Source organism: Nocardioides sp. YJ-D4 (assembly GCF_054031495.1).
The window spans coordinates 2,372,733-2,429,126 of the sequence record NZ_CM132932.1 but is presented as its reverse complement, the minus strand read 5'-3'; the positions used below and the strand labels follow the sequence as shown (position 1 = coordinate 2,429,126).

Sequence of the window (56,394 nt, the reverse complement as noted above, 5' to 3'; positions counted from 1 at the left end):
AGCAGTTCCTCCAGCAGGGACGGCCGGGCGCTTCGCCGTGGCTGGGCGGGATCGACATCGACGACTTCGAGGGATCGCTGCAGGCTCGGTACGTCGCGGCCGCGGACTCGTTCGGGGCGGATGCGGTCTCGCCGGTCCACGGCGACCCGCAGGGCGGCTCGGTGTCGGACCCGGGCTACGTGCCGTTCACGACCCAGGAGCTGGTCGACGCGGCGCACGCGCGCGGCATCGCCGTCGTGCCGTGGACGGTGGACGACGTCGCCACGATGGAACATCTGATCGGGCTCGGGGTCGACGGACTGATCACCGACAGGCCGGAAGTGCTGCGCGAGGTGCTGGCCGAGAACGGCTACAAGCTGCCCCGCATATACCGAGGTCACAGCTGAGAAAGTCGTTTACCCTCTGGGGTATGGCAGCTGATCTGGACAGACACGTCCGCGGGATCGTCGACGGCGTCGCCTACCTGGTGTTGGCGACCTCGGATCCCGATGGCCGGCCGCGTACGTCGCCGGTCTACTTCTCCCACGACGGCTACCGAGACCTCTACTGGGTCTCGGCGCCTGATGCGCAGCACTCCCGCAATCTCATCCGCGACCCGCGCGTGGCCGGGGTCATCTTCGACTCCTCGGTGCTCCCTGGCTACGGGGCGAGCGCTGCGTACGTCACCGGGATGGCGCGCCAGGTGCCCGACTTCGAGCTCGAGAAGCGCTGTGCGGTGGCCTTCCACAGGCTGGTCGGCACGGCTCGGGCGTTCAAGCCCGAGCAGCTGCGCGGCGAGGCGCCGCTCCGGCTGTACGTGATGGACGTCGAGCTCTGGGAGGCGCACCTTCCCGGCGTCGACCCCGACGACGAGGCCGTGCCCGAGACCAGGATCGAGGCCGCCCCGGAGATCTGAGGTCCGGTCAGGCCGAAATCAGGCCGACGGACGGAAGAGGAGGTGGATCTCCTCGCGCAGCTCGAGCCGCTCGATGCCGATGTCGTAGACCGGCTCCAGGATCTCGGGCCGGAGCACCTCGTCGACGGTGCCGCGGGCGGCGACGCGGCGCTGGTCGAGCAGCACGAGGTCGTCGCAGTAGCGCGCTGCCAGGTTGAGGTCGTGGAGCACGACGACGGCCGTCGTCCCGAGCTTCCGCACCAGGGACAGGATCTCGTGCTGGTAGCGGATGTCGAGGTGGTTGGTCGGCTCGTCGAGCAGCAGGTGGGTCGCCTCCTGCGCCAGCGCCCGGGCGATGAGCACCCGCTGCCGCTCGCCCCCGGAGAGGGCGGCGAAGGAGCGCGGACCGAGGTGGGTCCCGCCGACCCGCTCCAGGCACTCCGCGGCGATCGCCAGGTCGTGCTCGCCGGCCCTGGCGAAGGCGGACAGGTGCGGCGTACGTCCCAGCAGGACCATCTCGCCGGCGGTGAGGGTGGTGTCGGTGCCGGACTCCTGGACGACGACGGCGAGGCGCCGGGCGACCTGCTTCGCGGGGAGCGTGGCGAGGTCGTCGCCGTCGATCTCGACCGTGCCGGATCCCTGGAGGGCGCCGTAGAGCAGCCGGAGCAGGGTCGTCTTGCCGCTCCCGTTCGGGCCGATCAGACCGAGCACCCTGCCCTCGTGGGAGGCGACGTCGACGTCCTCGAGGATCGTGGTGGTGCCGTACGTCCAGGACAGACCCGCTGCCTCGATCACCGGCCGAACCTGTCGATGATCCGCTCGAGGCCGTCGACGGAGAGGGCGGAGGGCGGCTCGGTGAAGTTGAACAGCTGCGCCATCACATCGCCGTTCCTGACCGCGGTGAGGTCCTCGGCGCCGGCGAGCTGGGTGATCGACTCCTCGACCTGCTTCGGGTCGCCGGCGTTGTGGAGCAGGATGATCACGTCGGGGTCGCGCTCGAGGAGGTCCTCGGTCGAGACCTCGAAGACGCGCTCGTCGACGTCGGCGAAGACGTCCTCGAACCCGGCCGCTTCCAGCTGCGGGTGGGCCATCGACCTGGTGCCGTAGGCATAGGTCACGCCACCGCCGACGGTGGGGTAGAGCACCGCCGCCGTACGTCCCTCGCCGACCTTCTGCTTCTCCAGTTCCGTCACGCGTTTGCGCAGGTCAGCGACAGCCTTGGCGGCCTCGTCCTCGCGGTCGAAGACCTTGCCGTAGGCCTCCAGCTGGCTGTAGACGTCGTCGAAGCCGGGGTCGTCGACGCCCTCGGGGCACATCGCCGGCTCCTCGAGGAGGTCGATGTCGACGGCGTCGAGGGTGTCGCGGGAGAGGTTGTCGACCTCGCCGAGGACCAGGTCGGGCTCCTCGGCGATCACGACCTCCTTGGAGATCTGCAGGTGACCGCTGGTGTCCATCTCGTCGGTGAGCAGCGGGATGTCGTCGAGCTCGGCCTGGGTCTCGGCGTCGTAGTAGTCGGCGGGATAGTCGCCGGCCCTGGCCACGACCTGGTCCATCACACCGAGGGCGTGCAGATAGGGCACCGCGGAGCTCTTCAGCATCACGACGCGCTCCGGCGGAGCGTCGAAGGTGACCTCGGCACCACAGTTCTCGATGGTGACCGGGAAGCCATCGGCGGTGGCCTCGTCGCCGGCGGCATCGGCTCCGCACGCGGTGGTCGTGGCCAGCACGAGGGCGGCGGTGGCGAGCATGGGGCGGATCATTTTCGGCTCCTTGATGGTCAGACGTCGCGCGCTGAGAAGCGCCGGATGAGGACGATGAGGAACGGGGCGCCCAGGAGCGCGGTGACGATCCCGATCGGGATCTCCTGGGGCTGGAGGAGCACACGGGCGAGCACGTCGGCCCAGACCAGCAGGATCGCGCCCATGAGGGCGGCGGCCGGGATCGCCACGGAGTGTGCGGAGCCGACGGCACGCCGGGCGAGGTGGGGCACGACCAGGCCGACGAAGCCGATGCTGCCGGCGGCCGAGACGACCACGCCCACGGTCAACGCCACGAGGACCAGCAGCAGGGTGCGGAAGCGGTCGGGGGAGATGCCCAGGGTGTGGGCGGTCTCGTCTCCGATCGCGAGCGCGTCGAGGCCGCGTCCGGACAGGGTCAGCAGGACGGTGGTGGCGAGCACCGCGGCGGCCACGACGGCCAGCAGGCCATCCCACTGGGCCAGGCCGAGCGAGCCGAGCAGCCAGAACATCACCGACCGGGCGCCCTCGGCCGAGCCCGAGGCGAAGATCAGGAAGCTGGTCAGGCCGTAGAGCAGATAGCCGACCGCGACACCCGAGAGCAGCAGCCGCAACGAGGTGACCCTGCCGCCGCTGCGGGCGAGCGCGAACACCAGGAACGAGGCCGCCAGGGCGCCGAGGAAGGCGGAGCCAGGCAGGGCGTACGCCCCCAGGCCGGTGCCCGCGCCGAAGAGGATCGCCGCCGCGGCGCCGCTGGAGGCGCCGGAGTTGATCCCGAGCAGGTAGGGGTCGGCGAGCATGTTGCGGACCATCGCCTGCAGCGCCATGCCGGTGACGGCCAGGCCCGCTCCGACGAGCGCGCCGAGGAGCACGCGGGGGAGGCGTACCTTCCACACGATCGCCTCTTCGGTCGCCTTCCAGCCGGCCTCCGGGAGGCCGAGTAGGTGGTGGCCGAGGATCTGGGCGACGGTCCCTGGGGTGACGTACGCAGCCCCCAGCCCGACCGCCACGACGACCGTCAGGGCGGCGGCTGCGACGAGGCCCAGGAGCCAGATGACCGCGCGCCGGCGGCGGCGACGGACGCCGAGAGGGTCGTGCACGTGGGGGCCTTCCGAGACTGCATCCGGGCTATTGCGAAGAACTTGCAATAACCTAGCAGAGGCCGGGGCTGGCCGGAGGTGAGGGTTCTTTCGCGGGCCGTTGGCCGGTTCTGGGAAGATATGCGCATGACGTCGTCCCTTCCGCAGTCAGCTGATGTGCTCGTCGTGGGGGCGGGGCCTGCGGGCTCGGCCGCGGCGGCCTGGCTGGCGCGCGCCGGGGTCGATGTCCTGCTGACCGACGCGGCCGTCTTCCCGCGTGACAAGACCTGCGGTGACGGGCTGACCCCGCGCGCGACCCACGAACTGGTCCGGCTCGGGCTGGAGGACTGGCTGCGCGCGCACCCGGTCTCCAAGGGCCTGCGGGCGCACGGCTTCGGGCAGACGCTGCACCTGCCCTGGCCCGGCGGGACCTTGCCGTCGTGGGGCTCCGCTGTGCCGCGGACCGAGCTGGACGATCATCTGCGCACCGTGGCGATCAAGTCCGGCGCGACCGCTGTCGACGGCGTGCGTGCGGTCGACGTGCGCTGGGATGGCGAGCGGATCGCCGCCGTGGTCTTCGAGGGTGGCGCCGAGGTCGCCTGCCGATCGGTCGTTGTCGCCGACGGCGTGCGCTCGCCGCTCGGCAAGGTGCTGGGTCGGGAGTGGCACCGCGACACCGTCTACGGCGTCGCCGGACGGGCCTACATCGCCTCCGGCCAGGCCGATGACGAATGGATCTCCTCCCACCTGGAGCTGCGTGACGAGTCCGGTGAGGCGTTGCCGGGATACGGCTGGATCTTCCCGCTCGGGTCGGGGGAGGTGAACATCGGCGCGGGTGCGCTGGCCACCTCGAAGCGGCCGGCGGACGTCGCGATCAAGCCGCTGATGAGGCACTACACCGAGCAGTGCCGCGAGGAGTTCGGGCTCACCGGTGAGCTGCGGGCGGAGAAGTCCGCGCTGTTGCCGATGGGTGGTGCCGTCTCCGGTGTCGCCGGCGCCAACTGGGCGCTGATCGGTGACGCCGCCGGGTGCGTGAACCCGCTCAACGGCGAAGGGATCGACTACGGCCTGGAGACCGGACGGATGGTCGCCGACACGCTGATCGCGGGCGAGGACCTGGCCACCGCGTGGCCGGCGACCCTGCGTGAGCACTACGGCGAGGCGTTCTCCGTCGCCCGCCGTCTGGCCGGGATCGCGACCCGTCCGCGCCTGGTATCCACCCTCGGGCCTGCGGGAATGCGCTCCGACTGGCTGATGACGCTGGCCCTGCGGTGGATGGGCAACCTGGTCACCGACGAGGATCGCGACCGAGCCGCCAAGGTGTGGCGCTGGGCCGGTCGCCGCTCGCTGGCTCTCGACTCCCGACCCCCGTTCAGCTGATGGCGACGCGGAATCGGGGCCGCAGCGGGCGGCGACGGAAGCTTCCGAAGGTGCAGCGGGTGGGGGCGTACGCCGTCATCATCCGGGCGGGTGCGGCCGCTGAGCCGGAGATCCTGCTCAGCCGGCTCTCGGAGAAGGTCACGCCGGAGGAGCGCTGGACGCTGCCCGGCGGCGGGATCGACCACGGCGAGGACCCGCGCGACGCGGTCGTGCGCGAGGTCTACGAGGAGGCCGGGGTGCCGGTCGAGGTCGGCGTCGAGGCGCGGGTCTACTCGGTCCATCAGGCCAAGGCCTGGCGGCTGGGCCGGCGGGTCAACTCCCACGCGATCCGGATCGTCTACGACGGCTGGGTCCCTCACGACGCTCCCGAGCCGCAGACGATGGAGGTCGACGGGTCCACCGCGGAGGCGGCCTGGCTGCCCCTGGCCGCGGTGACGAGCGGCGAGATCCCGACGTCTCCGCTGGTCACCGACGCCCTCGAGGTGCACAAGCCGTCCCGGATGCAGCGGTTGGCCGCGTACGCCTTCATCACCCGTCCCTCCGACGACGCGATCCTGCTCACCCGGATCTCGCCGCTCGGCTACCACTCGGGCACGTGGACGCTGCCCGGTGGCGGGGTCGACTTCGGCGAGCAGCCGCGCGAGGCGCTGATGCGCGAGGTGGTCGAGGAGTGCGGGCTCACCTGCGAGGTCGGCGCCCTGCTCGACGTACACGACGTGAACATCACCGGCACCGCCCCCAGCGGTCGTCACGAGGAGTTCCACGGCGTCCACCTGATCTTCGCCGCGACCGTCCCAGACGGAGCTGAGCCGAGGGTGGTCGAGCAGAACGGCACCACCGACGACGTACGTTGGGTGAGCCGTGACGAGCTGACGATGCTGCCGCTGCTCGACGTGGTGGAGGCCGCGTTGGCCGCCGAAGCAACGGCCTAGCTGCCGACTCGGCTCGTCCTGACCGAAATCAGCGTCGAGTCGGCGCGTCATGACGCGCCGACTCGACACGGATCTTGGTCAGTTTGCGCCGACTCGGCAGGGATGCAGCGCGGGGCCACTAGTCGAGGTCGGCGAGGGTGCCGATGTCCCGCTGCTCGGCTGCGGTGAGGATCACTGCTGCCGCGGCAGCGTCCTGGATGCCGACGCCGACGGAGAGGTAGGTGACGGGGCCGCCTGATCGACGGTCGAGGGAGGCACTGCCGGTCAGGAGCGAGCCCAGGTCGGTGATCCGGTCCGGATCGACCGAGCCCGCGGAAACTGCCTCGACGACCGGGCCGGAGTCGGTCAGCGCCGAGGCGCGGTAGTCGACCACGACGGCGGACCGCGCTAGGAGGGATGGCGGCAGCTCGACGCGGTCGGGGGCGAAGGAGCCGACGCTGGCCACGGTGGTGCCGTCGGTGACCCAGGCGTCCTCGATCACCGGGGTGAGGGACGAGGTGCAGAGGACGACGATGTCGGCGGCGCGTACGGCCTCTTCCAGGTCTGCCGTCGCGGTGGCGCCGCGCTCGGCGGCTATCTCGGTGGCCGCGGCCGGGTTCCGGCCGAAGATCCAGAGGTCGGCGTCGGGGTGGGTCACGGCGAAGGCCGTGAGGTGGGCCCGGGCCTGGGCGCCGGTGCCGACGACGAGCACGCTGCGGGCGTCGGGGGCGACCTGCTGCATGGCGAGGGTGGTCGCGGCCGAGGTGCGCAGGCCGGTGACGCTGTCGCCGTTGATGATCGCGCGCGGTGCGCCGGTCTCGGCGTCGAGGACCGTGATGACCGAGTGCACCGCGCCGAGGCCACGGGCCGCGTTCGCAGGGTTGACGCTGCCGAACTTGCTCACCGCGGGGGCGTCGGCGGCGATCCGGGAGGAGTAGCAGAACGAGACCGATTCGTCCGGCCCGGGCACGAGGAGCCGGGGAGGCTGGACGGCCTCCCCGGCTCCCAGTCGGGTGAACGCCTCGCGCTGGGACTCCAGCGCGAGCTCGGGCGTGAAGATGCTGCGTACGTCGGTGGCGGAGAGGATCCTGACGGTCACCCCGCCCACCGTAGACCCGTCAGACGGAGGTCTTCTCCGGGGTCTCCTCGAGCGCCACGTCCTTGGTCTCCTTGCCGATCACCAGCGAGATCAGGGTGATCACGGCCATCACGGAGAGGTAGACGCCGACCAGGACCGGCGAGCCGTCGGCCTGCTTCCACAGCGCGACCGCGATGAACGGCGCGACCGCGGCGCCCAGGATCGAGGCGACGTTGTAGGAGATGCCGGAGCCGGTGTAGCGCACGCTGGTCGGGAACAGCTCCGGCAGCAGCGCACCCATGGGGCCGAAGGTGAGGCCCATCAGGGAGAAGCCGAGGACGAGCCAGAGGAGCACGCCGACGGTGCCGGCGTTGACCAGCGGCACCCAGGCCAGACCGAAGACGATGATCCCGAGGGTGACCGCGATCAGCAGCCGGCGGCGGCCGAAGCGCTCGGCCAGCGGCCCGGAGACCATGGTGAAGATGCCGAAGAAGATCACGCCGAAGATCAGCATCAGCACGAAGGTCGTGTAGCCGTAGCCCAGGCCGGGCACCGGGAGGTCCGTGCCGGCGGTGCCGAACGACAGCGAGAACGCGGTCATCAGGTAGAAGAGGACGTACGTCGCCAGCATGAAGAAGGTGCCGAGGACCAGCTGCTTGCCCTGGTTGCGCACGACCGAGGCGAGCGGCACCTTGCGGACCAGCCCGGCGTCCTGGCTCTTGGTGAACACGTCGCTCTCGACCAGGCGCAGCCGGACCCACAGACCGACGATGACCATGACCGCGGAGAAGAGGAACGGCACCCGCCAGCCCCACGCCAGGAAGGCGTCCGAGGGCTTGGTCGGGTCGGCGCCCTCGGCGGAGAGCAGCGCCGCGATCGCCAGGAACAGGCCGTTGGAGAGGATGAAGCCCAGCGGCGCGCCGAGCTGCGGGAACGTACCGAAGATCGCGCGCTTGCCCTCGGGGGCGTTCTCGGTCGCGACCAGCGCGGCACCGCTCCACTCGCCGCCGAGCGCGAAGCCCTGGGCCAGACGCATCAGCACCAGCAGCGCGGTCGCGACCCAGCCGACGGTCTCGTACGTCGGGAGCGCACCGATCAGGAAGGTGGCGATGCCCATGGTGAGCAGCGAGATGACCAGGGTCGTCTTGCGGCCGAGCCGGTCGCCGAGGTGGCCGAAGAAGATCGCGCCCACTGGGCGGGCGACCATCGCGGCGCCGAAGACGGCGAAGCTCGCCAGGAGCGCGGTGGTCGGGTCGCCGGCCGGGAAGAAGAGGGCGGGGAAGACGAGGACGGCTGCGGTCGCGTACGCGTAGAAGTCGTAGAACTCGATCGTCGTGCCGACGAGGCTGGCGACGAGCACGCGCGAGCGCGGGTTGGCCGGTGCGGGGGTGGCGGACATGGTCTCTCTCCGAGGTCTGGAAGTGCCCGCGCTCTCGCGGGCCGTCCCATTATATGAGAGTCGAATATCGCTCAATGAGACGGGTTCGTGTTGTGGTCATCGACGGTGGGCGCTGACCGGTGACCGTGCTGAGGTCTGTGACAATGAGCGGGTGAATGCGACTGCCTCGGATCTGGCGAATGAGCTGCGCAACCAGGGGATCAGCCGGGTCGACGACTCGCCGCTGGCCCGGGCGCTCTACTCCAGCGACGCGAGCCTCTACCGGGTCGTGCCCTCCGTCGTCGTACGGCCGCAGTCCCGCGACGAGCTGCTCGCGGTGCACGCGGTGTCCCGTGCGACCGGGGCGCCGGTGACGATGCGAGGTGCAGGCACCTCGATCGCCGGCAACGCCGTCGGGTCCGGGATCGTCGTGGACACCCGGGACCTGCGGACCATCTACGAGATCGACCCGGAGGCGCGGACCGCGCGGATCGACCCCGGCGTCGTGCACGCCGACCTGCAGCGGGCCGCCGCTCCCCACGGACTGCGCTTCGGGCCCGACCCGTCCACCCACACCCGCTGCACCATCGGCGGCATGATCGGCAACAACGCCTGCGGCAACCGGGCGCTGGGCTACGGCCGCACCGTCGACAACATCGAGGCGCTGACCGTGCTCTTCGGCAACGGTGAGCAGGCGACCTATGCCGACGGCGTCTCGACGGGGGAGACGGCGGAGCGGCTCCAGGCGCTCGTCGGCGCCAACCTCGGTCACGTACGGACCGAGTTCGGCCGGTTCGGACGCCAGGTCTCCGGCTACTCGCTCGAGCACCTGCTGCCCGAGAAGGGCGGCCGGGTCGACCGGTTCCTGGCCGGCACCGAGGGCACCCTGGCGACCATCCTGGAGACGACCGTACGGCTCGTCGAGGACTCGCCCGGGCGGCTGCTGCTGGTGCTCGGCTACCCGACGATGGCGGAGGCCGCCGACGCGGTGCCTGCGCTCCTCCGGGTGGCGCCGGGGCGGTTGATCGCCTGCGAGGGGATGGACGCCCGGATCGCCGACCTGGTGCGCGCCAAGGGCCGCGCGGTGCCGGAGCTGCCCAAGGGGGCCGGCTGGCTGATGGTCGAGGTCGCTGGGCAGGACGCCCCTGACCTGGTGAAACGCATCGCCGCGGAGTCGGGCGCGCTCGAGTCCCGAGTGGTCGTCGATCCGCTCGAGGCAGCCGCGCTGTGGCGGATCCGCGAGGACGGTGCCGGGCTGGCCGGGGTCTCGCTGCCCACGCCGGCCCACTCCGGCTGGGAGGACGCCGCGGTCCCGCCGGAGCACCTCGGTGCCTGGCTGCGCGACTTCGAGGGGATCCTGGAGTCCTTCGGCCTGCACGGCTATCCCTACGGCCACTTCGGCGACGGCTGCATCCACTGCCGCATCGACTTCCCGTTCGCGCCGGACGCGCCGGAGTCGGCCCAGGTGTTCCGTGAGTTCATGACCGCGTGCGCCACGCAGCTGGTGACCTACGGTGGCTCGCTGTCGGGCGAGCACGGTGACGGGCGGGTGCGCTCGGAGCTGTTGCCGATCATGTACGACTCCACCTCCATCGATCTCTTCGAGCAGGTCAAGGGCATCTGTGACCCCTCGGAGCTGCTCAACCCGGGCAACATCGTGCGGCCCGCGTCGATCACCGAGGACCTGCGTCCGGTGCGACCCCGTGCCCTTCCCCGGACCGGCCTGCGGCTGATCCACGACTCCGGTGACCTGGGTGCTGCCGTGCACCGTTGCACCGGCGTCGGCAAGTGCGTGGCCCCGAAGACCGCCGGCGTGATGTGCCCCTCCTACCTTGCGACCCGCGAGGAGAAGGACGCGACCCGTGGACGCGCACGGGTGCTTCAGGAGGCGCTGGACGGGTCGCTCGTCGGTGGGCTCGGCGACCCCGCGGTGAGCGAGGCGCTCGACCTGTGCCTGGCCTGCAAGGGGTGTGCGTCCGACTGCCCCACGGGCATCGACATGGCGACGTACAAGTCCGAGGCGCTCTACCAGAAGCACGACGTCCTCGGGGAGCGGCGGCCGCGATCGCACGCTCTTCTCGGGCAGCTGCCGAAGTGGGCGCGGCTCGCGGCGCCGTTCACCGGCATGGCCAACGCGTCGCTGAAGATCTCGCCGCTCGCCAAGATCGCCAAGAAGACCGCCGGCATCGACCAGCGGCGCTCGATCCCCGCGTTCGCGCCGAAGACGCTGAAGCGGTCGGCACCGACCGCGAAGCTCCCCGAGACCCCGGACGTGTGGATCTGGGCCGACTCCTTCACCGACCACTTCTTCGCCCAGTCGGGCCACGGCGCGATCGCCTGGCTCGAGTCGCAGGGCCTGACCGTCCGTGTGATCGGCGAGAAGGCCTGCTGCGGGCTCACCTGGATCACCACCGGCCAGCTCGATGACGCGCGAAAGATCATGGAGAAGACCGTGCGTACGCTGGCGCCCTATGTCGCCTCCGGCGTCCCCGTCGTCGGCCTGGAGCCCTCGTGCACCGCGACGCTGCGGTCGGACTCGGTGGAGCTCTCGGCGCTGCCCGAGGCGGAGGTCGTACGTGACGGGATGCTCACCTTCGCCGAGCTGGTGAAGCGGCTCGTCGGCGAGGGGCGGGCGACGCTGCCCGACCTGACCGGCGTCGAGGTCGTCGCCCAGCCGCACTGCCACCAGCACGCCGTCCTGGGCTGGGCCGACGACGAGGCGCTGCTGACCCAGGCCGGCGCGAAGGTCACCCGGGTCTCCGGCTGCTGCGGCCTGGCCGGCAACTTCGGGGTCGAGGAGGGGCACTACGAGGTGTCGGTCGCGGTCGCGGAGACCCACCTGCTCCCGGCTGTCCGGTCACACCCCGACGCCGTCATCCTGGCCGACGGGATGTCGTGCCGCGTCCAGCTCGACGACCTCGCCTCGGTCCCCACCATGCACCTCGCCGAGCTCTTCGCCTCACGCGTCTGACGCCCGGCTGGATCAGCCCAGCCAGAGCAGCGCCACCGCGACGAGCATCAGCGCCGCGGTGAGTCCGTGGACCCCGAACGCGCGCGCCTTGCTCCCTCGGTTGCCGAGGATCACGAGCATGTCGCCGACCGGGATCATGGCCTCGACGAGGACCACCCAGGGCACGGCGTCAGGTTCCACGAAGATCAGCGGGATCAGGACGAGGCCGCTGGCGATGTCGCGTACGCCCTTGAGCTGCCACCAGGCGCGGGCCTCGGCGGCGGGAAGGACCGGCAGGCCGAAGCCGGCTGCGTTGGCCTCGTTCCTCAGGAGGTACATCACACCGATGTAGATGATCCCCAGGGCGACGATCCAGATCAGGACCATTCCGATGGTGTACAGCATTTCGGCTCCTCAGATTGTCTGTGCAAGATTTTCTAGCAATGCTAGATCACGGAGTCGGTTACGTCTAGCGTTGCTAGATCTTTGCTGTGGAGGCTCGGGCCGTCGCCCTGCTCGCCGCCTGAGACGGCTGCGGCGATGGGTGTTGGCACCCGGGCCGCGCCTAGACTGAAGCGGTGAACCCGCGTTACCGCCGAATGATCATTCCCGGCGCGCTGGTCGCCCTTCTGCTGGTAGTCGTCATTGCTGGGGTGCTGAGTTGAGCAGGGAGTCCGAACCGCTGCTGCGGGCGCTGAATCGGATGCGGTCGGTGATCCTCGATCCCGACCAGCTGGTCAAGGCGGTCGCGTCCGGCAAACAGCGTGGCAGCGCACCGAAGTGGCGTCGCGCCGAGATCCGCTACGTCGACCTGAAGGCCGGACGACACCTGCAGATCACGACGTACGACGCGACCCAGGCGTTCACCGCGAACCACCCGGTGGGCGACCCGACCGCGCTGGACGATCTGCTCGACGTACCGTTCGCCAACTGGGTCGTGACGACCGCGACCGAGCAGACCCAGATCCAGGCGAAGTCGCCGACGACGGCACTCGTCTCGACCACGGAGCTGACCGCTCCGGTCGAGGCTGAACGCGGCCATGACCAGGCAAAAGAGCGGCTGCTGCCGGAGTCAGACCCGGTCTTCCGGGTGCTCGGGCTCTCGGACAAGGACGGCAAGCTGAAGCCGTCGCGCCAGGCGAAGTACCGCCAGGTCGAGGAGTTCCTGCGCCAGCTCGACGCCGCCCTGACCGACGCGATGAAGTCCGGCAAGGTCCGCACGCCCACCGCCGAGGAGCCGCTGCGGATCATCGACCTGGGCGCCGGCAACGGCTACCTGACCTTCGCGGCCCAGCGCTACCTCACCGAGGTCCGCGAGCTGCCCGTCGTCGTCACCGGCGTAGACGTCAAGGAGCAGTCCCGGGAGCACAACTCGAAGATCGCGGCCGAGCTCGGGGTGCATGCCGAGTTCGTGGCCGGGACGATCGAGGGCGTACAGCTCGACGAGAAGCCCGACGTGGTGCTCGCTCTGCACGCCTGCGACACCGCCACCGACGACGCCCTCGCCCGGGCGATCGAGTGGGAGACGCCGCTGGTGCTGGCGGCGCCGTGCTGCCACCACGACATCGCCGCCCAGCTGCGCAAGGCCCCGACTCCGGCGCCCTACTCCATGCTCACCCGCCACGGCATCCTCCGCGAGCGCTTCGCCGACACGCTGACCGACGCCCTGCGCGCGAGCCTGCTGCGCCTGTCCGGCTACCGCGCCGAGGTCGTGCAGTTCGTGGAGAGCCAGCACACCCCGCGCAACACCATGCTCCGCGCGATCCGCACCGGCTCGCCGGTCAAGGGCGGTTCGGTGAAGAAGGAGTACGACGAGCTCGTGGCCGAGTGGGGCGTACGTCCGAAGCTCGGCGAGCTGCTCGCGGAGCGATGAGATCCGGGCGATGAAGGCGGTCGTCGCCGCGGGCGCGCTCGGGCTGGTGCTGATCTCGGCCGTGCCCGCGAGCGCCGCGGGCGACGACGTGCTCTTCGCCTTCTCCGACCCGACGATCAGCGAGGCCAGCGCGCTGACGCCGCTCGGCAAGGGTCTGTACGCCACCACCAACGACTCCGGGGACAGCGGGCGCGTCTTCACCGTCGACTCGAGCGGTGACACGGTCGGGGTGACCCACTGGGCGGCCGACCCGGTCGACGTCGAAGGTCTCGCTCCTGCCGGCGGCAACCACGTCTGGGTCGGCGACATCGGCGACAACAACAGCGTCTGGGACTCGATCCGGATCGCGAAGGTACGCGTCGGGCGGGGCGAGCGCATGGTCACGCCCACCGTCTACGAGCTCGTCTATCCCGACGGGCCGCACAACGCCGAGTCCCTGCTCGCCCACCCCGACGGCCGGGTCTTCGTCGCCACGAAGGACTGGGGAGGCGGACGGCTCTACGCCGTGCCGAGGCGCCTCGACCCCGACGGTCCCAACCGGTTGAAGGAGGTCGCCCCGGTCATCCCGATGGCCACCGACGGCGCCTTCTTCCCCGACGGCAGGCACCTGGTCGTCCGCGGCTACTACTCCGCCACGATCTACGCCTGGCCCTCGATGGACCGGGTGGGCTCCTTCCGGACCCCTGACCAGGAGCAGGGCGAGGCCATCGGCGTGACCTCGAAGGGCGAGGTGGTCGTGACCAGCGAGGGCATCCGCGCCGAGGTGCTCAGGGTCGATCCCGAGCTGGTCGGTGAGGTGCTCGGCGACGAGCCGTCCCCGAGCGCCGATCCGACCGCCGACCCGACCCCGGACGAGGCTGAGCCGGAGAACAAGGGCGACGGTGGCGACGAGGATGACGGCGGTTCCGCCGGGCCGATCGCCCTGGTGGCGCTCGCTGTCGCTGCGTACTTCATCTTCCGCAAGCGCACCTGACGCCGAGTCGGCTCGTCATGACGAGCCGACTCGACGGATCAGAGGCGCTCGACGACCCAGTCGATGCAGGCGGTGAGGGCCTCGATGTCGGCGGCGTCGACGGAGGGGTACATCGCGATCCGGAGCTGGTTGCTGCCGACGCCGCGGTAGGCGTCGAGGTCGACGACGCCGTTCTCGGCGAGGACGCGGCGCAGCTCGTCCTTGTCGATGCCGGCGTCGAGCTCGACGGTGCCGACGACGAGGGAGCGGTGGGTGGGGTCCTCGACGAACGGGCGGACGTACGGGGCCTTCTCGGCCCACGCGTAGAGCGCGTCGGAGGAGGCGGTGGTGCGGGCGACCATCGCGTCCAGCCCGCCGGACGAGTTCATCCAGTCGAGCTGCTCGGCCATCAGGAAGAGCGTCGCGACCGCGGGGGTGTTGACGGTCTGTGCGCTGCGGGACTGCTTGATCGCCTCGGTCAGCGAGAAGAACGACGGGATGTGGCGGCCGCTCGCCGCGATCTCCTCGGCCCGCGCGATCGCGGCGGGGGAGAGCAGGGCCAGCCACAGGCCGCCGTCGGAGGCGAACGACTTCTGCGGCGCGAAGTAGTAGACGTCGCTCTGGGTCACCTCGAGCGGCAGCCCGCCGGCGGCCGAGGTCGCGTCGACGACGGTGAGCTGGTCCGCGCCCGCGCCGGCCGGACGTACGACCGGAGCCATCACGCCCGTCGAGGTCTCGTTGTGTGTCCAGGCGTAGACATCGACGTCGTACTCGTATGCCGGCGCGGCCAGCGACCCCGGCTCGGCCGAGATCACCGACGGGTCGGCCAGCCACGGCGCCGCCTTGGCCGCGGAGAGGAACTTCTTGCCGAACGCCCCGAAGACGGCGTGCTGGCTGCGCTCGCGCACCAGGGCGTACGTCACCAGGTCGAAGAACGCCACCGAGCCACCGTTGCCGATGACGACCTCGTAGCCCTCCGGCAGGGAGAACAGATCGGCCAGCCCGGTCTGCACGCGGCGGACGAGATCCTTCACCGGCTGCTGCCGGTGAGAGGTCCCCATCACCGACACTCCGGTCGCGGCGAGCGCCTCCAGGCGGCCGGCCGGCACCTTGGACGGCCCGGACCCGAAACGTCCGTCGGCGGGCAGGAGGTCGGCGGGGATCTGCAGCGTCATAAACCCATTCTCGCAAGTCGCGGGCATCGGCCAGAATACCGACGTGTCTGTTGAGATTCGCCGGGTCGCGTACGACCACCCTGATGCTCAGAAGCTGGTCGACCGGGTCCAGGAGTTCTACGTCGAACGCTACGGCGAACCCGACCACGACCCGACCGTGCCGGAGATGTTCGAGCCGCCCGCGGGCGCGTACTTCCTGGGCTACCTCGACGACGTCCCGGTCGCCTCCGGCGCCTGGCGACGCTCCGGCGAGCCCGCCCTCGGGACCGTGGTGACCGCCGAGATCAAGCGGATGTACGTCGTGCCCGAGGCCCAGGGCCAGGGGCTCGCCAAGCGGATGCTCGCCCACGTCGAGGGATCAGCCCGCGGCGCCGGCTTCGAGGCCATGGTCCTCACCACCGGCGGCCTCCAGCACGAGGCCATCGGTCTCTACGCTGCCAACGGCTATGTCGACGTCGAGCCCTTCGGCTTCTACAAGGACGACGACCTCGTGGTCTGCATGGCCAAGCGCCTCGACGGCTGACCCGCTACCGACCCCACAACGCAGGAACCGACCGGCTGAAGCCGGTCGGTTCCTCGAGTATCAGGCGTCTACTTCGCCCAGTCGGCGTTCCAGCCCTCGACCGCGTCGGCGGGGCGGGGGGCAGGACCGGTGTAGATGGCGCTCGGGCGGATCAGGCGCCCGGTCTTCTTCTGCTCCAGGATGTGGGCGGACCAGCCACCGGTGCGGGCGCAGGTGAACATCGAGGTGAACATGTTGGCCGGGATCTGGGCGAAGTCGAGGACGATGGCGGCCCAGAACTCGACGTTGGTCTCCAGGACGCGGTCGGGGCGCCGGGCGCGGAGCTCCTCGAGCGCTGCCTTCTCCAGGGCCTCGGCGACCTCGTAGCGGGGCGCGTTGAGCTCGCGGGCGGTGCGGCGCAGGACGCGCGCACGCGGGTCCTCGGCGCGGTAGACACGGTGGCCGAAGCCCATCAGCCGCTCGCCGGAGTCGAGCAGGCCCTTCACATAGCCGGAGGCGTCGCCCGACTTCTCGACGTCCTCGATCATGCCGAGCACGCGTGAGGGCGCGCCACCGTGCAGGGGCCCGCTCATCGCGCCGATCGCGCCGGAGAAGGCCGCGGCCACGTCGGCGCCGGTGGAGGTGATCACCCGGGCGGTGAAGGTGGAGGCGTTCATGCCGTGCTCGGCGGCCGAGGACCAGTAGGCGTCGATCGCGTGGGCGTGGGCGGGGTCGGCCTCGCCACGCCAGCGGATCAGGAAGCGCTCGGCCAGGGTCTTGCCCTTGTCGACCTCGCGCTGCGGCACGATCGGCAGGTGGATGTCGCGGGCCGACTGGCCGGCGTACGAAAGGACCATCACGGCCACGCGGGCGAGGTCCTCACGGGCCTGCTCGTCGGAGATGTCGTAGGTCTGGCCGAACCCGAAGGCGGGCGCGAGCATGGGGATGGCGGCCTGGACGTCGACGCGTACGTCACCGGTGTGCACCGGCAGGTTGTAGGCCTCTGCGGGCGGCAGGCCGGGGCCGTATGAGCCGTCGATCAGCAGGCCCCAGACGTTCTCGAACGGCACCCGCCCGACGATGTCCTCGATGTCGACCCCGCGGTAGCGGAGGGCCGAACCCTCTTTGTCGGGCTCCGCGATCTGAGTCTCGAAGGCCACGACGCCCTCGAGACCGTGCTGTACCTGGCTCACTGCCTTCTCCGTTCCTCTGCTGTCACGGGCATTGTGCCGCATCCTGGCTTCGACCCGGGCGTGGGGAGCGGCCATGGTAGGGAGCGCGCCGCTACTGTCGCCCCATGGACCTCGGGAAGCTCGTCGGTGGCCTCAACGCCAAGGACATCGACAAGGTGATCACACTGATCACCGAGAACAAGGACGTGCTGGCGTCGATCGAGCGGCTGCCCAAGCTGTTCGACACCTTCGGTGAGGGCCTCGCGGAGGCCGGCGGACGCGCCCGCGAGGCCGGCTCCGTGCTGGTCGGGGACGGCGCCGGCGGCGTCAAGGGGACGCTGGGCGACGTCGCCACCTCGCTGGGTGGGATCTCGGCGGCGATCTCCAAGGGCGTCGACCGGCTCGCCGATGTCGCCGAGGGCCTCGGCCGTGTGCCGATGGCAGACGGTCCGGCCAAGTCGATCGCGAGCGCGGCGAAGGAGATCGGCGGCGCCGGCTCGGCGCTCGACGACCTCTCCGGCTCGCTGGAGACGATCGCGGAGCTTCTGGCGAAGGTCGGCTCGGCGCTGGAGCAGCTGGGTGACAAGCTCGACGAGTCGGGCACCCAGGTCAAAGCCTTCATGGGCTGAGTCCGCATGGGCTGAGTCCGTGCGTAGGGTCGTAGGTTGAGACCATGGATCTCTCAGCCGAACTGGCCGCAGCGCGCGAGTCGTACACCCGCAGTGGTCTGACCGAGGGTGACCTCGCGGACGACCCGTTCGAGCAGTTCGAGAGGTGGTACGCCGAGGCGCGGGACGCGGGCATCGTCGAGCCCAACGCGATGGTGGTCTCGACCGTCTCACCGGACGGCGCGCCCTCGTCGCGCACCGTGCTGCTGAAGGGCTTCTCGACCGAGGGCTTCACGTTCTTCACCAACACCGCCTCCCGCAAGGGCTCCGACCTCGCGCACAACCCGCGCTGCGCGGTGCTCTTCCCGTGGCATCCGCTGGAGAGGCAGGTACGCATCGACGGGCTCGCCCGCGAGCTTTCCCGAGAGGACGTCGAGGCCTACTTCTCCCAGCGCCCGCGCGGCTCGCAGCTCGGTGCGCACGCCTCCCACCAGAGCCGGGTCGTGGCCGGGCGCGAGGAGCTGGAGGCGGCGTACGAGCGGATCGAGGCGCAGTTCGACGGCCAGCCGGTTCCGGTGCCGGAGGAGTGGGGCGGCTACCGGGTCGAACCGGAGGCGGTGGAGTTCTGGCAGGGGCGCCCCGGGCGGATGCACGACCGGCTCGTCTACCGGCGTGAGGGCGAGAAGTGGCGCACCGAGCGACTGGCGCCATGAGCGGGATGGAGCAGGTCACCCGCGCCCTGGGTGGGCGGATCGCCTACGGCGCCGACTACAACCCGGAGCAGTGGCCGGAGGAGGTCTGGGACGAGGACGTACGCCTCATGCGGGAGGCAGGGGTCAACCTGGTCAGCGTGGGGATCTTCTCCTGGGCGCTGCTGGAACCGGAGCCGGGCAGCTATGACTTCGGCTGGCTCGACCGGGTGCTCGACAAGCTGCACGCCGGCGGGATCGCCGTGGACCTGGCGACCGCGACCGCGAGCCCGCCGCCGTGGTTCCTCGAGCGTCATCCGGAGGCGACGCTCGTCGACCAGATCGGCAACCCGCGCGCGTTCGGGGCGCGCCAGGCGTACTGTCCCTCGTCGACCGCCTACCGCGAGGCCGCCACGACGCTGATCACCGAGCTGGTCAAGCGGTACGACGATCACCCGGCGGTGGTGATGTGGCATGTCAACAACGAGTACGGCTGCCACAACGACCACTGCTTCTGCGACGCCAGCGCGGTGGCTTTCCGGCGCTGGCTGCAGCGTCGCTACGGCGCCGTGGATGAGCTCAACGAGGCCTGGGCGACCGCCTTCTGGAGCCAGCGCTACACCAGCTGGGAGCAGATCGGGCCGCCGCGGCAGGTCTCGTACGGCAACTTCGCCAACCCCGGTCAGCAGCTGGACTGGTGGCGGTTCTGCTCCGACGAGATCCGCGACATCTACCGGGTAGAGGCGGCGGCGGTGCGGGCGCACTCCGACAAGCCCTTGACCACCAACTTCATGGGCTTCCGCAAATCGCTCGACTACCGGAGCTGGGTCGACGTCGGGGACCTCGTCTCCAACGACCACTACCTCGACGCCGCCGACGAGGACCGCACCCCGCAGCTCGCCATGACCGCCGACCTGACCCGCTCCCTGGCCCATGGCGCACCGTGGCTGCTGATGGAGCACTCCACCTCCGCGGTCAACTGGCAGCCGCGCAACATCGCCAAGACCGCCGGCGAGATGCGCCGCAACTCCTTCCAGCACATCGCCCGCGGTGCGGACGGCGCCCTGTTCTTCCAGTGGCGTGCATCGCGCGGTGGCGCGGAGAAGTTCCACTCCGCGATGGTTCCGCACGCCGGCACCGAGAGCCGGCTCTGGCGAGATGTCGTACGCCTCGGTGCGGATCTCTCCGCGATCGCGGAGGTCGCCGGCACCCGCGTGGAGCAGGCCAGCGTCGCGATCGTCTTCGACTGGGACTCGTGGTGGGCGGCGACCTTCGACTCGCACCCGTCGGTCGACGTCGACCCGATGGCGACGACCCGGGCCTGGCACAAGGCCTGCTGGGCCCGCAACCTCGGCGTCGACGTCGTGGGTGCGACCGACCCGCTCGAGGACTACGACGTCGTGGTCCTGCCCGTCCAGTACCTGCTCGCCGACGAGACCGTCGACCGGCTCACCGCCTTCGTCGAGGCCGGCGGCACCCTGGTCGCCACCTACTTCACCGGGATCGTCGACGAGCACGACCACATCCGGCTGGGCGGCTACCCGGGCGCGCTGTCCGATCTCCTCGGCGTGCGGATCGAGGAGTTCTGCCCGCTTCCCGAGGGCGACGAGATCCCGCTGACCGCCTACGGATCCGGCGCGATCTGGAGCGAGCGCGGCCGCGCCGTCGGGGCCGACGTCGTCGCTGCGTACGCCACCGGCGACTGCGCCGGCGATCCGGCCGTCACGCGCCGACGCGTCGGCAAGGGCACCGCCTGGTACGTCGGCACCGAGCTCACCCCCGACGCCCTCGACACCTTGGCCACCCAGATCTTCACCACGACCAAGCCGGTCGTCGGAGGTCTCCCCGAGGGCGTCGAGGCGATCCGGCGGGTGGGCGAGCAGGGGACGTACCTCTTCGTCATCAACCACACCCACGAGCCGGTCATCGTCCCCGTCCGCGGCGCCGACCTGCTCTCCGGCAACGAGGGCGGCCCGCACCTGGTCCGCGCGGGTCAGGTCGCGGTCATCAGGGAGGATCGCTGAGAGCGTCGAAGATTACTCTCGCTCGCGATACAATCACGGGAGAAACTATTCTCCGCGCGTGAGGAATCGCCGGAGGTGCGGGCCGTCGGCGGGTGGTGGCCACGCAGCAACAATCCCGAGATCGACCTCGTCGGTGCCGACACGCGCCCTGCCAATCAGATCGCGTTCGTCGGCACGGTGAAGTGGCGTACGGACAAACCGCTGAGCGAGCGTGACCGGCACCAGTTGGCGCGGGACTCGACCGCTGTCCCGGGCGCTGATCCACGCACCGACATGGTCGGAGTCTGCCCGGCCGGCGCCGAGCCGGAGGCGGCTTTCACGAAGGTCTGGACTGCCGACGACCTTCTGGATGCGTGGCGCTAGATCTGTAGCGGCGGGGCTTGCCCTCGCCCAGGTCGGCGAGAGTCGCGACGCGACGGACGGTGACGTCCAGGCCGAGCATGGCGCCGAGGCGTGCCGCCGCCACGGACGCGTCGCCGCCGGCGATGGTCGCGACGACGGTGCCGTCGGCGGCCTGCTCGACTGACCAGCCGCGCGCGCCCGCGTCCTGGAGATGCTGGGTGAGGTCGACGCAGGGGACCAGGGCACCGGCCGGGGTGACGAAGACGGTGGCCTCGCGCCCCTCGAGGGCATCGATCGCGAGCCTGCCGTCGACGCGAATCAGGCGGCCGGTGTCGCCGGTGCGGTAGCGGACCAGAGGCAGAAAGCCGTTCTCACCTGCGGTGACGACGACCTCGCCGATCACGCCTTCGGGGAGTGCGGAGCCGTCGGGACCGATGATCTCGACGTGCACCCGGCGGTCGGCGACGACGAACGGGCCGCCGTCGGTGCTGACCGCCACCGGCCGGGTCTCGTGCAGGCCGTAGACGTCGATCACCGGGCACTCGAAGGCCAGCTCCAGATCGGCGCGCAGCGTCGCGCTCAACGCCATCGCGGAGGAGATGATCGCGATCGGGCGTACGACGTCGCGGAGGTCGAGGAGATGCTCCAGCGACGTGGGGTGGCCGGAGATCACCTGCGGGTCGGCGTCGCGGAGGAACGCCCGCTGGCTCTGGAGAGGCCACTCGCCCGGGTGCAGGTTCACCCGCGCGACGAGGCTCTCGCCGAAGCCGGGTGCGACCGAGACGTACGTGAACGCCTGCCGCTGCCACACGACCTGCACCACGGCGAAACGAGCCGGATCCGGCGCCCAGCCGCCGGTCAGGCCGGCGACCAGGTCGCGCAGCCAGTGGAAGCCACGGGCCAGCTCGTCGGGGTCGTCCGGCATGACCAGGGCCGAGCCGGTGCTCCCCGAGGAGGTGCCGTGCAGCATCCGCCCGTAGTCGGCGTCCAGCGGCACGAACCCACCGATGTCGTCGACCAGGTTCTGCCGGCTGATCAGCGGAAACTCACCGAGGGTGTCGAGCGGCCCCTGATGTCGACGGTACGCAGGCAGTGACCGCGCCACCGCCAGGTGCTGCTCCAGCCAGCCCTCGAGCGGGAGCTGCGACCGGGCCGCCTCCTGCTCGGCCGGAGTGAGCCGGTGGCCGACCCGGTGTCGCCAGACCGGTGCGGCGGGATGGTCGTACGCCGCGGCCAGGCGAGCCTCCCCGGCAGCCGAGAGCCCCGGCCAGCGTTCGGCGTCGGTGAGGGCGGCCGATGCCATCGGGGTGTATTCGGCCAGGTCAAGCGGGTCCTGTGTCTCGCTCACGGTCACTCCGGGCTGTAGCGGCTGGCGGCCTCACGTGCGCGCGCGTCCTCCAGGCGCCGCCGGATCTCGGAGCGGTGCTCGCGGTCGCGCCGGGCCCGTTCGAGCGCCTCGGCGCGGGCGGCGGAGTCGAGGCGCGACAACAGGGCGCGGGCGTTGCGCTCGTCCTCGCGGGCCGGCAGCTGCCCGTTCCACAGCAGGAAGGTCCGCGCCGCCTCCTCGCGGCGCTCGGACTCCTCGACCCAGCGTTGCGGTTCGACGACCGCGGCCAGGCGCAGTGAGAGCGTCACCAGCGCCCGGTCGAACCGGTCCTCGCGCAGCGCGGCCGAGAACGGTCCCGCCAGCTCCTGCGAGGCGACCAGCCACAGGACGACCCCGGCTCCCTGGCGCGCGACCGGCTTCCCGGTCGCGGCCACCCTCCGGGCAGCCGCGATGAACGGCCCGCCGGAGGTGTCGAGCACGTCCCCGGCCAGCGCCACGATGTCGACGGCGTCGTCGAGGAACCACGACGGCGTGGTCGAGATCCGGGCCATCACCTCGTCGACCGACGGGCCCGGCGTCAACCCGTCCCAGGCGGCGTCGAGATCGAGCTCCTCGTCGAGCCAGGTCTCGAACAGGTCCTCATCAGCCACGGGCTGCTCCTTCCGGGGTGTAGGCGGCGATCCGCGCGGCGAGCGCCGCGCACGCCTCGGGCGCCTGCATCACGTCCGGGATCTCGGCGACGTCGTAGCCGAGCCGCTCGGCCTGCTCGCGGGCCTGCCCGCGCCAGTGTCCGATGATCATCAGTGACCCGGTGTCGATCACGCGCCGCACGGCGGGGGCCACGTCGGCGTACTCCTCCTGGCCGCGGCCCAGGAACGTGTCCAGCCCGGCGTCGGAGAGCACCACGAGGTGGCGCTGCCCGTCCTCGGGTTGACGAGACTCGGGATAGCGCGCACGCAACAGGTCCAGGGGAAACGTCGTGCCGCCGCCGAAGTAGGTGGTCAGCTGTCGCATGATCTCGACCCGGTCGCGGGTGTAGGTGCTGTCGCCGGCGACCTGGCCGGCCGAGCTCCACGAGGTGACCCGCACCCGCCCGCCGCCGCGCAGCACCGAGAGCGACAGGATCGTCCCGGCGACGATCGCGGCCGAACCGCGCTGCGGGTTCGTCATCGATCCCGAGGAGTCGAGGTAGAGGTCGAGCAGAACCGGCTCGTACGCCGGCTCGGGCTCGTCCGCGATGAACGTACGCCGCCGGGTGGTCACTCCCGGCACGAACACCGCACCTGTGGTCAGCGTCGCCGGCCAGTCCAGCTCGGCCAGGTCGTCGCCGAGCTCCCACTCCTCCACGGGCCCGGGGATCGCGGGGCCGGCGGGAGCGAGCCCGCGCTGCACCAGGGGCGCGACGTGCGGGCGGGCCTCGGCCTCGTACCAGGCGGCCATCACCGCGTTGGGGTCGGCGCCGGCCATCAGCTCGAGCGTTCTGGCCAGCCCGAGCGCCTGCCCGCTGCCGTCGGAAGCGGCCGCGGCGGCGTCGCCGTCCGCGAGGACGACCTCGGTGTCGTCGGGATGCACCAACGGCGTCTGCAGCCGTGGGTCACCGATCGCGCCGGCGAGCTCGGCCGCGCTGGGGGCGCCCGGCGACTCCTCGTGGCACCCGCTGCTCGTGAAGCCCAGCAGCAGGTAGGGCGCCATCACCATCGCCCAGGGCACCGCGCCGCTGACCGGGTCGGTGGCGAGCGTACGCACCACATCGGCCACCGTCGTCGCGTCATGAGCCGGGTCGAGGCCCGCGCGCGGGTCGTACTCGAGCTCGGCGACCTCCCGTTTGGCCTGATAGGCCTCGTGCCGCTGCTTCGACTTCGAGCCGTGCAGGCGGCGCCGGGCACTGCGGAGCTGTTGCTCGTAGTCCGTCTTCCACCGCGTCGGCGGCTCGGGCCAGGCGAGGGAGCCTTCGGGAAGCCGCCAGAGAAGCTCGTACGCCCGCTGCACCACCCACCACAGCTCGTTGTCCTCCGCGCCGCGCAGACCCTTGGTCAGGGTAGGCGCCGCGAGGGCCTGGGTGAGCTGCACCATGTCGGGGGTCTCGTCCGGGGCGAGCCGGGCGCGCTGCAGCTGCATCACCCGGTCGTTGATCAACATGTCGGACCACAGGTTGGCGCAGAAGCCGCTCGCGGCGACCAGGTCGAGGCGGTGCTGCCGGTCGTAGAGGTCGATCACCCGCGCCATCTGCTGGCGGATCTTCAGCGAGTCGACCCGGGTGCTCGGGGAGAGCACGTGATGGCCGATCTCGTGAGCGAAGACGCTGGTCAGATGCCCTTCTCCGCCGTGGCGGGCGAGCTCGCCGGGGTCGACGTTGACCTCCGGCGGAAACCCGAACCAGGCGAAGCTGCCCTGGTCGGAGCGGGTGTGCACGACCGGGTCATGGAGGTCCACACCCCACAGGTCGAGGGCCGCCTCCCAGGCCTCGCGCTCCGCCGCGGTCGGCGCTCTCACCCGGCCTCCCGCACGACCTCGAGCAGGTAGGACGTGGGCACACTGACCACCCGTACGCCGGCGGTGCCGGGGTCGCCGGTGTCCGCCGGGTCGTCGCCCGCCAGTGAGACCGAGTGACCGAACAGGTCGGCGTCGACCGCCCACAGCTCCTCGCCGACCTCCACCAGCCACCGTCCCTCGCCGGCCGCGATGACGTCGCCCGGGTGCGCCAGCCAGGGTCCGCCGAGCCCCGCGAAGCCCCCGATCCGGGCGATCAGATAGGCCCGGCCCAGCTGCTGCCAGGCTGGCCAGAAGAACCGGTCCGTACGCTGCCCGTCGACGAATCCGGCCACGTCGGCCCCCGGCATTCCCAGCGTCGCGCCGACCGCGTCGACCAGCCCGGCGTCGATGCAGGACGACGCCGCGCGGAGGGCGTCCTTGCGCAGCCCGATGACTCCCGCGCGCCAGGCGGCCACGGCGGCGAGATCCTGGATCGCCGTGGCCTCCGGCTGGGGCCCGGAGGAAAGCGCGGCTGCCAGCGACGTACGGAAGAGCCCGGTGTCGCCGCCCCAACGGGCGACGTTGGCTTCGGCGAGCTCCAGGTCGAGCCCGGTGACGGCAGGCAACCCGCCCGGTTGCCGAGCCACCGAGGCGTTCACGGAGTGCCCAGGTCGCCGGATCATGAACCCTCCAGCCAGTGGAGGTAGTTGGAGTAGCGCTGGTGGAGGTACTTCAGCGCGACCAGGTCGTCGTAGTCGCGGCCGTAGATCTTGCCGACCTTGGAGATCCGGCCGACCTCGGACTCGATCCGGGTCAGCCGCTGCGAGACGGTCAGCCGGTCGAGCCCGTCCAAGCCGCCGCCGAGCTCGGCGAGCAGATCCCCGACGGGATCGGAGGCCTCGAGACCGAGCGCGACGAACTGCTTCATCGCGGTGTCGAAGAGGTCGACGAGCCAGGAGGCCGGGTCGTGGGCGAGCTCCTTGTCGCCGGCCTCGAACCGCGGATGCTGCGGGTTGGGCAGCAGCTTCCCGCGGAGCACGAACGGCACCATGGCGCGCACGTCGTCGAGCCCGACGGACGAGGCGCCGCGGAACCACGCCGACGCCTTGGCGTACAGGATCAGCGTCTGCAGCGCCCGCACGGAGAGTCCGTTCAGGGTCTGCGCACCGAGGTCGACGACGAGGTCGGCGCCGGAGTTGGCGTCGATGACCGCGCTCACGTCCCCGCCGGCGGTCGCGACGACGTCCTTGGTGCGGTACTCGAACCGCCGCCCGCCGTGCTGCACGAACTCGAACTGCCCGGTGAAGTACTCCAGCTTCCGGCGTACGTCTGCGGGCAGCGGCACCGCCCGGATGGCGGCGAGCATCGTCGACTGCTCGTCGGAGGAGAAGACCAGGGAGGACGGCACGTGCTCCTCCGGCCGCTCACCGGCCTCGACCCGGGTGACCAGCTCGTCGAAGAAGCGGCCGTTGAAGCCGAACGCCTGCACGGTGACGTCGAGCCGGTCCTTGAGGGCCTGGATGACCTGGAAGGTGCCGCCGCCGGAATCGTCGTTGGCGGTGAAGAACCAGCTCTCGACACCCTCGTCGGGCGCGGTGCGGCGCAGCTGGTCGTGGCTCTCCACGTAGCCCTCAGCGACCATGGTGAGCAGCGCCGACTGGGTCTTGGTGGGGATGCGGTTGTACTCGTCGACGATCTTGACCTTCTGGGTCAGCCAGGACTTCCAGGCGATCGTGATCTCCGCCAGCGAACCCGCGGCGACGAGGTCGCGCGGCAGCGGCAACCCGACCAGGTCCGACACGGTCAGCTGCGGCTGCCCCTGCTGCAGGTGGCGGCGTACGTCCTCCGGGGTCGCCCCGGACAGCACCCCCATCAGCACCGCGAGCGTCGTCTTGCCACGGCCGGGCCCGCCGATCATCAGGCACTTCCCGCCGACCGCGAACGTGAGCAGCGGCAGCAGCACGTTGGAGGAGTAGGCCGGCTGGGTGGGCAGCGTGATCTCCGCGCCGGCATCGCCGAGCGGGAACCGGTTGGCCTTCGCGGCATCGAACTCGACGTCGTAGAACGGCGAGATCACCGCCTTGTTGACCAGCCAGAAATACGTACGCCGCAGCTTCTCGTCCAGCTCGACGGTCTCGTCGGGGGACCTGAAGAGGTCGGCGGCGGTGAGCCCGTCGCGTGGCCCGCCGTGCTGGACGTGCGGCACGGTCGGCGAGGCCGACGTCTTCTGCCAGCGATCACTCATCTACCCAGCTCCTCCAATGACGGGCCGATCCGGTTGCTTCGCCCGAGCAGCGGCTCGAGGAACTCGTTGGTCGCGGCGAGGCGTTCGGCCACGCTGCCGCGGACCTCGATCCAGGGCACCGGCTGCTCCGCCAGTACCTCGCGGAACCGGTCCTGCATCCGGTGCCGGAGGTGCTCGCCGTCGCGCAACCCATCCTGCACGAAGTCGATCTCGTCCCCGGTCAGGACATAGGCGACCGGCCGGTGCGCCGCCGCGCGCTCGACCAGGTGAGGTGGTGTCGGGCCGACGTAGCGCTCGTGCCACAGCGTCGTCGCCAGTGCGTCGGTGTCGCAGACCAGGACCGGCTTCGGCACCCGGCGCCGGGCGGCGTCCTCCCAGCCGATCTGCCGGTCCACGATCAGGTCGAACTCGTCGCTACGCCAGGGCGTGAACAGGCCGCCGGGACGGATCTCCGACCAGAGCCGGCCATATTCAGGGACGCAGTGGGTTCCCAGGTCAGCGGCCAGCCTCTCGGCCAGCGTGGTGGTCCCGGTCGACTCCGCGCCGAGCACCACGACCCGCTCGGTGAGCCAGGCGCGGACCGGAGCCGGCAGCTCGGCCCAGTGCTCGGTCAGGTCGGGGCGTACGGCAGTGCCGGAGACGGGATTGAACACCCGCCCGGCATCGACCTGGACCCACGTCGCATCCAGCCGCCGGGCGAGCTCCTCGCCGTAGGCGTCGGAGGAGAAGACCGCGTCGACCGGGCCGGGGAGCAGCGCGGCGATGACGACCATGTGCTCGTCCCAGGCGGCCGGGTCGTCGAAGTCGACCCGCGCCTCGTCCATCGCGGCGACCACGTGGGCGGTCGGGTGCTCCTCCCGCAGCCACTCCGCCCGCACCTCGAGCGGGATGGTCTCGACCTGCGAGCCGAGGAGCTCGACGGTGACCCGGTCGCATGCCCGCAGGGCCGCGCGGATGAGCGCCTGGTGGCCGGCGTGGAACGGGTAGAACTTCCCGAGGACCAGCCCGTGCGTGAAGCGCTTCTCAGACACCCGCGACCTCCGGCTCGCGGTCGGCGACCAGCACCCGGCGCCAGTCCCGCAGCGCGACCAGGACGATCACGCAGAAGCCGAGGTAGAGCACCGCGGTCGGCCACAGGCCCTTGTAGGCGTACAGACCGACGGAGACGACGTCGACGGCCAGCCAGACCAGCCAGCACTGCCACCAGCGGCGGTTGAGCATGATCTGCGCGATCACGCTGCCCGCGGTCACCGTGGCGTCGGGAAGCTCGGTCGTGGAGTCGGTGAAGGCGAACAGGACGTACGCGATCGCCGCCAGCGCCACCACGAACCCCAGTGCCAGGAGCAGCAGCGTGCGGGCCGAGGCGACCCCGACGAACGCCTCGTCACGGCGCAGCTGTGCCTCAGACTCCCGTCGCCGGGCCATTGCCCAGTCGATCCAGCCGGTCACCGAGAGCACCATGAACATGATCTGCAGCGCCGCGTCGGCGTAGAGCGCACTCTCGGCGAAGACGACCAGGTAGAGCGCGGTGTTCGCGATCCCGATCGGATACGTCCACATGCTCCGCCGTGCCGCCAGGATCACGCATGCCGCCCCGGTGACGACCCCCGCGATCTCGACCCAGTGCGCCACCAACCAACTCTGCATGGCCGAACCCTATGGGACGCGAAGGGCCCGGATGCTCGGGTTGAGCATCCGGGCCCGTGGTGGCGGTAGGAATCCCCGGTTAACCGGTGAAACCTGCACTTCTCAGGTGTTGCAATGCCAGAGAAGTGCAGGGATACCCGGTTAACCGGGTATCCCTGCAGCTGGTCAGTAGCTGACTGCCGCCTTGGCGTCGACGATGCCGCTGCCGTAGAAGCCGTTCGGGGCCTCGCCACCCTCACAGGTGTGGGTCGAGGTCGCCGTCGTGCCGTTGGGCAGGTGGCGTACGTAGGTGAAGTCCGCCGGTACCGGGCAGGCCTTGTCGGTGGCCGACTTGAGCAGGATCTTCTCCACCTTCTTGGGCGAGAGGGTCTTGCCGGAGTAGTCGCGGCTGCCGTACTCGCCGACGATCAGCGCGGCCACACCAGCAGCGTGCGGGGAGGCCATCGAGGTGCCCTGCAGGTACTGGTAGTAGGAGCACTCACCGCTGGAGCAGTCCGAGACCGCCCACGGCACCAGGACCTCGCCGGTCGCCGGGTCGATCGCGCCCTCGGCAACACCGAGATCGTACGGGTAGGCGGCCAGGATGGTCGCGGCGTAGTCGCGCTTCCCGTCCGCGGTGTCGTACGCATCCCCACCAGGCGCCGCGACGTCGACGAAGCCGTCGCCGTAGCTGGAGTAGTAGGACTTGCGCTCGGACGGACCGGTGGAGCTGACCGCGATGACCCCGTTGCCCTCGGTGGGCATCGAGACGCACGACTCCGGGTCGAGCAGGTCACGGACGTAGGCGGCCTCGCCGGGCTCGCTGGCGTAGTCGGGGCTGCTCGCGTCGGTCTGCGGCTTGGTGTAGTCGATCGCCTGGTTGCCGGCGGCCGCGACGAGGGTGACGCCACGGGCGCGGGCGTAGTCGAGGGCACGCTGCATCGCGGTGATGATCGTGACCTGCTCGGCCTGGTCCGCGGCCGAGTCGGCCGGGTGGTTGGTGCAGTTGAACAGCCACGGGTCGACGTAGTAGCTCATGTTGACCACGTCGATGCCGTTGCGGCCGGCGTAGGTCAGCGCGTCGACCGACGGCTGCAGGAAGAAGTAGCCGGAGTCCTGGCCGGCGCGCAGGTTGACGATGTCGGCCTCGGGGGCGACACCGGTGATGCCGACGCCGTTGACCGGCGAGGCGATGGTGGAGGCGACGTGCGTGCCGTGGCCGTTCTCGTCGACGTCGGCCGCGTCGCTGCAGGAAGCGTCGGGCTCGTCCTCACACGGACCATCGACCGTGGCGCCGTTGGCGTCGACCGGGATGTCGGTGGTGAAGTTGCGGCTCAGTCGCGCGTCGAAGTTGGGCGCGATGTCGGGGTGCGACCCGTCGACACCGGTGTCAAGGATGCCGACGCGGACACCCTTGCCGCGCTCGGTCTTGTTGGCCGCCGCGGCGTCGATCTGCTTCATGTCCCACTGCAGACCGGAGAGCGGCTCCGTGGATCCCTTGGGCTTCGGGGTCTTGGGTGCGGTGCCCTTGCCGGACCGGAACTCGGTCTCGACCTTCGACACCTCCTGCTTGCGGGCCTTGCTGGCCGCGTCAGGAGTCGTGGCGCCCACGATCCTGTCCTGGGCCGCGCCGACGAGGGCGTCCGAGGCGTTGGCCGCCTCGGCGAATCCCTCACCTGCGGTGACCGTCGCGACTCCGATGGCACTGTTCTCAGAGATGATCTCGCCCCCCGCGGCCTTCACCGCGGCACGGGCGCTGGCGGCCGAGGATCCCTCGGCATATGCCACGACATAGCGGACCTCCTGGTCAGAGGTGGCGTTGCCCGAGTTCGCCATGACGAGGGTGCCGGTGACCCCCAGCGCGACTGCGGCCGCGCCTGTCAACAACCTACGCATGCTGTCTCCATTCCTGGATTCGGTGGTCGAGATTGTCGGGACCACCGCTGTCATGGCCCTTGTCGGCCCGACAGTGGGGCCCAGCATGCCCTAGTCCGCATCCGGTCGAACAGGGTTTGGGAGGAGCACCCACCCATAATTAGGTTTGTGAGTGAGTACTCACTCACTTACGCTGGTCCATGTGGACGAACGACGTATGCGGGCCAAGCCGATTCCTGCAGCCGACCGGCGCGCCGCGATCATCGCGGCGACCGAGACGCTGCTGATCGAGCACGGCACGGCGACAACGACCAGGCTCATCGCCGAGGCGGCCGGAGTCGCCGAAGGCACGATCTTCCGCCACTTCCGCGACAAGCGGGAGCTCTACCGGGCGGTCGCCGAGAACGTCTTCGACCCGACCAGAGGTGGTCAGTCGATGGCGGAGGTGGTGGAGGGCGAGGCCGACATCGAGGACAAGCTCCGTGCCGTGATCGACCTGCTCGCCGCGACGTCGCAGCGCGGCCTCCTCGTCATGATGGCCGTGCGCTCGGCCGTGACGGAGGAGCCGGATCCCGAGGGCGTACGTCATCCGCCCGGTCCTCCGAAGTTCCTCATCGAGGCCAACAAGGCCCTCATCGACAACCTGACGAGGCTCGTCTTCGAGCCGCACGTGAACGAGCTGCGGCTGCCGCCGCGCAAGGCCGCGCTGGTGCTGCGCAGCCTCACGATCGGGGCCTGGCTCCCTGGTCTGAACCGAACGAACCAGCCGCTCAGCAGCGAGGACGTCATCGACGTGCTGCTCGGCGGCATCCTGACCAGAGAGACCTCCTGAATGCTTCTCCGACTCCTGCGGGACTACCTGCTCCCGTACAAGAGATTCCTGGTCGTCATCGCGATCCTGCAGCTCTTGTCGACCTCGGCCTTCATGCTGCTGCCCAGCCTGAACGCCGACATCATCGACAAGGGCGTGGCCGAGGGCGACACCCGCTACATCCTCGAGATCGGCGCGATCATGCTCGGCGTGGCGCTGGTGCAGATCCTCGCCTCGATCACCAGCGTCTACTTCGCCGCCCGCAGCTCGATGAGCTTCGGCCGCGACCTGCGGGCGGCGATCTTCGCGAAGGTCGGCTCCTTCAGCGCTCGCGAGGTCGGCCGCTTCGGCGCCCCGTCGCTGATCACCCGGACCACGAACGACGTCCAGCAGGTCCAGATGCTCGCCGTGCTCACCTGCACCCTCGCGGTGATGGTGCCGATGATGATGGTCGGCGGCGTCGTGATGGCCATCCAGGTGGACGCCGGGCTCTCCTGGCTGCTCGCGGTCGTCATCCCCGCGCTGCTCATCTCCATGACCGTGGTCGTACGCGGCATGGTCCCCAACTTCCGCAAGGTGCAGGAGCGCATCGACGCGGTCAACCGCATCCTGCGCGAGCAGATCACCGGCATCCGGGTGATCCGGGCGTTCGTACGCGAGCGTCAGGAGACCGAGCGCTTCGCCAAGGCCAACGACGAGCTCACCGACGTCGCGCTACGCGCCGGGCGCTGGATGTCGACGATGTTCCCGCTGATGATGCTGGTCATCAACGTCGCCAGCGTCGCGGTGATCTGGTTCGGCGGCATCCGGGTCGACAACGGGTTGATGCAGGTCGGCCCGCTGACCGCCTTCCTGCAGTACCTGATGCAGATCCTGATGTCGATCATGATGGGCACCTTCATGCTCATGCAGGTCCCGCGCGCCGCCGTCTGCGCCGACCGGATCGCCGAGGTCCTCGACACCGAGACCAGCGTGACCCCGCCGGCGGCGGGGGTCACGGAGATCTCCCGGCACGGGCACGTCGACCTGAACGGAGCGGGCTTCACCTACCCCGGCGCGGACCACCCCGTCCTCCACGACCTCACCTTCGAGGCCAGGCCCGGCCAGACCGTCGCGATCATCGGCTCCACCGGCGCCGGCAAGACGACCCTGCTCGGCCTCATCCCGCGGCTCTTCGACGCGACGGCCGGTGTCGTCTGCGTCGGTGGGATCGACGTACGCGACCTCGACCCGGCCACCCTGCGCAGCTCCCTCGGGTTGGTGCCGCAGAAGGCCTTCCTCTTCACCGGCACCGTCCGCTCCAACCTGCTCCACGGCAAGCCGGACGCCACCGACGAGGAGCTCTGGCATGCCCTCGAGGTAGCCCAGGCGCGTGACTTCGTGGAGCGGATGGCCCCCGAGGACGGCACCGGCCTCGACGCCGAGATCGACCAGGGCGGCACCAACGTCTCCGGTGGTCAGCGGCAACGTCTGGCCATCGCCCGGGCGCTGGTGAGGAGGCCCGACATCTATCTCTTCGACGACTCCTTCTCCGCGCTCGACGTCGCCACCGACGCCCGCCTCCGTGCGGCGCTCGCCCCCGAGACCCGCAACGCCACGGTCATCGTGGTCGCCCAGAGGGTCTCCACGATCCGCGACGCCGACAAGATCCTCGTGCTCGAGGACGGCGCCATCGTCGGCGAGGGCACCCACGAGGAGCTCCTCGCCGGCAACGCCACCTACCAGGAGATCGTCTCCTCCCAGCTCAGCGCAGAGGAGGCCGCGGCATGAGCGACCAGACGAACGGCCAGATGAAGAAGACGGAGCGGATCGTACGTCCCCAGGGCGGCCCCGGCCCGATGGGCGCGGGCGGCGCGGTGGGGGACAAGGCGATGAACTTCGTCCCCTCGGCCAAGCGGTTGCTGCGCCGGATGGCGCCCTACAAGCTCCACGCCTACGCCACCATCGGCCTGGCCGCGGTCAGCGTCACCCTGATGTCGCTGGGTCCGTGGCTGCTGGGCAAGGCGACCAACATCATCTTCGGCGGCGTCTTCTCCAGGCAGCTGCCCGCGGGGGTGACGCAGGAGGAGGCCGTCGAGGGTCTGCGTGCCCAGGGCGACGACAAGCTCGCCGACATGCTCTCCGGGATGGAGTACGTCACCCCGGGCCAGGGCGTCGACTTCGACGCGCTGCGCAGCGCGCTGCTGGTGGTGCTCGCCGTCTACCTCGTCGCCTCCCTGCTCTCCTTCGTGCAGGGCTGGATCCTCAACTCGGTCGTCCAGGGCACCGTGAAGGGCCTGCGCGAGGACGTCGAGAAGAAGGTCCACAGCGTCCCGCTGTCCTACTTCGACAAGCAGCCGCGAGGCGAGCTGCTCAGCCGGGTCACCAACGACATCGACAACATCAGCCAGACCCTGCAGCAGACCTTCAGCCAGGTGCTGACCGCTCTGTTCACGCTGGTCACGGTGCTGTTCATGATGTTCTGGATCAGCCCGGTGCTGGCCCTGATCGCGCTGCTCGCGGTGCCGGTCTCGCTGGTGGCGACCAGCGCCGTGATGAAGCGGTCGCAGGGCCAGTTCGTAGCTCAGTGGCGCCACACCGGCAAGCTCAACGGCCACATCGAGGAGACCTTCTCCGGCCACGACCTGGTCAAGGTCTTCGGGCGTCAGGAGGAGGTCGAGAAGACCTTCGCCGAGGAGAACGACAAGCTCTTCGCCGCATCCTTCAAGGCACAGTTCATCAGCGGGATCCTGATGCCGCTGATGATGTTCGTCGGCAACCTGATGTTCGTGGTGGTCTGTGTGGTCGGGTCCCTCCGGGTCGCCAGCGGAGCACTGAGCCTGGGTGAGCTGCAGGCCTTCATCCAGTACTCGCGCCAGTTCACCCAGCCCATCACCACCCTCGCCTCGATGATGAACCTGCTCCAGTCGGGCGTCGCCTCGGCCGAGCGGGTCTTCGAGCTGCTCGACGCCGAGGAGCAGACGCCCGATGTCGGCGCTCACCGGAGCGGCGCCGGTGCCGGCGAGGTCCGGTTCGAGCACGTGAGCTTCTCCTACGACAAGGACAGGCCGCTCATCGAGGACCTGTCCCTGGTGGCCCGTCCCGGGCAGACCGTCGCGATCGTCGGGCCCACAGGTGCGGGCAAGACCACCCTGGTCAACCTGATCATGAGGTTCTACGAGCTCGACGCCGGCCAGATCACCCTCGACGGCGTCGACATCGCCTCCATTCCCCGTTCCGACCTGCGTGAACGCACCGGGATGGTGCTCCAGGACACCTGGCTCTTCGAAGGCACGATCCGCGACAACATCCGCTACGGCCGGCCGGACGCGACCGAGGATGAGCTCCTCGAGGCGGCCCGGGCGACGTACGTCGACAGGTTCGTGCACTCGCTGCCGGACGGCTACGACACCCTGATCACCGACGAGGGCGGCAACCTCTCGGCGGGCGAGCGGCAGCTGATCACGATCGCCCGCGCGTTCCTCGCCGAGCCGTCGCTGCTGATCCTCGATGAGGCGACCTCCTCGGTCGACACCCGCACCGAGCTGCTCCTGCAGCACGCCATGGCGGCGCTGCGCTCGGACCGTACGTCCTTCGTGATCGCCCACCGGCTCTCCACGATCCGCGACGCCGACCTGATCCTGGTCATGCGCGACGGAGCGATCGTCGAGCAGGGCAACCATGCCGAGCTGCTCGAGACGAAGGGTGCGTACGCCGAGCTCTATCAGTCGCAGTTCAGCCACGCCCTCGTCGAGGAGCCCGCCTGAGCTGCAGCTCTGAGAAATAACCCTTTGATCCCGCTATGACCCGGCGCCTACCGTTGAGCCACACGGGAAAGGAGGTGATCCGATCAGATGAAGAACGATTGGATGCGTGAGGTGGCTGCTCGCTAGCAGCTTCCCCAACTACGGATGGGGGCTGGCAATTCACCAGCAGCCACCCGACCCGCAGGCGTACCGGACTCATCCACCGGGTCGGCCACCAGGCCCGCCTGCGGGTCGCCCCGTTTTCTGCAGTGTTGGGATCAGCCGCGACCGGCGACAAGTTGCGTTTAGCAACTAATCGGACGTACATTGGTTGTCGATGTTCAACCAATTCTCGTGAAAGCCGAGTCACCACTTGTCAGAGTCCCAGCAGTCTTCGCAGGCCATCGCCGCGCCGCAGATGACCCACCGCCAGATCATGGAGGTCCTCTCCGGCCTTCTGATGGCGCTCTTCGTCGCCATGCTGTCCAGCACGTCGGTCGCCAACGCACTGCCGCGGATCGTGACCGACCTCGGTGGCACCCAGAGCGGCTACACCTGGATCGTCGTCTCGAGCATGCTGGCGATGACTGCGACCACGCCGATCTGGGGCAAGCTCGCCGACCTCTACAACAAGAAGATGCTGGTCCAGGCCGCGCTCGGCCTGTTCATCGTCGGCTCGGCGATCTGTGGTCTGGCGCCGTCGATGCCGGTGATCATCACCGGCCGGGTCATCGCCGGCCTCGGCATGGGCGGCATCATCGCCTTGATCCAGGTGATCATCGCGATGATCGTCTCCCCGCGTGAGCGCGGCCGCTACTCGGGCTACATCGGCGCGGTCTTCGCCCTGGCCACCGTCATCGGGCCGCTCGTCGGCGGCGTGATCGTCGACTCCCCGCTGGGCTGGCCCGGCGTCTTCTACGTCGGTGTGCCGTTCGCGGTGGTCGCCTTCATCCTGCTCCAGAAGACCCTGCACCTCCCGCACGTACGCCGCGAGGTCAGCATCGACTACCTCGGCGCGTTCCTGCTGGTCGCCGGCGTCTCCACGCTGCTGATCTGGGTCACCCTGGGTGGCGACTCCTTCGCGTGGACCTCGCTGGTGTCGTACGCCCTGGTCGTCGGCAGCGTCGTCGTGCTGGCCCTCGCGATCCTGGTCGAGGGCAGGTTCGCCAAGGAGCCGATCATCCCGCTGCGCCTCTTCCGCGACCGCACGATGGTCCTCTCCACCCTCGCCTCGTTCTTCGTCGGTGCCGGGATGTTCGGTGCGACGGTCTACCTGCAGCAGTACTTCCAGACCGCCCGCGGGATGACGCCGACCCATGCCGGGCTGATGTCGATCTGCATGGTGCTCGGACTCTCCGGTGCCGGGATGGTCACCGGACGCCTGATCAGCTCCACCGGACGCTGGAAGCGCTACCTGATCTTCGGCGGCATCATGCTGCCGATCGGGCTCTTCCTGCTCAGCACGATCGACGAGCACACCAACCTGGCCCTGGTCGGCGCCTTCATGGCCATCCTCGGTCTCGGTGTCGGTGCCACCAACCAGAACCTCGTCCTCGCGGTGCAGAACAACCTCGACAACAAGGACATGGGTGCCGGGTCCTCGGTCGTCGCGTTCTTCCGGTCGATGGGTGGCTCGATGGGCATCGCCGCGCTCGGCGCCGTGCTCTCCCACCGGGTCGAGGACGTCATCACCGATGGCATCCCCGAGCTGGTGGCCAGCGGGAAGGTGACCCCCGAGGAGCTCCAGAGCCTGCAGGGCGGCGGGCTCGCCGACCCGGCGAGCATGCCGAGTGCCGTGCAGGCGCTCTACGAGCACGCCTTCGCCGTCGCCACCGCCGATCTCTTCCTGGTGGCCATCCCGTGCGCGGTCATCGCGCTGGTTGCGATCCTGGGTATCAAGGAGGTTCCGCTCAAGACTACGATCGAGGACCTCGCCGACGATGAGATCGCTCCTGAGGTCGCCGCGGAGCTCGAGGCGGGGGGAGCGGGCCGGAGATGACAGGGATGACAGCCATGAACGACGCCGCTCAGGGCGAGCAGTTCGAGGACGGTCCTCGCGGTGAGTCGCTCAGCCGGCTCGAGTCCGAGGTCGGCGTGCTCGTGTGGAGGGCCAAGCGGGCGATGAAGGCACGCGGCCGGATGCTTCACCCGGATCTGCCGCCCGGCGGCTACATGATGCTGACCTGGATCGCCGAGCGTGGCCCGGTGCGCGCCTCCGCGCTGGTCGACGGGCTCGGGATCGACAAGGGAGCGGTCAGCCGGATGGTGCAGGCCATGATCGACCTGGGCCTGCTCGAACGCCATCCCGATCCCGAGGACGGGCGGGCCAGCCTGGTCTCGGTGACCGCCGAGGCCCGCGAGGGGCTCGAGCGGGTGGCCCGCGAGCGTCGCGTACGTTTCAACGACCGGCTGGCCGACTGGAGTCCCGACGAGATCGACCGGCTCAGCGCTATGCTGTCCAGATACAACGAGGCCCTCGAACGCCAGGGCTCTTAGGGGATCGCGCCGAGCTGATCTCTCCTGCAGGCCGACGTCGTTCGGGACACACCCTGCTGGGTTCGGTTTTTCTGACTGATTCAAGGATGTAGGATTAGCCCGTGAGCGATCTCATCGACACCACCGAGATGTACCTCCGCACGATCTACGAGCTGGTCGAAGAGGGAATCGTTCCGCTGCGCGCCCGCATCGCCGAGCGCCTGCACCAGTCCGGCCCGACGGTCTCTCAGACCGTCGCCCGGATGGAGCGCGACGGGTTGCTCACCGTCGAGGGCGACCGCCACCTGCAGCTGACCGACGAGGGCCTACGCCTGGCCACCCGGGTGATGCGCAAGCACCGCCTCGCCGAGCGGCTGCTGACCGACGTCATCGGCCTCGACTGGGAGCTCGTCCACGAGGAGGCGTGCCGCTGGGAGCACGTCATGTCGGACACCGTCGAGAAGCGCCTGCTCGACCTGCTCGGCGACCCGACCGAGTCGCCCTACGGCAACCCGATCCCCGGTCTCGACGAGCTCGGCGGCAAGCCCGCCGACGAGGACTTCATGGCCGGCGTCCAGTCGCTCACGGCCGCAGCGACCTCCGAGCGCGCCACCGTCCTGGTGCGCCGCATCTCCGAGGAGATGCAGAAGGACGAGTCGCTGATGAGCGCCCTGCGCCGAGTCGGCGCGACCCCGGACCAGACCGTCGCGATCAAGGCGACCCCTGACGGGGTCATGCTCGGCTCCGGCGGGGAGACCGCGGAGATCATCCCTGAGGCCGCCGACCACATCTTCGTGAAGGCCCTCTGACCCGCAGCTTCGAGGTTCGTCGGCTCCACGAGTCGTCTTCGATGTGGCAACGCTGTGTCCACTTCGGGCCCACTTTTGCAACCGCGGGTGAAATTCTCTCGACGTCGGCAGATTCTGGCACATGACTCTGGACCGATTACGTCATCGATGCTTATGTTTGACGTGCAAGGCCTGCTGGAAGCCCGGTTACCGATGTGGGCTTCTGCAGCTGTCATGTCGAGACTTGCGGGGGTCTCCGGAGGGGAGAGCTCTATGGAGGTCGTTCATCTGCCCGCTCGCGGTCGCGAGCTGGATGAGACGTTCCGCCCAGTCGCCGTCCACCACACCGACACCGGCCTGACCCGTCACCTCGAGCGCGGCGAGGAGATCGTGCTCACCGACCTCGGCGGTGACTACCACAGCGCCAAGGTGCTGCTGATCGACGAAGGCCCGGTCTACCACTTCTTCATCGGTGCCAGACTCTCCGTCGACGAGGCCGCCGGCCGCATGGCCGACCTGCCGATCCAGTCACGCTCGGCGTGACGCCAAGGTGGTGAGGAACTCGCTGGTTCCGACCTCCAGCTTGTACGTAGCCTCCGCATCGCCCCTGGTCGCGCCGCGGTTGACGATGACGACCGGGATCCCGGCCTTCGCCGCCCGGCGCACGAACCGATAGCCACTCATCACCGCCAGACTCGAGCCCGCGACGAGCAGCACGCCCTTCCCCTCGTGCCGCTCGTCGCGGGCCTGAGCTCCGGGGCCCGGTTCTGCCAGCGCGTCGACGGCCGCCATGCACCGGGCGACGCGGTCCTTGGGGACGTTCTCGCCGAAGAAGACGACGTCAGGCTTGAGGATGCCACCGCAGATCTCGCAGTCGGGCACGACGAAGTCCTGCGTCTCCTCGAGCGCGACGTCGCCGTCCGGCCGGGTCTCGACGTCCGCGTGCGCCTCGGCCCAGCCCGCATTGAGCGCCTCCATCCGCTCCTGGAGGTCGCGACGCGGGCTGACGGTGCGGCAGGACAGGCAGATCACATCGGCCACCCGGCCGTGGAGCGTCACGATCCGGCCGCTGCTGGCGAGCTCGGGTGCCGCCTGCTCGTGCAGACCGTCGACGTTCTGGGTGATCAGCAGCTCGGGATCGATCGCGGCCAGGGCACGATGGCCGGCGTTCGGCACCGCGCTGCCCATCCGCCGCCAGCCGAGGTGGCTGCGCGCCCAGTAGCGCTGCCGCTCCTGCGGGCCGGAGATGAACTGCTGGAAGGTCATCGGCTGCCGTGACGGACTGCCGGGGCTGCGGTAGTCGGGGATGCCCGAGTCGGTCGAGACGCCGGCCCCGGTCAGCACCACGAGGCGGCGGTCCTGCAGGAGAGCCAGGGCTTCTGCGTACGAGTCGGTGCTGCTCGCCTCCGGGGCGAGGGTCACGAGGCGTACCTGCCCTCGGCGCGAGCCTTGCGCTTCGCGGCCTCGACCTCACGGTTCTTCTTGGGGGCGTTGGTGACCAGATCGTCGAGGAGATGCCGGGTGATGTGGGCGATCTCGGCGACGGCGCGGTCGAAGGCCTCCTGGTTGGCGGCCGAAGGCTTGGTCGTGCCGCTCACCTTGCGTACGAACTGCAGGGCGGCAGCGGTGACCTCGTCGTTGGTGGCGGGCGGCTCGAAGTTGTGGAGCGGGCGGATGTTGCGGCACATGCCATCCACGGTACCTGGATCGAGGCGACGGTCAGCGCGATCGGCCAGGGGTGTGGGAGGGGGACTGGCCACGCGGATGCGGCGGTATCGGCCCGCCGTTGGGCGCAGCGCCCTTGGCCTGCCTCACGTCGTCGGCCGGGGGAGCCGGCCGCGGCACGACGCCGTCCTCGAGCAGCTGGCTCGCCATCAGGGCGGCCTGGGTGCGGTGGCTGACGCCGAGCTTGGCGAGCAGACCGGTGATGTGGTTCTTCACGGTCTTCTCCGCCAGCACCAGACGGTCGGCGATCTGCCGGTTGGAGATGCCCTCGGCGAGCAGGACCAGGATCCGACGCTGCTGCGGAGTCAGGTCGGCGACCACCTCGTGCATCCGGCGGCGCTCCTCGACGTTGTGGACCACCTTGGCGGCCGCCTCGGGGTCGAAGAGGGTGTGGCCGCTGGCCACCAGGCGTACGCCGGAGACCAGGCTCGTCGCCTCGATCTGCTTGAGCACGTAACCGGCCGCCCCGGCCATGATCGCCTGGCTCATCACCTCGTCGTCGGCGTCGGTGGCCAGGATCATGCAGCGGATGTCGCTCTTCATCGCGAGCGCCTCGCGGCAGAGCGCCACCCCGGAGGCGTCGGGCAGGTGGGCGTCGAGGATGAGTACGTCGGGACGGAGCGTCGCGATCAGCGGCCGTGCCTCGGCGGCGGTGCGGGCCTCACCCACGACTTCGATGTCCGGTTCGGGCAGCAGGACCGTACGCACGCCGACACGCACAACGTCGTGACCGTCGGCCAGCAGAACGCTGATCACCGCGTCGCCCACAGGCTCGTCTCACTCATCTCGTGGTTGGGGATGGTGTCTGGTCGTTCACTCGAATGCTGATTCACCGAAAGAAACCGCTCAAGAGTACCCCTATTGATGCAACATTTGATCACTGAAAGACCCGTGCCGTCTCGGATTTCGTTGCTTCTGGAAAGGTAGCGGTCATGACGTCTCCTCGCGATCTCGACATCGTCCTGTTCGGCGCGACCGGATTCACGGGCGGTCTGGTGGCCAGATATCTCGCCGAGAACGCGCCCGAAGGACTGCGATGGGCGCTCGCCGGCCGCTCCCTGTCGCGGCTCGAGGCCGTTCGCGACGGCCTCGACGCTGCTGGTGTCGAGCTCCTCCAGGCCGACGTGCACGACTCCTCGTCGCTGGCCGCGCTGGCGGCTCGTGCTCGCGTCGTGATCACCACCGTCGGGCCTTACCTGGAGTACGGCGAGCCGCTCGTCAAGGCCTGCGCCGAGGCCGGCACCGACTACGTCGACCTGACCGGAGAACCCGAGTTCGTCGACCGGATGTTCGTGAAGTACGACGCCACCGCCCGCGCCAACGGAGCCCGGATCGTGCACGCCTGCGGGTTCGACTCGATCCCGCACGACCTCGGGGCCTTCTTCACGGTGCGCGAGCTCGCCGCCGGCGGTGAGATCACCGGGCCGCTGACGATGAAGGGCGTCGTCCGCTCCAACGCCACCTTCTCCGGCGGCACCTTCCACTCCGCGCTGGGGCAGATGTCGCGACCCCGGGAGATGGCAGCCGCGTCGCGCGAGCGCCGTGCGCTCGAGGAGCGGCCGAAGGGGCGTACGTCTCGACCGGCGAAGCCGAGTCTCGGCCGTGACAGCGAGCTGGGCTACTGGCTGCTGCCGCTGCCGACCATCGACCCGTTCGTCGTCGCCCGCTCCGGGCGGGCGCTGGAGGCCTACGGCCCCGCGTTCACCTACTCGCACTTCGCCGGGACCAAGACACTGAGGTACGCCGTCGGCGGCGTGGTCGGCGTCGGTGCCCTTGCCCTCGCGATGCAGGTCCCGCCGCTGCGGGCCAAGCTGGGCGAGCGGGTCAAGCAGGGCACCGGACCCTCCGAGGGCCGCCGCGAGAAGTCGTGGTTTACCGTCGACTTCGTCGCCGAGTCCGGCGGCCGGAAGATCCACACCAAGGCCTCCGGAGGCGACCCGGGCTACACCGAGACGGCGAAGATGCTCGCCGAGTCGGCGCTCTGCCTGGCCTTCGACACGCTGCCCGAGACCTCCGGCTCGGTGACCACCGCGGTCGCGATGGGCGACGCGCTCCTGGATCGCCTGCAGGCTGCCGGGATCCGGTTCGAGGTCGTCGACAGCGCCTCATAAGGCGCGGTGTCATCGGGAAATATCTGGAATTGGTGCCCCAGGCAAGAGTCGAACTTGCGACCTTTCGCTTAGGAGGCGGCTGCTCTATCCACTGAGCTACTGGGGCATTCGCGAATATCTTGCCATGGTGGCAGGTGATACTACGGTTTGGGGTTCGATGCGGTCAGGGGCCAAACTTGGGGCCCTCGCGTAGGTTGAGTCACCGTCGACTCAACCCGAATCCCCCCAAAGACAAGCGACGAGTGACGGTGATCTATGCCTGACGCCTCCATGCCTCCCCGACGTGGGGGTGCGGATTCAGGCTCCGGCGTGTCCGGATTCGAGTGGATGTACGGCGCCGACGAGCCTGAGAGCAACGAGTCTGGGGGGACTCATGCCGGCCGTGGTGCTCGGGTCGCGGACGTACCGATCGACCAGCCGTCGGTGGAGCCCGGCGGTGGCCGGCGAGCCGCGCGGCCGCAGTCTGACTTCGTGTCGCCGCCGCCTCCCGGGCCGGGATCATCGGGCGGTGGCCGTCGGGCTGCGCGTCCCACCCGCCAAGAACCGGTTCAGCCTGAGCCTCCCGTCGTCGAGCCGCCGCGCGCGGAACCGGTGCGGCGGGAGCCGACCCGGGCCGAGCGCTATCAGGCGTTGGGCCGAGAGACCTCGCGACCGTCACCGGCGCCTGCTCCTCCGGCCCCTCAGGAGTGGAACGCCCCGGACGCAACGGCCGTGGCTCCTCCGCTGCGAGAGACCTCGCGCCCTGCGCGCCGCATACCTCCGCCGCCCGCCCCCGCTCCCTCCGCTGAGGAGACCGCGGTCGCGCCGGCGCCGGAGTGGTATCGCCAGGATCCACACCCGGCCCCTCCCGCGCCCCAGGCCCCCGACCAGCAGCTCGCCCCGCCGGCCGCGCGCGAGTTCGACTGGAACGACCCCGCCGCGACCACTGTCGCGCCCCGCCCCGATCCGGCCGACCGGCCCCGAGGGCGTACCTCTTCGCGTGATGAGCTGCATGAGGCCCGCCACGAGGCCTATCCCGCCCCGGGCCGCCGGGGCGCTGCGTATGCGGCGGGTTACGACGACGAGCCCTATGACGACTATCCGCCCCAGGATGGCTACCAGGAGCCGTACGCTCCCTACCCCGACGACGAGCGCGGGGACCGCGACAAGCCGCGGGTCAGTGTGTGGCAGGTGCTCAGCTCGACGTTGCTCGTGCTGGCGCTGATCGTCGGGCTCTTCACCGTCTACACCTACCGCAGCCTGCGGTCCAACATCAGCACCGTCAGTCTCGGCGAGAAGGCCGCTGATGTCGGCCCGAAGGAACCGATCAACATCCTCGTGATGGGGTCGGACAGCCGCGACTGCAAGGGGTGCGGCGTCGACGGTGAGAGCGGTGGTGGATCGGACACCAACATCCTGCTGCACCTCTCCGCCAACCGGAAGTTCGCCTACGGCGTCTCGATCCCGCGAGACACGATGGTGAACCGGCCCTCGTGCAAGACCGAGGACGGCAAGACCGCCCCGGCTGAGTACGTGCGGTGGAACGCTGCGTACGCGACCGCGGGTCCGACCTGCACGGTCGAGCAGCTGGAGTCCGTGGCCAGCGAGATGTGCGGCGAGAAGTGCGACCTCACCGTCAACCATCTCGTCGTGGTCGACTTCGCGAGCTTCAAGGGCATGGTCGATGCCATCGACGGGGTCGACGTCTGCATTCCTGAAGAGGTCGACGACAAGTACACCGGCGCTCACTTCGACGCCGGTGAGCAGAAGCTGACCGGCAAACAGGCGCTCAACTACGTGCGCTTGCGGCACGGCCTCGGAGACGGTGGCGATCTCGACCGGTCCAAACGTCAGCAGGCCTTCATCGGTTCGATGGCGGCCAAGCTGCTCTCTGGTGACACCCTGTCCAGTCCCACGAAGGTCCTCAGCTTCCTGAACGCTGCGACCAAGGGTTTGACCATGGATGAGGGTCTCAAGGACAACCTCGAGACGATGGCGCAGATCGGCGCCGGGTTCCAGAGCATCGGGATGGAGAACATCAAGTTCCTCACCATCCCCACGGTCGCCGATCCTCAGAACCCTGAAGCCACTGTCGTCCTCGATGAGGAGAAGGCAAGGAACGTCTTCAAGGCGATCGCCAACGACAAGCCGTTGACTAAGAAGATCGCCGCCGGAGCCTTGGATGCAGGCGAGGCCTCGGGCAAGAAGAGCAAGAGCTCGGGCGACGGCGACCCAGCTCCGGACGACACCGCGACCGACGGCGAGACCGCGGAGACGTCACCCAGCGACGAGGCCGCGTCCGACGAGTCGTCGGACACCGCCTCGGGTGGTGCCAGCAACGGCGCTTCCGAGGAAGAGCTCGCCCAGATCGCCGAAGAGGCGAAGGCGGCACGCGAACGCGCCGGTCTCTGCTGATGGCTGAGGACACCTCGCCCGAGACGGAACGGCCCGACGAACAGGAGGAGCCGGAGTGGAAGCGCAAGCAGAGGCTGGCGCGGATCTTCGGTGACGTACTCCCCGAGACGACCAGCGACGAGCGGGAGTCGTCCGCGGAGTCCGAGGAGTCGGCGTCGGACCGATGGCTGAAATCGCAGGTGCCGCCTCACCACGGTGGGTGAGACGGCACCTGGAAGCGGATGCGTCAGCGAACGGCGATGCTGTCGCGGATCTGCTTGAGGATGTCGATCTCGGTCTCGCCCGGGTCGGGGTCCGGGAAGAAGCGCTCCTTGGCGTGGGTGTAGGGCTTCACGATCATGAAGTAGACGACCGCGGCCATGATGAGGAATGCGATCACCGCGGTCAGCCATGCGCCGACGCTGATGCCCTGCGGTTCGTAGTTCGAGAAGTCGGGCGTGCCGCCGAGCTTGCCGATCAGGTCCATGATGACGTCGACCGTCGCGGTCACGACTGTGGCGAACGCGCCGCCCATGATGAAGGCGACCGCGAGTTTGATCAGGTCGCCCTGGAGCAGGAACTTCTTGAAACCGTCCATGTCTTGCTTTCTCCTGTTGCTCATTGTGTGAGGTGAAGGAGACCCCGGATATGGCGTGCGTTGGCCGTCAGTACGCAAAGGTGAGGTAGCCACCCACCCCTGCCGATGTGACGTCCTCGACGCTGTTCTCGGCGACTCCGACGATGACCAGACGCCCCGCCGAAGTGTTCGTGACGCCAAACCCCTCGGTCTTTCCCTGTGCCATGGAATCATCGCGGCTCGCCTCCGCGGCTTGAGGGAGGCTGAGGATCAGCGTGTCGGTGGTGACCCGGGCGGTCTCGGCGGTCGCGGGGTCGGTGGCGTAGAGGTCGACGGTGTCGCCGACGTGGAGCAGCTCGGCCATCTCGGCGTCGGGGAGCCGGACCGGGACGGCCACCAGGTCGGGGTGTCCCTCGGTCAGCTCCGGCCCCACCAGACGTACGTCGGTGACGGGCTCGCCGCGGCGCAGGGGCGCGGCCAGGCGCTCGCCGAGCGGCGCCTCGGCGAGGTCGGCGGGCACGTTGGCGGGGTCGGTCGAGACGTCGGTGAGGTCGGCTGCGGTGATGACCGTGCCGACCGGCAGATCTCGGGAGGCGACCGCCATCGTCGAGGTGTCGGGTGGGTCAGGCCGGGTGGCCGACAGGCCGATCGCGACCGCGGAGGCGGTCAGCAGGAACGCCAGCAGGCGTCGGTGGGCGAGGACCCCGCGGCGTACGCGGCGGGTCAGGGACGTGATTCGAGTGAACATGCGGGCACGCTAAGTCGCACTCGCGATTCCCGCATCTCGCTATCCACAGCCCAGGTCAGGTTGTGGATGACCCTGTGGATAACCCGCCGCCGCGGGTGGGTCTCAGTCCGACGAGCTGGAGGCGGCCGGCGCCGGGGACGAGGTGCTCGAGGACGACGTCGTCGAGGACGTGGAGGACGTCGAAGAGGAGGATCCGGACCGGGAATCGGTGCGGTAGAAGCCGGAGCCCTTGAAGACGACGCCGGCAGCGCTGAATACCTTGCGCAGCTTGCCGCCGCACTCGGGGCACTCGGTCAGCGAGGCGTCGCTGAAGCTCTGGAACTGGTCGAAGGCGTGGCCGCACTCGGTGCAGGCGTACTGATAGGTGGGCACGTTTCTCCTAGAACAGAATCTGGCACTCGACGGGCGCGACTGCCAATATTAGCGAACGCCTAGGAGAAGCGCTGCATTCCCTCCGCGCTCGCGGCCGCTCCGACCGCCCGGTCGTGCGCCTCGACCGGCACCGCGACGCCGATCTCCCACGGATAGAGAAGTACGCAGGTAAAGGTTCCGGCCGGCACCCGGGACAGGACGCGGTCATAGGATCCGCCGCCACGCCCCATCCGATGCCCGCGGGAGTCGACGGCCAGGCCGGGAACGAGCACGACGTCGGCACTGGCGATCGCAGAGACGCCCAACCGCTCCCCGCCGGGCTCCAGCAGCCCCCGAGGCGCGCGGACCAGCTCTCCGTCGTAGGCGGCCCAATCCAGGTCGTTGTCCGGCAGAAGACAGGGCAGCAGGATGCGTTTCCCGGCCGCGTCCAGCTCGTCGATAAGAGGTCCGGTGCCCGGTTCGGTGCCGATCGAGACGTAGAGCGCAACCGTTCCGGCGCTGCGTACGTCTGGAATATCAGTGACCACCTGCGACAGGGCACGCGCGAGCGAGCCCAACCGAGGGAGCCCGATGCGCCCCCGGGTAGTCAACAACTGGTCGCGTAAGGCAGTCTTGCGCCCCACGAAGTCAGCGGGGGCTGGACTATCAGAACCCGGAGGGGTGTGTGAACCCGACACAACGACAGCCTAGGCTTTCCTCTATGGGTAGCCCAGGTTTGGCCAAGGCAATGGCGAAGATGCGCGATGCCGGCGTAGACGACGTCGCGGTGCAGACATTCGCACATTACTACCGCCAGCTCGAGCATGGTGAGACCGGGATGATCCCGGAGGAGACCATCGAGCCGGTCGACATCCCGTCGATCAGCGACGCCGTGGTCACCGACGAGGAGGCGCACGCCGCCATCTCGACCACCGCGGTGATCAAGCTCAACGGTGGCCTCGGCACCTCGATGGGCATGGACCGCGCGAAGTCGCTGCTGTGCGTGCGCAAGGGTCTGAGCTTCCTGGACGTGATCGCCCGCCAGATCCTGCACATGCGCGAGAAGTACGACGTACGCCTCCCGCTGCTGCTGATGAACTCCTTCCGCACCTCCGAGGACAGCCTGGCCGCGCTCGAGCGCTACCAGGACCTGCCGGTCGAGGGTCTGCCGCTGGAGTTCCTGCAGAACCGCGAGCCCCGCCTGCTCGTCGACGACCTGACCCCGGTCGAGTGGCCCAAGGACCCCGAGCTCGAGTGGTGCCCACCGGGCCACGGCGACATCTACACCGCCCTGCTCGACACCGGGCTCCTCGACCTGCTCATCGAGCAGGGCTACGAGCGCGTCTTCGTCTCCAACTCCGACAACCTCGGCGCCGTCCCCGACGAGAAGGTCGCCGGCTGGTTCGCCAAGTCCGGTGCCCCCTTCGCCATCGAGGCTGTACGCCGCACCCCGAGCGACCGCAAGGGCGGCCACTTCGCGCGCCGCAAGTCCGATGGCCGCCTGATCCTCCGTGAGACGGCGCAGACGCTCGACGAGGACAAGGTGGCGCTGCAGGACCTCAACCGCCACAAGTACTGCTCGACCAACAACATCTGGTTCGACCTCAAGGCGCTCAAGAAGGTCCTCTCCGAGCGCGACGGCATCCTCGGCCTGCCGCTGATCCGCAACGAGAAGACCGTTGACCCGGCCGACCCGAAGACCCCGAAGGTCGTTCAGATCGAGACCGCCATGGGCGCCGCGATCGAGGTCTTCGAGGGCTCGCAGCTGATCGAGGTCGGCCGCGACCGGTTCGTCCCGGTCAAGACGACCAACGACCTCCTCGTCCTCCGCTCCGACGTCTACGACATCGGCGACAACTTCGTGCTCGACCAGGTCGCCGACGTGGTGCCGTTCATCGACCTGGACGGCGACTACTACAAGTACGTCGCGAGCTTCGACGAGCGCTTCCCCGAGGGTGCTCCGTCGCTGCGCAAGGCGTCCTCGCTCACCGTCAACGGCGACTGGACCTTCGGCAAGGGCGTCCAGGTCATCGGCGCGGTCTCGCTCGACGGCGCCAACGCCGAACGCGTCGCGCCCGCCACCGTCCTCTCCGACTGACACTGCTGGTCGACACGGTTTCGCCTTGCGGCTCCAGCAGCTCGACCATCGGGAGTGACGACTAGGCTCGTCGTGTGACCCCCGCCGAGTACCGCAACCGAATCCTGGCTGACCTCGAGCCGATGCCGGCCTACCCGCAGCCCCTGATGGACTGCCTCGGGCTGGCGGTGGCGGAGGACATCCATGCCGAGGTCGCCCTGCCGGGCTTCGACAACTCCTCGATGGATGGGTACGCGGTCCGCTACGCCGATGTCGCGACGGCCTCCGCCGAGGCGCCGGTGCGATTGCCGGTGCTCGGTGAGATCGGTGCCGGGCAGGCCTCGCTGCTGGCGCTCCCGCCGGGGGCGGCGGCGAAGATCATGACGGGCGCTCCGCTGCCGACGGGTGCCGACACGGTCGTGCCGTACGAGTGGACCGACCGCGGCGTCGCCGAGGTCGAGATCCGGCAGAGCCCCGAAGAGGCGCAGCACGTCCGCTACGCGGGGGAGGACGTCGCCAAGGGCGACCTGCTCATCCCCGCGGGTACGGTCCTCGGCCCGCGCCACCTGGGCCTGATCGCCTCCGTCGGCCGCGCGCAGGTCGCGGTGCGTCCGCGGCCCCGGGTCGTGGTGCTCTCGACCGGCACCGAGCTGCGCGAGCCCGGTGAGAGCCTGGGCCACGACTCGATCTACGACGGCAACTCCTTTCTGCTGGCCGCCGCTGCGCGCAAGGCGGGCGCGATCGCGTACCGCGTCGGGATCGTGCCCGACGAGCCGCGGGCGTTCATGACCGCGCTCTCCGACCAGCTCGTCCGCGCCGACCTGGTGGTCACCTCCGGCGGCGTCTCGATGGGCGACTACGACGTGGTCAAGGAGGCGCTGACGCCGGAGGGCGTCTGGTTCGGCCCCGTGAGCATGCAGCCGGGCAAGCCCCAGGGGTTCGGCCGGATCGGTGAGGAGCGGGTGCCGGTCCTGTGCCTCCCCGGCAACCCGGTCTCCTCGTTCGTCTCCTTCGAGCTCTTCGTGCTCCCGGCGCTGCGCCGGCTGATGGGCATGACCCCCGAGGCCAGGCCCGTACGCCGCGCCGCCCTGACCCACGGGGTGCGCTCGCCGAAGGGCAAGGAGCAGTACCTCCGCGGTTGGTACGACGGCTCCCGCGCCGGCGTCTCGCCCATCGGCGGCCCGGGGTCCCACCTGATCGGGGACCTCGCCGGCGCCAACTGTCTGATCGTCATCCCGCCGGAGACGACCTCGCTGGACAAGGACGCCGAGGTGGACGTGATCGAGCTGGATGTGGAGTTCTGATGGCTGACAGGTTGACCCACGTCGACGAGACCGGCGCGGCTCGGATGGTCGACGTCTCCGAGAAGGCGGTCACGGCTCGTACGGCGACCGCGTCCGGGCGCGTGCTGGTCGCACCGGAGGTCATCGAGCTGCTCCGCGGCGAGGGCGTACCCAAGGGTGACGCGCTCGCCGTCGCCCGCATCGCGGGGATCATGGGTGCCAAGAAGACCCCCGACCTGATCCCGCTGTGCCACCCGCTGGCGGTCTCGGGCGTCAAGGTCGAGCTGAGCATCGCCGACGACGCCGTCGAGATCACCGCGACCGTGAAGACCACCGACCGCACCGGTGTCGAGATGGAGGCACTGACCGCGGTCGCCGTCGCCGGCCTCACCGTGGTCGACATGATCAAGGCCGTCGACAAGCGGGCGGTCATCACCGATATCCGCGTCGAGACGAAGACCGGTGGAAAGTCGGGTACGTTCCAGCGATGAGCCTCAAAGCGACGGTCGTCGTCGCCTCCAACCGCGCCTCGGCGGGTGTCTACGAGGACACCACCGGCCCCCTCCTGGTCACCTTTCTGGAAGAGCTCGGTTTCGTGGTCGGCCCTCCCGAGGTCGTACGCGACGGAGACCCGGTCGGCGAGGCGATCGCCCGCGCGGCCGAGGAGGGGGCGCGGGTCGTCCTGACCACCGGCGGCACGGGGCTGACCCCCACCGACCGCACCCCCGAGGTCACCCGCCCGCTGCTCGATCGTGAGATCCCCGGCATCGCCGAGGGCATCCGGGCGGCCGGAGTGGCCAAGGGGATCCCGACGGCGCTACTGTCCCGCGGTCTGGCCGGTCAGATCGGAGCGTGCGTGGTGGTGAACCTTCCCGGGTCCCGGGGTGGCGTGAAGGATGCGATCGAGGTCCTTCGTCCGGTGCTGCCCCACGCCGTGGAGCAGAGTGTGGGAAGCGACCATCAGTGACCGATCCCGGCTGGCCCGCCGTCCTCTCCCACGGCTCGGTGACCCTACGCCCGCTCGACCGCACCGACGCCAAGGCATGGACCGAGGCGCGCCGCCGCTCGGCCGCCTGGCTGCACCAGTGGGACGCCACCGTTCCCCCGGGATCGAGCGCGCGGCCCACGACGTTCGCGAGCCTCGTACGTCGTCTTCGGCGTCAGGCCAAGCGTGGAGTGACCTACCCGTTCGCGATCGATGTCGACGGTGTTTTCGCTGGTCAGGTCACGGTCAACAACATCGTGCGGGGCTCTGCGCAGTTCGCCTCGATCGGCTACTGGATCGACCAGCGCTTCGCCGGACGCGGCGTGATGCCGCTGGCGGTGGCGCTGGTCATCGACCACTGTTTCACCGCCGCGCGGCTGCACCGGATCGAGATCTGCATCCGCCCGGAGAACTCGAACTCGCTCCGCGTCGTGGAGAAATTGGGCATCAACGAGATCGGATATGCGCCTCGATTTCTGCATATCGACGGTGCCTGGCGAGATCACCGTATCTTCGCGATAACAGTTGAAGAATGTCACCAAGGAATGCTGGCCAGGCTCGGTTTGTCACCTGAATGAGGCATTGACTCGGCGTGTCCTGCTGAAATCACACAAGTCACACGCGACACACCACTGCACGTCCGCCTACGGGCTGGTAATGGCTCCTACGCTTCTTAACGTGGACCCGAGCGCACTCATCTTCGTCGCCCTCGCCGTGGCGTGGGCGGTGTACTTGGTGCCCAAAGCGCTCGAACAGACAGCGACGGCCGAGGACGGGACCAAGAGCCGGGCCAGCGCCGCCATCTCCAAGTCCCGCCGGATCCTCGCACGGAGAGAAGCCACCGGCAAGGACTCGACCGACCTGGTGACCGAGAAGTCGCCGAAGAAGCCTGAGGCGGAGGTCGAGGAGCCAGCTCCTCGGCCCGTACCGATGGCCGTACGACGCCGAGCGGCACGCGCTGCGGCCAAGCGCCGTTCGATCGTCCTGGGCGTGCTCGTCTTCGGCTTGGCCGTGGTGGGCGCGCTCGCTGGTTTCGGGGTCTTCGGCCCGGCGTGGATCGCCATCCCGGCCGGCCTGGTCGTCGCCTGGCTGGTCACCTGCCGGCTCAGCGTGCGCCACCAGCGAGAGGTCTGGGCCCGGATCCCGTTCCCCGAGGACATCCCCGAGCCCGAGCCGGTCGCCCCGCCCCGGGTCACCTTCGACATCGACCAGGACACCGGCGACCTGGTGGCCGTGGTCGAGCACGACGACACCGGCGAGCACCTCCCCGCGGGTGCCTGGAAGCCGGTGGAGACACCGCTGCCGACGTACGTCTCCAAGGAGGCCGCGCCGCGCCGCACCGTCCGCACCATCGACCTCGACGCCACCGGCGTATGGAGCTCGGGCCGTAACGCCGCCGACTCCGAGCTCGTCCGCCAGGCGGAGGAGGCCGAGCGTGCCGCGGCCGAGGCCGCCGAGCAGGCCCGTGGCCGCGCCACGGGCTCCTGAGGCCATACTGATTGGGTAACACCCGCGACGAGGTGCTAACGTTTCTCATCGCTTGGGGCTGTGGCGCAGTTGGTAGCGCGTCTCGTTCGCAATGAGAAGGCCAGGGGTTCGAATCCCCTCAGCTCCACCAGATAAGAACCCCGTCTGACCTGCGGATACGCAGAGGGTCAGGCGGGGTTCTTGCTTGTCGGCGCTGCCGTCGTTTGGCGTGCGGCGTGAGGCGACGATGCTTGGATCAGCCCGTGTGTGATTCGTAGGTGGCCGGTCCCCGCGAGTGGTCGCGGGAACCGGCCGGGATGGCCTAGGGGTCAGGCGCCGATGGCGATGACGGGCTTCTTGGTGGGGTCGAGGAGGTTGAAGTATTCCTTCATCATCCAGCGGGGGACGCTGACGCATCCGCCGGTCGCGCCGGAGCCGTTGACGTGCAGGAAGATGCCGGCGCCGCGGTAGCGGACGGGGTTGTCGTAGTTGTACTTGATGACGACGGCGTACTCGTACTGTGTCGGGTAGGCCGCGAGCCGCTCGGAGCTGTTGATGTCGCTGGCGGGGAGCCAGTAGCGGAAGCCGCCTTGGGACTTGAGGCGGTAGCGGTTGTAGTAGGCCGAGTTGTTGTCCTGGACCCAGTAGGACTCGCTGGTGATCTTGGTATGGGCCAGCTTCTGAGTGGTCGCCTTGGTGTGGGTGCCGAAGGTGGACATCAGGCTGAAGGTGCCCATCGGGGTGGTGCTGGTGCCCTGTTTGCGCTGGTCGCGGGGGACGAGGCCGCCGGAGCCGATGCGGCCCTGGGTGGTCATGAACTTCTGGGTCCACTTCCCGTCGGCCTTCACCCAGAACCGGACGTTGGCGTAAGTCCCGGAGCTGCGGTTCACGGTGACGACCTGGGTGCCGCCGTAGGGGACGGAGACCGAGACGCCGTCGAGGACCACCGTGGTCGCGGCGCCGGCGTTGGAGGGCAGAAGGGAGAACATGGCGGCGGCGGTCGCAACGATTGCGACGACGCCGCCGACCAGGCCTGTTCTCCGGTCGATCGAGAGCCTCACGAGACCTCTCCTCCGTGGGGAACGCCACGGTCCGAGTGACCGGGCCGCCGAAGCCTAGCGGGGTAGGGGTATGACGCAACCTCAATGCCTGGTCACGAGGAAGTTGAACTGGATGAACCTCGTCGTACTGACGTCGTTCGCGGTGGTGTCGAGCAGATCCTGCGCAGCGACGCGCCCTGGAGGCGATTCCGCAGGACTCCGCGGGGGCGTCCAAGCGAGGCGGAATCTAGGCTGTGGCCCATGTCGGCACGTCAGTGGATGCTCGGGTTGGAGCGAGCGTGGGATGCAGCGAGGTTCCGTCGGGCAGGATCGCGGGTGCCGGCGGACTTCCGGATCGAGTGCTATGGCGGGCACGGGAGTGCCGAGGGGGTCGTTGTTCGCGGTCGGGTCGTCGACGATCCACCGCCCTCGGAGGCCGTGGAGGGCGAGGGCGCGGGGGCTGCCGTACGCCGCATGATCCGCCACTTCGTGACCGACGAGCTGCCGGGTGTGCCGCTGCGGGTCACTGTGGGTGATGCCGCGGTGGAGGCGGTCACCGATGACGAGGGCTACTTCGTGGCCCGGCTGCAGCCCGACCCGGAAACGCTGGAGGCTCCGTTCACGCGCGGTGTCGTCGAGTTGGCCGGCGAGTACCGCGGTCTGGCCGGGGACCACCGGGCGACGGTGGAGGTCAGCGTGCCCGTCGGTGAGGCACGGTTCGGCGTGATCTCCGACATCGACGACACGATCCTCGAGACCGGGGTGCAGCGCGTCGGGCGGATGGTGCGTCAGACCCTTACCGGGTCGGCGCTGACGCGTACGCCGTTCCCTGGTGCGCCCGAGCTCTACCGCGACCTCGCCGCCCATGCGAACCCGGTGTTCTACATCTCCTCCAGCCCGTGGAACCTGCATGCGTTCCTGGACGCCTTCGTGCGCCACCGCGACTTCCCGCGCGGGCCGCTGCTGCTGCGCGATCTGCTCGGCAGCGCCGGCGGCCGGGAGCCGAAGAGCGGGCGCATCGACGAGGTCCTCGCGCTCCACCCGAGCCTTCCGTTCGTCCTCCTGGGTGACTCCGGTGAGCACGATCCGGAGATCTACGCCGATGCCGTCCGCCGCCATCCTGGGCGGATCCTCGCGGTCTACATCCGCGAGGTGCGGCTCGATCCTCACGACGGCCGCGTCGAGCGCGTGTGGGACTCCATGGGCGACGAGGTGCCGCTCGTGCTCGTCGCCGACAGCGAGGCGGTACGTCGCCACGCCACCGGTCTCGGCCTCCTCTGAGGACGACGCGATGTGTACAACTGATTAACAGAGCCCTGAACGACTGCGGCGAAAATCCGCCGCGGGATAGATTTCGGGTTGCTCGCCGGCTCGGGATCGGAGACGCGCTTCCAGCTGTCCGATTCTTGCCAGGAGTCTCGTTGAACTCGACGCGGGACCCGGTGCTGACGGAAGCCGAGAAGCAGTGAGTCGCACGGCCAGCGGCCGGGAGTGACCTCCGCGCTGTTGACGCGCCTTGGGCGCTGATGGCCCGACGAGGCCGTCGTGTCCCGGTTGGTTCCATCTCTGCGGAGCAGAGGTCATGAAGAGACAGGTTGAAGAATGAGTTCCGGGATGGGCCTGAGCCAGGCGCTTCGGCGTGGACGGACCACGATCGCCACCCTGGCGGTGGCGAGCACCGTCGCGGTCCTGTGCGGGCCGACGTCGTCGGCGGAGGCGGCGGCGCTGCCAGGACGGCTGGAGTCGGGGCGGCCCAGCGTGTTGATGATCAACGTCGATGACCTGGCGGCGACGGACATCAAGTACATGCCGAACGTGCAGAGGCTGCTGGTGCAGCAGGGGACGACGTTCACCGATGGGGTGGCACCGACGCCGTTGTGCGTCCCGGCACGGGCGAGCCTGTTGACCGGCAAGTACGCGCACAACCATCGGAACTGGTCGATCTCCGGGACCAACGGCGGCTACTCGGGCTTCACGGGGCGGCGGAACACGCTTCCGGTGTGGATGGACAAGGCCGGCTATCGCACGATGTTCCTCGGGAAGTACCTCAACGGCTACGGCAAGGGGTCCGAGCGCTACTCCAGCGGCGAGCCCGGATGGGACAACTGGCAGGCGACGATCGATCCGTCGACCTACCACCTGCTGAGTCCGAAGTTCAACGCCAACGGCACGATCCAGAGCCCCGGTCTCTACAGCTCGGTCGCGTTGCAGAACCGGTCGATCAAGATGATCAAGAACGCCGGGACCAACGCCGGCGGCACGAAGCCATGGTTCCTGTGGGTCAACTACGTGGCGCCACACGCGGGTGGCCCGGTCGAGGCCAGCGACCCGAAGAAGCGCTACCCGAACCAGCCGTCACTGTGGCTGGAGAACACCCGGCCGATGGGTGCGGACAAGGGACGCTTCAGCGGGCTCGGGCTGCCCACGACTCCGGACATGTTCTACGCCGGACCGGGCCAGGTGACGGCTGGGAAGCCCTACACGGCAGCCCAGAAGCGGGTCATGCGCTACGTCTACCAACAGCGCATCGAGGCGGCGCAGTCGGTCGACCGGGCGGTCGCCCGCACCATCGCCCACCTGAAGGACAGCGGGCAGTACCGGCGTACCGTCATCATCTTCTCAGGGGACAACGGCTACACCACCGGGCACCACAACCGTCTGGGCAAGCTGTGGGAGTCGTCGCAGTCCATGCGGATCCCGCTGATCATGGTCGGGCCCGGGATCCCGAAGAACATCAAGGTCGGCTCCGCGGTCGGCAACCCGGACATCGCCACCACGGTCGCCGCCCTCGGGCGGGCGACGCCGGGGCGGGCACAGGATGGCGTCGACATCACGCGCGTGCTCGCGTCGAGCGTGAAGGCGGGCAAGACGCTGTACCGGCCGATCCCGATCGCCGCCTGGCCGACTCTGGGCGGGACGACCAGCAAGTATCGCGGCATCCGCTACGGGCGCTACACCTACATCACCCTCACCGCCAGCGGTGCGCCCGTCCTCTACGACCGCGCCGTCGACCCGTACGAGACGCGCAACCTGGCTGGGGACCGGAGGTACGCCAAGGTCGTCGCCCAACTGAAGGCACTCGATGCGAAGTACCGCGCCTGCTCGGGCAGCACCTGCCCCAAGACGTACGCATCCACGCTGAGCACCCCGAGCCCGAGCTGACCCCTTGCCTCCGACGGTGTGATTCCGGTCACTTGACCGGTATTCACTGCTGATCTCTTGACTCTCGGATCATTGCTCAGTAACCATTGAGTCAATGGACGTTGAGCGACAGGTCGAACTGGAACGCCGGGCGAGGATGCACGCAGCGCTCGGTGATCCGGTGCGACTTCGGATCGTCGACAGCCTCCAGATGAGTGATGCCTCCCCCACAGAGCTCGCCGGGATGCTGAATGTCTCGTCGAACTTGTTTGCTCACCACGTGCAGACCCTGGTGAGCGCAGGTGTCGTGTCCCGTCATCATTCCGAGGGCGACGGGAGACGTACGTACCTGCACCTCGAGCAGGACGCGCTCGAGAGCCTGGGCACCGCGTCCCCCGTGGCGGTGCCCAGGCGTGTCCTGTTCGTGTGCACCGGCAACTCGGCCAGAT

At 69.5% G+C, this 56,394-nt stretch carries 55 protein-coding genes and 2 tRNA genes (2 of these 57 running past the window's edge); 32 read left to right on the top strand and 25 right to left on the bottom strand.

Going from position 1 to position 56,394, the window contains the following annotated elements:
- Nucleotides 1–386, top strand: partial view of a glycerophosphodiester phosphodiesterase family protein gene (locus ACW14X_RS11535; protein WP_457165690.1) — the 3' end only. The gene continues 682 nt to the left of window position 1, outside the view; only the last 386 of its 1,068 coding nucleotides appear in the window; its start codon lies beyond the left edge, outside the window; the stop codon is at nt 384–386.
- A gap of 23 nt (nt 387–409) precedes the next feature.
- Entirely contained in the window at nt 410–895 is a 486-nt protein-coding gene (locus ACW14X_RS11530) for a pyridoxamine 5'-phosphate oxidase family protein (protein WP_400459796.1), read from the top strand.
- An 18-nt stretch (nt 896–913) separates the two neighbouring features.
- On the opposite strand, the gene ACW14X_RS11525 is transcribed toward ACW14X_RS11530, so the two are convergent.
- The 3 genes from ACW14X_RS11525 to ACW14X_RS11515 are packed head-to-tail and all read right to left on the bottom strand — an operon-like array spanning nt 914 to nt 3,710.
- Nucleotides 914–1,669 carry an ABC transporter ATP-binding protein gene (locus ACW14X_RS11525; protein ID WP_457165689.1) on the bottom strand — a complete coding sequence of 252 codons (756 nt, stop codon included), beginning with the start codon at nt 1,667–1,669 and terminating at the stop codon, nt 914–916.
- A complete protein-coding gene (locus tag ACW14X_RS11520) occupies nt 1,666–2,634 on the bottom strand; it encodes an ABC transporter substrate-binding protein (RefSeq protein WP_457165688.1) in 969 nt (322 codons plus the stop codon). Before ACW14X_RS11520 ends, ACW14X_RS11525 begins: the two co-directional genes overlap by 4 nt.
- 17 nt (nt 2,635–2,651) lie before the next feature.
- Nucleotides 2,652–3,710, bottom strand: coding sequence for a FecCD family ABC transporter permease (locus tag ACW14X_RS11515; protein ID WP_457165687.1), 1,059 nt, complete (start codon nt 3,708–3,710; stop codon nt 2,652–2,654).
- A 126-nt stretch (nt 3,711–3,836) separates the two neighbouring features.
- On the opposite strand from ACW14X_RS11515, the gene ACW14X_RS11510 reads away from it, so the two are divergent.
- Both ACW14X_RS11510 and ACW14X_RS11505 read left to right on the top strand, forming a co-directional pair.
- Complete coding sequence (locus ACW14X_RS11510) at nt 3,837–5,069, top strand: geranylgeranyl reductase family protein (RefSeq protein WP_457165686.1); 1,233 nt, start codon at nt 3,837–3,839, stop codon at nt 5,067–5,069.
- Nucleotides 5,069–6,001 (top strand): NUDIX domain-containing protein, encoded by a 933-nt coding sequence (locus ACW14X_RS11505; RefSeq protein ID WP_457165685.1) that lies wholly within the window; start codon nt 5,069–5,071, stop codon nt 5,999–6,001. The genes ACW14X_RS11510 and ACW14X_RS11505 overlap by 1 nt, the downstream gene beginning before the upstream one ends.
- A gap of 118 nt (nt 6,002–6,119) precedes the next feature.
- On the opposite strand, the gene ACW14X_RS11500 is transcribed toward ACW14X_RS11505, so the two are convergent.
- Both ACW14X_RS11500 and ACW14X_RS11495 read right to left on the bottom strand, forming a co-directional pair.
- Nucleotides 6,120–7,079, bottom strand: a complete 960-nt coding sequence (locus ACW14X_RS11500; protein ID WP_457165684.1) for an ornithine cyclodeaminase family protein — start codon at nt 7,077–7,079, stop codon at nt 6,120–6,122.
- 19 nt (nt 7,080–7,098) lie between these two features.
- The gene (locus ACW14X_RS11495) at nt 7,099–8,457 is read right to left on the bottom strand and encodes an MFS transporter (protein ID WP_457165683.1); all 1,359 of its coding nucleotides are present in this window, start codon (nt 8,455–8,457) and stop codon (nt 7,099–7,101) included.
- A gap of 151 nt (nt 8,458–8,608) precedes the next feature.
- Here ACW14X_RS11495 and ACW14X_RS11490 point away from each other — a divergent pair, with 151 nt between their 5' ends.
- Nucleotides 8,609–11,407, top strand: coding sequence for an FAD-binding and (Fe-S)-binding domain-containing protein (locus ACW14X_RS11490; RefSeq protein WP_457165682.1), 2,799 nt, complete (start codon nt 8,609–8,611; stop codon nt 11,405–11,407).
- Nucleotides 11,408–11,419: 12 nt separating this feature from the next.
- On the opposite strand, the gene ACW14X_RS11485 is transcribed toward ACW14X_RS11490, so the two are convergent.
- A complete protein-coding gene (locus tag ACW14X_RS11485; protein WP_160025563.1) occupies nt 11,420–11,791 on the bottom strand; it encodes a DUF4267 domain-containing protein in 372 nt (123 codons plus the stop codon).
- A 256-nt stretch (nt 11,792–12,047) separates the two neighbouring features.
- Here ACW14X_RS11485 and ACW14X_RS11480 point away from each other — a divergent pair, with 256 nt between their 5' ends.
- A complete protein-coding gene (locus tag ACW14X_RS11480) occupies nt 12,048–13,259 on the top strand; it encodes a class I SAM-dependent methyltransferase (RefSeq protein ID WP_457165681.1) in 1,212 nt (403 codons plus the stop codon).
- Between the two features lie 10 nt (nt 13,260–13,269).
- Complete coding sequence (locus ACW14X_RS11475) at nt 13,270–14,232, top strand: hypothetical protein (protein ID WP_457165680.1); 963 nt, start codon at nt 13,270–13,272, stop codon at nt 14,230–14,232.
- Nucleotides 14,233–14,270: 38 nt separating this feature from the next.
- Here the strand turns inward: ACW14X_RS11475 and serC are convergent, their stop codons facing one another.
- A complete protein-coding gene (gene serC, locus ACW14X_RS11470; protein ID WP_160025561.1) occupies nt 14,271–15,386 on the bottom strand; it encodes a phosphoserine transaminase in 1,116 nt (371 codons plus the stop codon).
- 43 nt (nt 15,387–15,429) lie between these two features.
- Here serC and ACW14X_RS11465 point away from each other — a divergent pair, with 43 nt between their 5' ends.
- The gene (locus tag ACW14X_RS11465; RefSeq protein WP_160025560.1) at nt 15,430–15,909 is read left to right on the top strand and encodes a GNAT family N-acetyltransferase; all 480 of its coding nucleotides are present in this window, start codon (nt 15,430–15,432) and stop codon (nt 15,907–15,909) included.
- Nucleotides 15,910–15,977: 68 nt separating this feature from the next.
- On the opposite strand, the gene ACW14X_RS11460 is transcribed toward ACW14X_RS11465, so the two are convergent.
- Nucleotides 15,978–17,081: a citrate synthase 2 gene (locus tag ACW14X_RS11460; protein ID WP_457165679.1), complete on the bottom strand. Its 1,104-nt coding sequence runs from the start codon at nt 17,079–17,081 to the stop codon at nt 15,978–15,980.
- A gap of 104 nt (nt 17,082–17,185) precedes the next feature.
- Between ACW14X_RS11460 and ACW14X_RS11455 the strand changes: the two genes are divergently transcribed.
- The 4 genes from ACW14X_RS11455 (at nt 17,186) to ACW14X_RS11440 (ending at nt 20,744) form a co-directional block, all read left to right on the top strand.
- A complete protein-coding gene (locus ACW14X_RS11455; protein WP_457165678.1) occupies nt 17,186–17,689 on the top strand; it encodes a hypothetical protein in 504 nt (167 codons plus the stop codon).
- Nucleotides 17,690–17,733: 44 nt separating this feature from the next.
- Nucleotides 17,734–18,381, top strand: a complete 648-nt coding sequence (pdxH, locus tag ACW14X_RS11450; protein WP_350836583.1) for a pyridoxamine 5'-phosphate oxidase — start codon at nt 17,734–17,736, stop codon at nt 18,379–18,381.
- Nucleotides 18,378–20,381, top strand: coding sequence for a beta-galactosidase (locus tag ACW14X_RS11445; RefSeq protein ID WP_457165677.1), 2,004 nt, complete (start codon nt 18,378–18,380; stop codon nt 20,379–20,381). The genes pdxH and ACW14X_RS11445 overlap by 4 nt, the downstream gene beginning before the upstream one ends.
- A 75-nt stretch (nt 20,382–20,456) precedes the next feature.
- Entirely contained in the window at nt 20,457–20,744 is a 288-nt protein-coding gene (locus tag ACW14X_RS11440; protein WP_457165676.1) for a hypothetical protein, read from the top strand.
- Here the strand turns inward: ACW14X_RS11440 and ACW14X_RS11435 are convergent.
- The 8 genes from ACW14X_RS11435 to ACW14X_RS11400 all read right to left on the bottom strand — a co-directional run bounded on the left by ACW14X_RS11435 (nt 20,698) and on the right by ACW14X_RS11400 (nt 30,289).
- Nucleotides 20,698–22,071, bottom strand: a complete 1,374-nt coding sequence (locus tag ACW14X_RS11435; protein WP_457165675.1) for a hypothetical protein — start codon at nt 22,069–22,071, stop codon at nt 20,698–20,700. The genes ACW14X_RS11440 and ACW14X_RS11435 overlap by 47 nt on opposite strands.
- Nucleotides 22,072–22,073: 2 nt before the next feature.
- Nucleotides 22,074–22,700 (bottom strand): hypothetical protein, encoded by a 627-nt coding sequence (locus ACW14X_RS11430; RefSeq protein ID WP_457165674.1) that lies wholly within the window; start codon nt 22,698–22,700, stop codon nt 22,074–22,076.
- Nucleotides 22,693–24,543, bottom strand: coding sequence for a hypothetical protein (locus ACW14X_RS11425; RefSeq protein ID WP_457165673.1), 1,851 nt, complete (start codon nt 24,541–24,543; stop codon nt 22,693–22,695). Before ACW14X_RS11425 ends, ACW14X_RS11430 begins: the two co-directional genes overlap by 8 nt.
- Nucleotides 24,540–25,205: a hypothetical protein gene (locus ACW14X_RS11420; protein WP_457165672.1), complete on the bottom strand. Its 666-nt coding sequence runs from the start codon at nt 25,203–25,205 to the stop codon at nt 24,540–24,542. Before ACW14X_RS11420 ends, ACW14X_RS11425 begins: the two co-directional genes overlap by 4 nt.
- Nucleotides 25,202–26,767 (bottom strand): hypothetical protein, encoded by a 1,566-nt coding sequence (locus tag ACW14X_RS11415; RefSeq protein ID WP_457165671.1) that lies wholly within the window; start codon nt 26,765–26,767, stop codon nt 25,202–25,204. Before ACW14X_RS11415 ends, ACW14X_RS11420 begins: the two co-directional genes overlap by 4 nt.
- Nucleotides 26,764–27,798, bottom strand: coding sequence for an AAA family ATPase (locus tag ACW14X_RS11410; RefSeq protein ID WP_457165670.1), 1,035 nt, complete (start codon nt 27,796–27,798; stop codon nt 26,764–26,766). The genes ACW14X_RS11415 and ACW14X_RS11410 overlap by 4 nt, the downstream gene beginning before the upstream one ends.
- Nucleotides 27,791–28,414: a nicotinamide riboside transporter PnuC gene (gene pnuC, locus ACW14X_RS11405; RefSeq protein WP_457165669.1), complete on the bottom strand. Its 624-nt coding sequence runs from the start codon at nt 28,412–28,414 to the stop codon at nt 27,791–27,793. Before pnuC ends, ACW14X_RS11410 begins: the two co-directional genes overlap by 8 nt.
- 165 nt (nt 28,415–28,579) lie before the next feature.
- Nucleotides 28,580–30,289 carry a S8 family peptidase gene (locus ACW14X_RS11400; protein WP_457165668.1) on the bottom strand — a complete coding sequence of 570 codons (1,710 nt, stop codon included), beginning with the start codon at nt 30,287–30,289 and terminating at the stop codon, nt 28,580–28,582.
- Between the two features lie 181 nt (nt 30,290–30,470).
- Here ACW14X_RS11400 and ACW14X_RS11395 point away from each other — a divergent pair, with 181 nt between their 5' ends.
- The 7 genes from ACW14X_RS11395 (at nt 30,471) to ACW14X_RS11365 (ending at nt 38,610) form a co-directional block, all read left to right on the top strand.
- Nucleotides 30,471–31,100, top strand: coding sequence for a TetR/AcrR family transcriptional regulator (locus tag ACW14X_RS11395; RefSeq protein ID WP_457165667.1), 630 nt, complete (start codon nt 30,471–30,473; stop codon nt 31,098–31,100).
- The gene (locus tag ACW14X_RS11390; protein ID WP_457165666.1) at nt 31,101–32,849 is read left to right on the top strand and encodes an ABC transporter ATP-binding protein; all 1,749 of its coding nucleotides are present in this window, start codon (nt 31,101–31,103) and stop codon (nt 32,847–32,849) included.
- The gene (locus tag ACW14X_RS11385) at nt 32,846–34,825 is read left to right on the top strand and encodes an ABC transporter ATP-binding protein (RefSeq protein ID WP_457165665.1); all 1,980 of its coding nucleotides are present in this window, start codon (nt 32,846–32,848) and stop codon (nt 34,823–34,825) included. Before ACW14X_RS11390 ends, ACW14X_RS11385 begins: the two co-directional genes overlap by 4 nt.
- 352 nt (nt 34,826–35,177) lie before the next feature.
- A complete protein-coding gene (locus ACW14X_RS11380) occupies nt 35,178–36,803 on the top strand; it encodes an MDR family MFS transporter (protein WP_457165664.1) in 1,626 nt (541 codons plus the stop codon).
- A gap of 14 nt (nt 36,804–36,817) precedes the next feature.
- Entirely contained in the window at nt 36,818–37,300 is a 483-nt protein-coding gene (locus tag ACW14X_RS11375) for a MarR family winged helix-turn-helix transcriptional regulator (protein WP_457165663.1), read from the top strand.
- 101 nt (nt 37,301–37,401) lie between these two features.
- Nucleotides 37,402–38,088: a metal-dependent transcriptional regulator gene (locus ACW14X_RS11370; protein ID WP_160025543.1), complete on the top strand. Its 687-nt coding sequence runs from the start codon at nt 37,402–37,404 to the stop codon at nt 38,086–38,088.
- Nucleotides 38,089–38,340: 252 nt separating this feature from the next.
- Nucleotides 38,341–38,610 carry a hypothetical protein gene (locus ACW14X_RS11365; RefSeq protein WP_160025542.1) on the top strand — a complete coding sequence of 90 codons (270 nt, stop codon included), beginning with the start codon at nt 38,341–38,343 and terminating at the stop codon, nt 38,608–38,610.
- Here ACW14X_RS11365 and ACW14X_RS11360 read toward each other — a convergent pair.
- Genes ACW14X_RS11360 through ACW14X_RS11350 form a run of 3 tightly spaced genes read right to left on the bottom strand, consistent with a single transcriptional unit; the run spans nt 38,596 to nt 40,548 of the window.
- Nucleotides 38,596–39,489 (bottom strand): Sir2 family NAD-dependent protein deacetylase, encoded by an 894-nt coding sequence (locus tag ACW14X_RS11360; RefSeq protein WP_350836557.1) that lies wholly within the window; start codon nt 39,487–39,489, stop codon nt 38,596–38,598. The genes ACW14X_RS11365 and ACW14X_RS11360 overlap by 15 nt on opposite strands.
- Nucleotides 39,486–39,755 carry a DUF2277 domain-containing protein gene (locus tag ACW14X_RS11355; protein ID WP_160025540.1) on the bottom strand — a complete coding sequence of 90 codons (270 nt, stop codon included), beginning with the start codon at nt 39,753–39,755 and terminating at the stop codon, nt 39,486–39,488. The genes ACW14X_RS11360 and ACW14X_RS11355 overlap by 4 nt, the downstream gene beginning before the upstream one ends.
- 31 nt (nt 39,756–39,786) lie before the next feature.
- Nucleotides 39,787–40,548 (bottom strand): LuxR C-terminal-related transcriptional regulator, encoded by a 762-nt coding sequence (locus tag ACW14X_RS11350; protein ID WP_160025538.1) that lies wholly within the window; start codon nt 40,546–40,548, stop codon nt 39,787–39,789.
- Nucleotides 40,549–40,724: 176 nt separating this feature from the next.
- Here ACW14X_RS11350 and ACW14X_RS11345 point away from each other — a divergent pair, with 176 nt between their 5' ends.
- The gene (locus ACW14X_RS11345) at nt 40,725–41,903 is read left to right on the top strand and encodes a saccharopine dehydrogenase family protein (protein ID WP_457165662.1); all 1,179 of its coding nucleotides are present in this window, start codon (nt 40,725–40,727) and stop codon (nt 41,901–41,903) included.
- 30 nt (nt 41,904–41,933) lie between these two features.
- On the opposite strand, the gene ACW14X_RS11340 is transcribed toward ACW14X_RS11345, so the two are convergent.
- Nucleotides 41,934–42,009: transfer RNA gene (locus ACW14X_RS11340), tRNA-Arg, on the bottom strand.
- A gap of 605 nt (nt 42,010–42,614) precedes the next feature.
- Between ACW14X_RS11340 and ACW14X_RS11335 the strand changes: the two genes are divergently transcribed.
- Together ACW14X_RS11335 and ACW14X_RS11330 are read left to right on the top strand one after the other, a co-directional pair.
- A complete protein-coding gene (locus ACW14X_RS11335) occupies nt 42,615–44,297 on the top strand; it encodes an LCP family protein (protein WP_457165661.1) in 1,683 nt (560 codons plus the stop codon).
- Nucleotides 44,297–44,500 (top strand): hypothetical protein, encoded by a 204-nt coding sequence (locus tag ACW14X_RS11330; RefSeq protein ID WP_160025532.1) that lies wholly within the window; start codon nt 44,297–44,299, stop codon nt 44,498–44,500. The genes ACW14X_RS11335 and ACW14X_RS11330 overlap by 1 nt, the downstream gene beginning before the upstream one ends.
- A 23-nt stretch (nt 44,501–44,523) precedes the next feature.
- On the opposite strand, the gene ACW14X_RS11325 is transcribed toward ACW14X_RS11330, so the two are convergent.
- The 4 genes from ACW14X_RS11325 to ACW14X_RS11310 form a co-directional block, all read right to left on the bottom strand.
- The gene (locus tag ACW14X_RS11325) at nt 44,524–44,874 is read right to left on the bottom strand and encodes a large conductance mechanosensitive channel protein MscL (protein ID WP_160025531.1); all 351 of its coding nucleotides are present in this window, start codon (nt 44,872–44,874) and stop codon (nt 44,524–44,526) included.
- A gap of 67 nt (nt 44,875–44,941) precedes the next feature.
- Nucleotides 44,942–45,601, bottom strand: coding sequence for an SAF domain-containing protein (locus ACW14X_RS11320; protein WP_457165660.1), 660 nt, complete (start codon nt 45,599–45,601; stop codon nt 44,942–44,944).
- Between the two features lie 102 nt (nt 45,602–45,703).
- Entirely contained in the window at nt 45,704–45,973 is a 270-nt protein-coding gene (locus ACW14X_RS11315; protein WP_160025529.1) for an FmdB family zinc ribbon protein, read from the bottom strand.
- Nucleotides 45,974–46,032: 59 nt separating this feature from the next.
- A complete protein-coding gene (locus tag ACW14X_RS11310; RefSeq protein ID WP_350836549.1) occupies nt 46,033–46,596 on the bottom strand; it encodes a 5-formyltetrahydrofolate cyclo-ligase in 564 nt (187 codons plus the stop codon).
- 77 nt (nt 46,597–46,673) lie between these two features.
- Here ACW14X_RS11310 and ACW14X_RS11305 point away from each other — a divergent pair, with 77 nt between their 5' ends.
- The 7 genes from ACW14X_RS11305 (at nt 46,674) to ACW14X_RS11275 (ending at nt 51,915) form a co-directional block, all read left to right on the top strand.
- On the top strand, nt 46,674–48,050 hold the full coding sequence (locus ACW14X_RS11305; protein ID WP_201451153.1) for a UTP--glucose-1-phosphate uridylyltransferase: 1,377 nt from the start codon (nt 46,674–46,676) through the stop codon (nt 48,048–48,050).
- 74 nt (nt 48,051–48,124) lie between these two features.
- Nucleotides 48,125–49,333, top strand: a complete 1,209-nt coding sequence (gene glp, locus ACW14X_RS11300; RefSeq protein ID WP_350836545.1) for a molybdotransferase-like divisome protein Glp — start codon at nt 48,125–48,127, stop codon at nt 49,331–49,333.
- Nucleotides 49,333–49,803, top strand: a complete 471-nt coding sequence (gene moaC / locus ACW14X_RS11295; protein WP_457165659.1) for a cyclic pyranopterin monophosphate synthase MoaC — start codon at nt 49,333–49,335, stop codon at nt 49,801–49,803. Before glp ends, moaC begins: the two co-directional genes overlap by 1 nt.
- The gene (locus tag ACW14X_RS11290) at nt 49,800–50,279 is read left to right on the top strand and encodes a MogA/MoaB family molybdenum cofactor biosynthesis protein (protein ID WP_160025522.1); all 480 of its coding nucleotides are present in this window, start codon (nt 49,800–49,802) and stop codon (nt 50,277–50,279) included. Before moaC ends, ACW14X_RS11290 begins: the two co-directional genes overlap by 4 nt.
- The gene (locus tag ACW14X_RS11285) at nt 50,276–50,875 is read left to right on the top strand and encodes a GNAT family N-acetyltransferase (protein WP_160025521.1); all 600 of its coding nucleotides are present in this window, start codon (nt 50,276–50,278) and stop codon (nt 50,873–50,875) included. The genes ACW14X_RS11290 and ACW14X_RS11285 overlap by 4 nt, the downstream gene beginning before the upstream one ends.
- 100 nt (nt 50,876–50,975) lie before the next feature.
- A complete protein-coding gene (sepX, locus tag ACW14X_RS11280; protein WP_457165658.1) occupies nt 50,976–51,785 on the top strand; it encodes a divisome protein SepX/GlpR in 810 nt (269 codons plus the stop codon).
- A gap of 54 nt (nt 51,786–51,839) precedes the next feature.
- Nucleotides 51,840–51,915: transfer RNA gene (locus ACW14X_RS11275), tRNA-Ala, on the top strand.
- 178 nt (nt 51,916–52,093) lie between these two features.
- Here the strand turns inward: ACW14X_RS11275 and ACW14X_RS11270 are convergent.
- Complete coding sequence (locus ACW14X_RS11270; RefSeq protein WP_457165657.1) at nt 52,094–52,825, bottom strand: L,D-transpeptidase family protein; 732 nt, start codon at nt 52,823–52,825, stop codon at nt 52,094–52,096.
- A gap of 240 nt (nt 52,826–53,065) precedes the next feature.
- Here ACW14X_RS11270 and ACW14X_RS11265 point away from each other — a divergent pair, with 240 nt between their 5' ends.
- The 3 genes from ACW14X_RS11265 to ACW14X_RS11255 form a co-directional block, all read left to right on the top strand.
- Nucleotides 53,066–54,085, top strand: a complete 1,020-nt coding sequence (locus ACW14X_RS11265) for a phosphatase domain-containing protein (RefSeq protein WP_457165656.1) — start codon at nt 53,066–53,068, stop codon at nt 54,083–54,085.
- 321 nt (nt 54,086–54,406) lie between these two features.
- Nucleotides 54,407–55,966, top strand: coding sequence for a sulfatase-like hydrolase/transferase (locus tag ACW14X_RS11260; protein ID WP_457165655.1), 1,560 nt, complete (start codon nt 54,407–54,409; stop codon nt 55,964–55,966).
- A 94-nt stretch (nt 55,967–56,060) separates the two neighbouring features.
- Nucleotides 56,061–56,394, top strand: the beginning of a protein-coding gene (locus tag ACW14X_RS11255; protein WP_457165654.1) for an arsenate reductase/protein-tyrosine-phosphatase family protein. 362 nt of this gene lie beyond the right edge of the window; 334 of the gene's 696 nt are visible here — the first part of the coding sequence; it begins with the start codon at nt 56,061–56,063; the stop codon falls past the right edge of the window.

Bases quoted from the DNA above. Each gene is read 5' to 3' on its own strand.
- ACW14X_RS11290 (WP_160025522.1), top strand. From the start codon at position 49,800: ATGAGCCTCAAAGCGACGGTCGTCGTCGCCTCCAACCGCGCCTCGGCG.
- ACW14X_RS11520 (WP_457165688.1), bottom strand. From the start codon at position 2,634: ATGATCCGCCCCATGCTCGCCACCGCCGCCCTCGTGCTGGCCACGACC.
- ACW14X_RS11420 (WP_457165672.1), bottom strand. From the start codon at position 25,205: ATGATCCGGCGACCTGGGCACTCCGTGAACGCCTCGGTGGCTCGGCAA.
- ACW14X_RS11390 (WP_457165666.1), top strand. From the start codon at position 31,101: ATGCTTCTCCGACTCCTGCGGGACTACCTGCTCCCGTACAAGAGATTC.
- ACW14X_RS11505 (WP_457165685.1), top strand. From the start codon at position 5,069: ATGGCGACGCGGAATCGGGGCCGCAGCGGGCGGCGACGGAAGCTTCCG.
- ACW14X_RS11325 (WP_160025531.1), bottom strand. From the start codon at position 44,874: ATGGACGGTTTCAAGAAGTTCCTGCTCCAGGGCGACCTGATCAAACTC.
- ACW14X_RS11320 (WP_457165660.1), bottom strand. From the start codon at position 45,601: ATGTTCACTCGAATCACGTCCCTGACCCGCCGCGTACGCCGCGGGGTC.
- pdxH (WP_350836583.1), top strand. From the start codon at position 17,734: ATGGATCTCTCAGCCGAACTGGCCGCAGCGCGCGAGTCGTACACCCGC.
- moaC (WP_457165659.1), top strand. From the start codon at position 49,333: ATGGCTGACAGGTTGACCCACGTCGACGAGACCGGCGCGGCTCGGATG.
- ACW14X_RS11530 (WP_400459796.1), top strand. From the start codon at position 410: ATGGCAGCTGATCTGGACAGACACGTCCGCGGGATCGTCGACGGCGTC.
- ACW14X_RS11260 (WP_457165655.1), top strand. From the start codon at position 54,407: ATGAGTTCCGGGATGGGCCTGAGCCAGGCGCTTCGGCGTGGACGGACC.
- ACW14X_RS11475 (WP_457165680.1), top strand. From the start codon at position 13,270: ATGAAGGCGGTCGTCGCCGCGGGCGCGCTCGGGCTGGTGCTGATCTCG.
- ACW14X_RS11485 (WP_160025563.1), bottom strand. From the start codon at position 11,791: ATGCTGTACACCATCGGAATGGTCCTGATCTGGATCGTCGCCCTGGGG.
- ACW14X_RS11375 (WP_457165663.1), top strand. From the start codon at position 36,818: ATGAACGACGCCGCTCAGGGCGAGCAGTTCGAGGACGGTCCTCGCGGT.
- ACW14X_RS11415 (WP_457165671.1), bottom strand. From the start codon at position 26,767: ATGAGTGATCGCTGGCAGAAGACGTCGGCCTCGCCGACCGTGCCGCAC.
- ACW14X_RS11510 (WP_457165686.1), top strand. From the start codon at position 3,837: ATGACGTCGTCCCTTCCGCAGTCAGCTGATGTGCTCGTCGTGGGGGCG.
- ACW14X_RS11400 (WP_457165668.1), bottom strand. From the start codon at position 30,289: ATGCGTAGGTTGTTGACAGGCGCGGCCGCAGTCGCGCTGGGGGTCACC.
- ACW14X_RS11265 (WP_457165656.1), top strand. From the start codon at position 53,066: ATGTCGGCACGTCAGTGGATGCTCGGGTTGGAGCGAGCGTGGGATGCA.
- ACW14X_RS11445 (WP_457165677.1), top strand. From the start codon at position 18,378: ATGAGCGGGATGGAGCAGGTCACCCGCGCCCTGGGTGGGCGGATCGCC.
- ACW14X_RS11455 (WP_457165678.1), top strand. From the start codon at position 17,186: ATGGACCTCGGGAAGCTCGTCGGTGGCCTCAACGCCAAGGACATCGAC.
- ACW14X_RS11330 (WP_160025532.1), top strand. From the start codon at position 44,297: ATGGCTGAGGACACCTCGCCCGAGACGGAACGGCCCGACGAACAGGAG.
- ACW14X_RS11305 (WP_201451153.1), top strand. From the start codon at position 46,674: ATGGGTAGCCCAGGTTTGGCCAAGGCAATGGCGAAGATGCGCGATGCC.
- ACW14X_RS11365 (WP_160025542.1), top strand. From the start codon at position 38,341: ATGGAGGTCGTTCATCTGCCCGCTCGCGGTCGCGAGCTGGATGAGACG.
- pnuC (WP_457165669.1), bottom strand. From the start codon at position 28,414: ATGCAGAGTTGGTTGGTGGCGCACTGGGTCGAGATCGCGGGGGTCGTC.
- serC (WP_160025561.1), bottom strand. From the start codon at position 15,386: ATGACGCTGCAGATCCCCGCCGACCTCCTGCCCGCCGACGGACGTTTC.
- ACW14X_RS11345 (WP_457165662.1), top strand. From the start codon at position 40,725: ATGACGTCTCCTCGCGATCTCGACATCGTCCTGTTCGGCGCGACCGGA.
- ACW14X_RS11385 (WP_457165665.1), top strand. From the start codon at position 32,846: ATGAGCGACCAGACGAACGGCCAGATGAAGAAGACGGAGCGGATCGTA.
- ACW14X_RS11355 (WP_160025540.1), bottom strand. From the start codon at position 39,755: ATGTGCCGCAACATCCGCCCGCTCCACAACTTCGAGCCGCCCGCCACC.
- ACW14X_RS11495 (WP_457165683.1), bottom strand. From the start codon at position 8,457: ATGTCCGCCACCCCCGCACCGGCCAACCCGCGCTCGCGCGTGCTCGTC.